Source organism: Glycomyces endophyticus (assembly GCF_039531525.1).
Lineage (GTDB): Bacteria > Actinomycetota > Actinomycetes > Mycobacteriales > Micromonosporaceae > Glycomyces > Glycomyces endophyticus.
The window spans coordinates 169,025-213,326 of the sequence record NZ_BAAAQF010000009.1 but is presented as its reverse complement, the minus strand read 5'-3'; the positions used below and the strand labels follow the sequence as shown (position 1 = coordinate 213,326).

The following is a 44,302-nucleotide window of genomic DNA, read 5'->3' as shown; positions in this document are numbered from 1 at the left end:
GGCCCCTCCCGCCGCGCACCCTGCCTCTCCTGCCGCCTCGCCCACCGCCTCCTACCCGGCCCTACCCTCCGCGGACGCGGCCTCGCCCGCCGCCTCGCAAGCGGCCCCTCCCGCCGCGCACCCTGCCTCTCCTGCCGCCTCCTCTAGGGCGCTTCCCTCCGCGGACTCTCCGGCCGTCTCCTCCGCTGCCCATCCCTCCGCGGACGCTGCCCTCCTGGCCGCTTCGCCCACCGCCTCCTATGCGGCCTCACCCTCCTCGCGCCCCGCGTCCCGGGCCGCTGCCGACGCCGTCTCCCGCGGGTCGGGCCCTGCTCAGCGGTCCGCCACCGGTCCGCTCGCCGCTGAGCTCGGGACTCCGATCGTCGTCCTCTCGGCCCAGGCCCTCGACCACAATCTGCATGCCATGGCCGCCTGGTGCGCCGAGCGAGGGCTCTCCCTCGCCCCCCATGGGAAGGCCACCATGGCTCCGCAGTTGTGGCACCGTCAGCTCGCCGCCGGAGCCGTCGGCATCACCGTCGCCACCCCCTTTCAAGCCGGCGTGGCCCGCCACTTCGGCGTGCCGCGCATCCTCGTCGCCAACCAGATCGCCGATCCTGCCGCGCTGGCTGCACTAAGCGTATGGGCCGGTCAAGGCACTGCCATCGGACTTTTTTCCGATTCCATCCCAACTATCGATAGGGTTTCCGCCGCGGTGTCTACGACCTGCGATGTAATCGTCGAGCTCGGCACCCCCGGCGGGCGGGCCGGGGCGCGCGGGATCGAGGCCGCGCTCGCGGTCGCCGCGCGGGTCGCCGCCGCGCCGAACCTGCGGCTCGCGGGCGTCGCCGGATACGAGGGCTCGGTGACCGCGGGGACCGACGCGGCCGCGCTCGCGGCCGTCGACGACTACCTCGGCGACCTCGCGACCCTGTACGCCGCCTTGGACTTCGAGACCGACCGGCCCGTCGTCAGCGCCGGCGGCAGCGCCTACTTCGACCGGGTCGCGGCGGTCCTCGGGCCGCTCGCGGGCGAGGCCGAGGTGCTCCTGCGGTCCGGCTCGTACCTCGTCCACGACCACGGCTTCTACGCCCGCATGACCCCGGCCGCGCGCGGCGGCGACGGGCCCGAGTTCAGGCCGGCCCTCGAAGGGCGCTCCCAGGTGCTCTCGCGGCCCGAACCGGGCCTCGCGATCCTCGACGGAGGCCGCCGCGACTTCCCCTACGACCAGGATCTGCCGATCCCGTTGGGCCGCATCGACGGTCAAGGGCAGACGGTCGACCTCGACGGCGCCGAGTGCCCGCAGATCAGCGACCAGCACCTGTTCCTCACCGGCGACCTCGGGGACCTGGAGGTCGGCGACACCGTGCGCCTCGGGCTCTCGCACCCGTGCACGAGCTTCGACAAGTGGCGGCTGATCCCGGTCGTCGACGAGGAGACCGGCCGCGTGGTCGACGCGGTCCGCACGTTCTTCTAGGGCTGCATGAGAAGGCGTCGGCTCCTTCGCCGTCGCACGGGTCGGCCCGCGAGCACGGCGCTCCCGCTATTCGGCGAGCGCCGCGCGGATCGCCTCGACCGCGGGGCGGTTGCCCGGGAGCCACGGGACCGAGTCGAGCTCCTCGGGCAGGAGCCAGCGCAGCTCGGCGTGCTCCTTCGCGTGCGGCTCGCCGCCGGCGAGGTCCGCGTAGTAGACGCGCAGCGTGAAGCGGCCGCCGCCGGTGGCGAGGTCGCCGAGGACGCGCTCGCCCACCGTGATCTCGACGCCGAGCTCCTCGCGGCACTCGCGGCGCAGCGCCTCGGGCTCGGTCTCGCCGGGTTCGAGCTTGCCGCCGGGGAACTCCCACAGGCCGGCGAGTTCGGGCGGGTAGGCGCGCTTCGCGGCCAGGATCGCGCGGCCGTCGCGGATCGCGGCGCCGACGACGACGCGGGGTTCGGCGGTGCTGGGATCGTTCACCGGCCGGAGTCTAAGGCACGGCCCCGACGCGCCCGTTGCCGTGTTGAAGGCGTTTCGTTATCTTTCGCACGAACGATGACGATGCGTGAGCGCTACTGAGCATCCTGTTGCTCATACGTTCGGATGATGTTGCATGGCCCGGGTGGTCAGGAATCGTGTCCGTCGGCACAAAACCAGACAAGAACCGTCCTGATAATTCCGGTATGCCCGCTTAATCCCGTTTGCCGGTCTGGACAGAAGCTGAACAACGGGGAAGACTCGGTTCAGAAATGATAAAGATCCGGCGACAATTCAGACACGAACGCCCCTCGTGACTGCCGGGTCGCTGTCAGGCCAACCTTACTGATCGGTCGCGGCCCTGCTCCGGCAGGGCACAGCTCTGCTGGACGCGGCACTTCGGAACGGCGACGACGAATGGCGACGGTGCCATGGGGAGAACGGAGCAAGACGACAACGTGCTGCTGGATGCACTGAGGGAGCTCAACGGTTGGGTAGCGGACGACGGCCGCCTCTCGCGGTCGCTGCCGCTCGACGCCTCCCAGCACGCCGAGCTTGCGGAGCAGATCAAGATCTTCGCCGACACGCTGGGCGTCCGCCCGGACGTGCGGCGCACGGACGAGGCCACGCTCATCGTGCTCGCCCGTGAAGGCGGCTTCAGCCTCACCGACGTGACCTTCGCCGGACGCGTCGAGACCGCCTACATCACCATCGCCGGGGACCTCGCGGCACGAGAAGGCGGCCTCGCCAAGGGCCGCTTCCGATGGCTCCGGCGAGGTGAATGACCCGCCCGCCGTGCGCGTACGGGCGGACCGCCGCTAGCGGCGGCACGAGCAAGGCGGACCGCCGGGAACCCCACCTCCCGGCGATCCGCCGAACAGCGACAGGCCCGCACGGTGTGCGGGCCTGTCGCTTGCGTCTTACACGTTGAAGCGGAACTCGACCACGTCGCCGTCGGCCATGACGTAGTCCTTGCCCTCCATGCGGACCTTGCCCGCGGCCTTCGCCGCCTGCATCGTGCCCGCCTCCACCAGGTCGTCGTACGAGACGATCTCGGCCTTGATGAAGCCGCGCTGGAAGTCCGTGTGGATCTCGCCGGCCGCCTCCGGAGCGGTCGCGCCCTGCTTGATCGTCCAGGCGCGCGTCTCCTTCGGCCCGGCCGTCAGGTAGGTCTGGAGCCCGAGGGTCGCGAAGCCGACGCTCGCGAGGCGGTCGAGGCCCGGCTCGGCCTGGCCGGTCGACTCCAGGAGCTCCAGGGCCTCCGCCTCGTCGAGGTCGATGAGCTCGGACTCGAACTTCGCGTCGAGGACCACGGCCTGCGCCGGGGCCACCAGCGCGCGCAGCTTCGCGGCCAGCTCCTCGTCGGCGACCTGGTCCTCGTCGACGTTGAACACGTAGATGAACGGCTTGGCCGTGAGCAGGTGCAGGTCGTACAGCAGCTCGGTGTCGAGGCCGGCGGCGAAGATCGTCTTCCCGCCGTCGAGGACCTGCTGCGCGGTCTGGACGGCCTCGAGCTTGGCGCGGGCGTCCTTGTTCATGCGCGCCTCGCGCTCGAGGCGCTTGAGGGCGTTCTCGACGGTCTGGAGGTCGGCGAGGATCAGCTCGGTGTTGATCGTCTCGATGTCGTCGACGGGGGAGACCTTGCCGTCGACGTGGGTGACGTTGCCGTCCTCGAAGACCCGCACGACCTGCGCGATCGCCGAGGTCTCGCGGATGTTCGACAGGAACTGGTTGCCCTTGCCCGCGCCCTCGGAGGCGCCCTTGACCAGGCCGGCGATGTCGACGAACGTGACGGTGGCCGGGAGGGTCTTCTCGGACTCGTAGATCTCGGCGAGCTTCGGCAGCCGGTCGTCGGGGACGGCGACGACGCCGACGTTCGGCTCGATGGTCGCGAACGGGTAGTTCGCCGCGAGGATGTCCGAGCGGGTCAGCGCGTTGAACAGCGTGCTCTTGCCGACGTTGGGCAGGCCGACGATACCGATGCTGAGTTTCACGAGAGTCGATTCTAGGCGGCGCCGCCGCGCGGCCGTGCGGCGCGACCGCGGAAGGAGGGGGCGCCCACCTGCGGGCCCGGGGCCGGGCTGCCGGGTGTCCGGCCCCGCGGGCGGGCGCCCGGCCCCTCAGGCGGCGAGGAGGCCGATCCCGAGGGTCAGGGTGCCGGCGGCGAGGCTGGCGGCGCCGGCGTACAGGAGGGCGATCGCCTTGTTTGGCTCGGTGCGGCCCTTGCCGGCCATGGCGGCGAAGAACCCGCCGGACATGAGGATCGCCGCGAGCGGGACGCCGGCGCGGGCGATCCAGCCCCAGGCGCCGTCGAGGCCGGTGGCGTCGGCGAGGACGAGGGCGACGAGGCTGAAGACCACGAGGACGCCGGCATGGGCGTGCCCGGCGCGCGAGAACGACTTCTGGAACTCGGTGAAGGGCACCTTGCCGCTGGCGACGCGGACGAGGAAGGCGCCGCCGAACTCGATGGTGACGACGGTGAGGAGGACGACGCCGGCGAGGAGCCGGGAGGCGTCGCTGAGGGCGAAGGCGGACTCGAACATCGGGGGCTTCCAATCCGACGGTGCGCTGGAGCCGAAGGCGCGCAGCCGTCTTGACAGTGTCTAGTTTCCGTGTGGATCGTAGCCCGTATTGATTGACACTGTCAAGATCCGCGCTAGAGTGGTCTCCGTGACCGACCGCTACCACCACGGGGACCTCCGCCGCGCCCTGATCGACGCCGCCGTCGAGGCCGTCGGCGAGACCGGCCCGAGCGCCCTGAGCCTGCGCGCCGTCGCCAAGCGCGCCGGCGTCTCCCACGCCGCCCCGGCCCACCACTTCGGCGACAAGGCCGGGCTCCTCACCGCCGTCGCCGCCGAAGGGTTCGACCGGTTCGCCGACGCGCTCGAACGCGCGTGGACCGCCACCGGCGACTTCGACGCGGTCGGCGCCGCGTACGTGCGCTTCGCCATCGACCACCGGGCCCACTTCGAGATCATGTTCCGACCGGAGCTGCTCCACATGGACGACCCCGACCTGGTGCGCGCCAGCGTCCGCTCGCGCGAGGCCCTCCACCGCGGCTCCGGCACCGACGGGCCGGACGCCGCGTTCAACGCCCGCGCGCTGGCCGCCTGGTCGCTCGCGCACGGCTTCGCGGAGCTGCTCCTCGCCGGGAACTTCCCGCGCGCGGTCCTCGACGACCCCGAGGGGGCCTTCAAGGCCGTCGCCGCGGCCACCGCCCTCGGCCGGGGGTGAGCGCCGGTCGCGTCCGGCCCTCGTTCGGGGCGACATCGGCCGCACGGGAGCGGTGAGCGCCGGTCGCATCCGGCTCCCGTTCGGGTGACATCGGCCGCGCGTGGGCGCGGAAGTGTCGGACCCGCGGGGGAGGGTGGAGTGCAGCGTCCCCGGGCGGGTGGGGGAGGCGGTGCCGGCGGTTCGCGGGAGCCGTTCCGGCATGTAAGTTGTGCACAATTGAATTGTGCGCTACAGTTCTTGCATGGACGCGACACCGAGGCTCCGCGAGCAGGCCTGCTTCGCCCTGTACACCGCCTCCCGGGCGGTGATCGGGCTCTACCGGCCCATGCTCGACTCCCTCGGACTCACCTACCCGCAGTTCCTGGTCCTCATGTCGCTGTGGGAGCACGACGGCCGCACCGTGAGCGGGCTCGGCGACGAGCTCCAGCTCGACTCCGGCACCGTCTCGCCGCTCCTGAAGCGCCTGGAGGCCGGCGGGTACGTCGAGCGCCGCCGCGACGCCGGGGACGAGCGCCGCGTCACCGTCCACCTCACCGAGGCCGGGGCCGCGCTCGAACGCCGGGGTTGCGAGATCACCCAGGTCGTCGGGTCCGCCTCGGGCATGTCCTACGACGAGCTCATCGCCTTGCGCGACAAGCTCAACGAGTTCACCACCGCCATCCGCACCCGCGAGCACACCACCGAGTAAGGGGAAACCACATGGAACCGCTCTACGTCGCACACGCCGTGTCCTCCGGCGAGGGCCGCAACGGCCGCGTCGCCACCGACGACGGCCTCATCGACCTCGACCTCGCCATCCAGAAGGAGCTCGGCGGCCCCGGAGGCAAGGCCAACCCCGAGCAGCTGTTCGCCGCCGGGTACGCGGCCTGCTTCCACAGCGCCCTCCAGCTCATCGCCCGCCAGGCCAAGGTCGACCTCGGCGACTCCTCCGTGGAGGCCAGCGTCGGCATCGGCAAGGAGGGCGAGGGCTTCGGCCTCAACGCCATCCTCGAGGTCTCCACCCCCGGCGCCGTCCGCGACGTCGCCGAGGGCCTGGTGGAGAAGGCCCACCTGGTCTGCCCGTACTCCAACGCCACCCGCGGCAACATCTCGGTCGAGATCGACCTCGTCCAGACCGCCGACGACTAGGCCGCCGACGACCAGACGCGGCATACGACGGGGCCCGGCATCGCATCGCGATGCCGGGCCCTCGAACGTGAACGGGGTGTGTCTCGGCGGTTCGGTGCAAATCGGGCATTCGCAGCACCCCTTGGATCAACCCTGACACGGGGGTGCGACGGCCGCCCGGGTCAGCCCGCCGAGGTGCCGCTCTTCCCCTTGCGGAAGATCTTGCGGCCCAGCCACACCAGGGGGTCGTACCGGCCCCCGGCGACGCGCTCCTTCATCGGGATGATCGCGTTGTCGGTGATCTTGATGTGCTCGGGGCACACCTCGGTGCAGCACTTGGTGATGTTGCAGTACCCGAGGCCCTGCTCGTCCTGCGCCGCCTCGCGCCGGTCGTCGCGCGCGTCGAGCGGGTGCATGTCGAGCTCGGCCGCGCGGATGAACAGGCGCGGACCCGAGAACGGCGGCTTGTTCTCCTCGTGATCGCGCACCACGTGGCAGGTGTTCTGGCACAGGAAGCACTCGATGCACTTGCGGAACTCCTGGCTCCGCTCCACGTCGACCTGCTGCATCCGGTACTCGCCCGGCTTCAGGTCCGCCGGCGGCGCGAACTGCGGCATCTGCCGCGCCTTCTCGTAGTTGAACGAGACGTCGGTGACCAGGTCGCGCACCACCGGGAACGTCCGCAGCGGCGTGATCGTGACCGGCTCGCCCTCCTCGAAGACGTTCATGCGCGTCATGCACATCAGCCGCGGCATCCCGTTCACCTCGGCCGAGCACGACCCGCACTTGCCGGCCTTGCAGTTCCACCGCACCGCCAGGTCCGGCGCGTGCTCGGCCTGGATGCGGTGGACGACGTCGAGGACGACCTCGCCCTCGTTGACGGCGACGTCGAACTCGGCGAAGTCGCCGCCGTCCGCGTCGCCGCGCCACACCCGGAAGGTCCTCGTGCTCATCAGGCGTCCTCCGCTTCCGTCGACCGGTATTCCTCGGGGGTCATGTACTTGGACAGTTCACTGGTGTCGAAGAGCCCCAGCAGCTCCGGCGTCATCGACGGCACGTCCTGGCGCGCCAGCGCCAGCTCGCCGCCCTCGTCGAGCGAGGCCACCAGGTTGACCCGCCGCCACTCGGGGTCCATGCCCGGGGCGTCCTCGCGGGTGTGCCCGCCGCGCGACTCGTCGCGCTCCAGCGCGGCCTTCGCCGTCGCGACCGAGCAGAGGTACATGTTCCGCAGGTCCAGCGCCAGGTGCCAGCCGGGGTTGTAGGCGCGACCGCCCACGGCCGTGACGTTGTCGATGCGGGGCTTGAGCGCCGCGAGCTCCGTCAGCGCCTCCTCCAGCTCCCCGGCCCGCCGGATGATGCCCACGAGCCGGCCGTTGACCTCCTGCATCGCGGCCTGCAGCTCGTACGGGTTCTCGCCGTCGTTCGCGAAGGGCCGCAGGGCGTCCGCCATCGCGGCGGCGATCTCGTCGTCGCCGATCCTCGGCGGCTCGGTCACCGCCGCGTGCTCGGCGGCGAACTCGCCGGCGCGCTTGCCGAACACGAGGAGGTCGGAGAGGGAGTTCCCGCCGAGGCGGTTCGAGCCGTGCATGCCGCCGGAGACCTCCCCGGCCGCGTACAGGCCGGTGACCTTCGAGGCCGCGGTCTCGGCGTCGACCTCGACGCCGCCCATGATGTAGTGGCAGGTCGGGCCCACCTCCATCGGCTCGGCCGTGATGTCGACGTCGGCGAGCTCCTTGAACTGGTGGTACATCGACGGCAGCCGCTCGGTGATGTACTCGGCGCTGCGCCGCGACGCGATGTCGAGGTACACGCCGCCGTGCTCGGTGCCCCTGCCCGCCTTGACCTCCGAGTTGATCGCCCGCGCGACCTCGTCGCGGGGCAGCAGCTCCGGCGGGCGCCGGTTCGCGTCGGGGTCGGTGTACCAGCGGTCGGCCTCCTCGGGGTTGTCGGCGTACTGCGCCTTGAACACCTCGGGGATGTAGTCGAACATGAAGCGCGCGCCCTCGGAGTTCTTCAGGACGCCGCCGTCGCCGCGCACCGACTCGGTGACGAGGATGCCGCGCACCGACGGGGGCCAGACCATCCCGGTGGGGTGGAACTGGATGAACTCCATGTTGATGAGGCTCGCCCCGGCGCGCAGCGCCAGCGCGTGGCCGTCGCCGGTGTACTCCCACGAGTTCGAGGTGACCTTGAAGGACCGGCCGATGCCGCCGGTGGCGAGGACGACCGCGGGCGCCGCGATCGCCATGAAGGACCCGGTGCCGCGCCGGTACCCGAAGGCGCCCTTGACCGCGCCCTGCTCGATGAACAGCTCGGTGATGGTGGTCTCGTCGATGACCTGGAGCTTCGACGCGGGCTCGCCCGCCTCCTCGTCGTCCTGCTGGAGCGAGACGAGCTTCTGCTGGAGGGTGCGGATGAGCTCGAGTCCGGTGCGGTCGCCGACGTGGGCGAGGCGCGGGTACTCGTGGCCGCCGAAGTTCCGCTGGCTGATCCGCCCGTCGGGGGTGCGGTCGAACAGGGCCCCGTAGGTCTCCAGCTCCCAGATGCGGTCCGGCGCCTCCTGGGCGTGGATCTCGGCCATCCGGTAGTTGTTGAGGAACTTGCCGCCGCGCATGGTGTCGCGGAAGTGGACCTGCCAGTTGTCGTTGGCGTTCACGTTGCCCATGGCGGCGGCGGCGCCGCCCTCGGCCATGACGGTGTGCGCCTTGCCGAACAGGGACTTGGAGATGACGATGACGGACTTGCCCGCCAGGCGCGCCTCGACGGCGGCCCGCAGGCCCGCGCCGCCGGCGCCGATGACGAGGACGTCGCAGGCGAGGTGCTCGACGTCGTTGGTGTTGTCGCTCATGTGTGCTCCCGTTACCCGACGAAGCGGAGGTCGGTGATCCAGCCGGCGGCGACGGCCATGACGTAGAAGTCGGTGAGGGCCAGGGACGCCAGCGTGATCCAGGCCCACATCATGTGGCGGGCGTTGAGCGCGCTGGAGACCGTCCAGAACCGGTACCGGACCGGGTGCTTGGAGAAGTGCTTGAGGCGCCCGCCCATGACGTGCCGGCACGAGTGGCAGCCGAGCGTGTAGCACCACAGGAGGACCACGTTCGCCCACAGGACGAGGTTCCCCATGCCGAGGCCGAAGCCGTCGGGGGAGTGCATGGCCAGCACCGCGTCCCAGGTGTTGATCACCGAGATGAGGAACGCGGCGTAGAAGAAGTACCGGTGGAAGTTCTGCACGATGAGCGGGAAGCGGGTCTCGCCGGTGTACTTGGCGTGCCCGTCGGGGACGGCGCACGCGGGCGGGGAGAGCCAGAACGACCGGTAGTAGGCCTTGCGGTAGTAGTAGCAGGTGAGCCGGAACGCCAGCAGGAACGGCAGGCTCAGCGCCGCGTAGGGGAGCAGCGGGTGGTCTGGCAGGAACCGTCCGAAGTGGGCGGCGTCGGGGACGCAGCCCTCGGAGACGCACGGGGAGTAGAACGGCGTCAGGTAGTGGTAGTCGGCGACCCAGTAGTCGCCTTGGTAGAAGACCCGGAAGGTCGCGTACGCGACCCAGGCGGTGATGCCGAGAACCGTCAGGATGGGGCCCCGCCGCCAGTTGTCGATCCGCAGGTTCCTCGCCGCGATGGCGGCCCGGGGCGGCGACGAGACGGCACTGTCTTCGGTCGTGGTCATCAGCGCAGGATATCCCTGAACCGGTGACGTAAGTCCATGGGGTACATCACAATTACGAGCTTTCCTCGTTCTGGGACTGTAGATTGCAAAGTTTCTCTTGAGTGCTCCCGGCGGCTTCTGGGGCGCGAGTGGCGGCCCCCCGCCGCTACGCTTGCCCCCATGAGCGCACGCGGGATCCTGTTCGTCCACGCCCACCCCGACGACGAGACCGTCTCCACCGGGGCCACCCTCGCCCACTACGCCGACCGGCCCGACGTGCACCTCACCGTCGTCACCTGCACCCTCGGCGAGGAGGGCGAGATCCGCGTCCCGCACCTCGCGCAGCTCGCCGCCGACCAGGCCGACCAGCTCGGCGGCTACCGGCTGGCCGAGTACCGCGCCGCCGTCGCCGCCCTCGGCGTCGCCGACACCCACTTCCTCGGCGGCGTCGGGCGCTGGCGCGACTCCGGCATGATCGGCCTCCCCTCCAACGGCCACCCCCGCGCGTTCTGGGGCGCCGACGTCGACGAGGCCGCCGCCGACCTCGTCGCGGTCGTGCGCGACCGCCGCCCCGAAGTGCTGGTGACCTACGACCCGGACGGCTTCTACGGGCACCCCGACCACATCCAGGCGCACCGCGTCGCCATGCGCGCCGCCGCCCTCGCCGCCGACCCCGCGTACCGCCCCGGCCTCGGCGCCGCCCACGACGTGCGCAAGATCTACTGGACCACCATCCCCCGCGCCGTCATCGAGGCGCAGTTCGCGGCCTTCGCCGGAGCCGCCGACAACCCCTTCGCGGGCGCCGCCACCGTCGAGGACCTGCCCTTCGGCGCCCCCGACGACGCGATCCACGCCCGCATCGCCGCCGGGCCGCGCGCCGCCGCGCGCAAGCGCGAGGCCATGGCCGCCCACGCGACGCAGATCGCCCCCGGCGACTGGCTCGACCTCCTCGGCGACAAGCTCGGCGGCGGCGCCGCCGCCGAGTACTACGTGCTCGTCAAGGGCGAGCGCGGCCCCGGCGAGGGCCCGCACGGCTGGGAGTCCGACCTCCTCGCCTGAGCCCCGGAGGATTCGCGCCGCCCCGGATCGGGTATTGAATCGATCACTATGAACGAACTCCTGACCCAGCTCGGCCCCGTCGCCCTCGCCCTGGTCCTCGGCATCGCCGTCGGCGCCGAACGCGAGTGGCAGGGCAAGCCCGCCGGCATGCGCACCCACGCCCTCATCGCCGTCGGCGCCGCCCTCTTCGTCCTCGCCGGCCGCTACGGCTTCGGCGGCATCGAGCCCGGCACCCCCGGCGTCGACCCCGCCCGCATCGCCGCGCAGGTCGTCACCGGCGTCGGCTTCCTCGGCGCGGGCGTCATCTTCTTCCACCGCAACCTCGTCTTCGGCATGACCACCGCCGCCTCGATCTGGTCGGTCACCGCCATCGCCGTCTCGTGCGCCGCCGGCCTGTACTGGGTCGCCGTCGTCGTGGCGGTCATGCACCTCCTCGTCGTCGCCGGGCTCGCCCCCGTCGAGGACTGGATCGCCAAGCACGCCAAGCACACCGGCCGGCTCCATCTGAAGTACACCAGCTCCGCGGCGCTCACCGAGGTGCTCGCGGCGTGCACCGACAAGGGCTTCACCGTCGTGGAGATCGAAGAGGAGGAGGACGGCGAGGAGGGCGAGCGGTCCACCGACCTCATGCTCGCCGGACGCGGCTCCATCAAGGCGCTCACCGCCGACCTGACCGGCAAGGAGGGGATCGTCGCCGTCACGTACCAGGAGGACGTCGCCAACGGCGGGATGTGAACCGGGGGAGGAGCGCCCCCGGCAGGATTCGAACCTGCGACCATCGGATTAGAAGTCCGGTGCTCTATCCAGCTGAGCTACGGAGGCACGGCGGGGTCGCACACGGCGCCGCGCCAGCGCAAGAATACCCGGCCCCGGGGCCCCGCGGGGGACGGGGAGCGGAGATGCGGGCACGGATACGGGGCGTCGCGAGAACACCCCAAACGATTCTCTACGACGCCCCGGAATTGCTGACCCACATCAATGAGTAGTCCTTGAGCCGTCAAGTGTCAAGCGGCACGCGGCGTGTTGAGGCTGATTCGTTATCTCGCCCTAAGTGGGCGGCTATGCCCGCTATGCCTCCCGACCGCTTGCGGCCCTAAAGGACACGCGGGCCGAATCCGGGCGTGCACCGGACGCGCACGCAGCGTGCGCGCCCGGCCCGCCCCCCGGCCCCCGCGCATCGCGGTGACGCCGCCGCTGGCGCCGCCGTGCCACACTTGCACCAGAGCCGACTGTGAGGAGCGGGCATGAGCGACGAGCGGCCACCGGCCGAAGACGCCCCGAACGAACTGCGCGAGACCGCTCGCGGACCGGTCGTCCTGCGCGGCATATCGACCCGGGCCTGGGAGCACCCCGCCGACCGCGGCGCGCTCGTGGCCCTGCGCGAGCTCCGCGGCTTCGACATCGTCCTGCGCAAGCTCTCGGGCATGATCTCCGAGCGCTCCCTGCGCCTGAGCCTCCTCGGCTCCGCGATCAAGGTCGACCGCCACCAGTACGCCCGCGTCCACGACGCCTACCTCTCGGTCGCCGCCGTCCTCGACGCGACCGACCTCCCCGACCTCTACATCACCCGCAACCCCGACCTCGGCGGCATGTGCATCGGCATCGACAAGCCGGTCGTCGTCATCAACTCCGGGTCCCTCGAACTCCTCGACGACGCCGAGCTGCGGTTCCTCCTCGCCCACGAGCTCGGCCACGCCCTCTCCGGGCACGGCCTCTACCGGACGCTCCTCATGGTCCTGCTGCGCCTGACCACCTCGGTCGCGTGGATCCCCGTCGGCGTCGTCGGCCTGCGGGTCATCACCGCCGCGCTCTACGAGTGGAGCCGCAAGGCCGAGCTCTCGGCCGACCGCGCCGGCGCGCTGGCCGTGCAGGACCCGGCCGCGGCGATCCGCGTCATGGCGAAGCTCGCCGGCGGCGGCGACCTCCGCGACGTCGACACCGCGGCGTTCCTGGAGCAGGCCAAGGAGTTCGAGACCGGCGGCGACCTGCGCGACAGCTTCCTGAAGCTGATCCTGCTGGAGACCCGCAGCCACGACTTCGCGGTCGCCCGGGCGGCCGCGGTCAAGACCTGGATCGACGAGGGCGAGTACCGCGAGTACCTCGCCGGGGGCTACCCGCGCCGCGACGGCGACGGCGACGCCTCGATCTCCGCCGAGGCCAAGGCTGCCGCGAAGTCCTACAAGGACCTGTTCGAGACCTCCGGCGACCCGCTCGCCAAGCTCCTGCGCAAGTTCCGCGACGGGCTCTAGACGCACGCGACAGGGGGCCCGGTCGTCCGACCGGGCCCCCTTCGACGTCCCTACCGCTTGAGCTTCTCCAGCAGGAGCGCCTCGGCCGTGCAGACCCGCTCGAACATCTCGATGTCGAGGGACTCGTTGGGGCCGTGCGGGTTCGAGTACTGGTCCTCGACGCCCGTGACCAGGATCGCGGCCTCGGGGTAGAGCTCCTGGAACGTCGCGATCATCGGGATGGAGCCGCCGATGCCGATCTCGACGGGCTCGGTGCCGTCCCACGCCTCCGCGAACGCCGCGCGCGCGGCGTCGAACGACGGGCCGGTCGCGTCGATCGCGCACGGGTCGCCCAGGCCCCCTTCGGGGGTGACGGTGACCTGCGCGCCCCACGGGGCGTGCGCCTCGAAGTGCGCCCGGACGGCCTTGAGGGCACGCTCGGCGGAGTCGCCGGGGGCGAGGCGGAACGAGACCTTCGCGCGGGCGCTCGGCTGGAGCGCGTTCGCGGACTCGGCCGCGCCCGGCGCGTCGATCCCGAGCACGGTCGCCGTCGGCTTCGTCCACAGGCGCTCGGTGAGGCGCCCGGTGCCGATGAACTCGGTGCCCGGCAGCAGCCCGGCCTCGTGGCGCAGCGCCGCCTCGTCGTAGTCCAGCGGCGCGGACGGGCCCGAGACCAGGCCCTCGACCGCGACGTCGCCGGCGTCGTCGTGCATGGTCGCCACCAGCCGCGCGAGCGCGGTGAGCGCGTCGGGGACCGGCCCGCCGAACACGCCCGAGTGCACCGCGACCTTGAGGAGCGCGACCTCGACGTACACGTTGACGACCCCGCGCAGGGTGGTGGTGAGCGCGGGGACCTCGGTGCGCCAGTTCGTGGAGTCGGCGATGACGACCACGTCGGCGGCGAGGAGGTCCCGGTTGGCGTGCAGGAGCCCTTCGAGGGTGGGGGAGCCGAACTCCTCCTCGCCCTCGATGAGGAGCTTCACGCCGACTGGCGGCTTCCCGCCGAAGGCGCGGAGCGCGGCGACGTGCGCCATGACGCCGGCCTTGTCGTCGGCGACGCCGCGGCCGTACAGCCGCCCGTCCTTCTCGACGACGGTGAACGGGTCGTCCTGCTCCCACTTGGCGAGGTCGCCGACCGGCTGCACGTCCTGGTGCGCGTACAGCAGCACGGTCGGCTGGCCCGCGGGCGCGGGGAAGTGGGCGTACACGCTCGGCTGCCCGCCGCCGTGCGAGAGCTGGCGCGACTCGGCCGCGCCGGCCTCGTCGAGGAGCCGCTGGACGGCGTCGGCGCCCTGCCGGACCGGCTCGTGGTCGAGTCCGTCGAAGGCGATCGCCGGGATCTTGACGAGGGCCTCCAGATCGGCGCGGACCCCCGGGAGGGCGGCGCGCACCGCATTCACTACATCGCTCATGGGGCGCAATCCTATGCCGGGTCTACACTCGGCGACGTGTTGCAGCGATACCGGTTCGTGTTCGCGCCCCGCTGGGTCCTCCTGACGCTCGCGGGCGTGGTCGTGATGGTCGTCTGCGCCCTGCTCTCGCAGTGGCAGTGGGGCCGCGCCGTCCAGCGCGCCGCCGCGAACGAGGTCATCGAGACCAGCATCGAGTCCGCGCCGCTCGACGAGACGCTGCCCGCGGGCGAGGGCCTCGACCCGGACGTGCGGTGGACGCTCGTGGAGGCCACGGGCGTGTACGACGCCGACCGGGAGGTCGTGCTGCGGGCCCAGACGAACGGCGGCCTGAACGGCTTCGAGATCGTCACCCCGCTGGTCCTCGCCGACGGGACCGCGGTCTTCGTCGACCGCGGGTTCGTGCCCTCCGAGAACACCGGCTCCGTCCCCGACTACCCGGCCCCGCCGGCCGGCGAGGTCACCGTGACCGGCCGCGTCTACGAGTACGAGGAGGCGTCCGGCGGCGTCACCGAGGTCGACGGGCACCTGGAGTCGCGGCGGCTGAGCATCGACATGCTCGGCTCCCGCTTCGACTACGAGTTCCGGTCCGCGTGGGTCGCCGACACCGAGCCGGCCGAGGGCCTCACCGCCCTGGAGACGCCCTCGTTCAAGGACTGGCAGAACTACTCGTACGCCGTCCAGTGGGCGCTGTTCGCCGGCATGGTCCCGGTCGGCTGGACCGTGCTCGTGCGCCGCGAGCGCAAGGACCTCGACGAGGCCGGGAGGGCCCCGGACGCGGAGACGGCCGCCCCCGACGCGGAAGCGGCCGATTCCCTCTGACCCGGGTCAGTCCTTGCCGTCGTACTGGATCTCCCGCGACGGCGCCTTGAAGTCGATGACCTCCTCGCCTTCGAGGGCCTCCTTGAAGATCGCCCCCACGGTCGCCTTCGACACCGTCGTGTTCGCGGTGCCGACCTCGTTGAAGATGTAGTCCGGGTCGGCCATGAACGCCCCGATCGTCAGCTGCGGCGTGTACCCCAGGAACCACGAGGTCCGGTTGTTGTCGGTGGTCCCGGACTTCCCGGCGACCGGCCGGCCCGCGAGCTTCCCGACCACCGGCGAGGTGCCCCACGACCCGCACTGCGCGCCCTTGCGGGCGGTCTCGGTGACGCACCGGCCCGCGTCGGTGGCGGCGCGCGCGACGTCCTTGTCGAGCTCCTGGTGGCAGCGCGGCGCGGCCGCGTCCAGCTCCTGGCCCTGCGGGTCGATGATCCGCAGCGCCGGGATCGGCTCGCAGTACTCGCCCTCGGCCGCGAGCGTGTTGAACACGTTCGTCATCTCGATGGGCTGCACGTCCGAGACGCCGAGGACGAACGGCCCCCAGCCGGAGCGCCGCTCCTCCGAGGCGTAGTACGCGTCGCCCTCGCTGCGCCACTCCAGGCCCATCCGCTCGGCCATCTCCACGGCCTTGTCGGCGCCGACCCGGTCGATGAGCTGCGCGAAGTACGTGTTCACCGACATCCCGAAGCCCGACCACATGTCCCGGTTCCCGGCCATCGCCGCCGAGCTGTTCTTCGGGCACCAGTTCCCGCCGCACGCCGTCGTCGCCGACACGAAGCTGGTCCGGACCTGGTTGGGCGAGTAGATGTTGTAGTCGAGCGGGTAGCCCGCGTCGAGCGCGGCCAGCAGCGTGAAGATCTTGAACGTCGACCCCGCCTGGTACCCGCCCTCGGCGCCGCCGCCGAGCACCGGGTTCACCGTGTTCGGGTAGTTGCCCTTGCGGTCGAACGACGGGTTCGAGTGCGGGCCGTTGTGGCTCTGGTCGTACGAGAACGTGCGGTTCAGCCCCAGCGCCTTGACCCGGCCCGTCCCCGGCTCCATGAGGACCGCGCCGTGCGCGTACTTCGACTCCTCGCTCTTCGCGTCGTTCACCGTGTCGTTCGCGAGCTTCTGCAGCTCCGGGTCGAGCGTGGTGATGATGGTGTACCCGCCCTGGCGGAGCTCGCGCTCCCGGTCGGCCGGGGTCGCCCCGAACGCGTCCTGCTCGCGCCACCAGCGGCGGAAGTAGTCGCAGAAGAACCCGTACTCCGAGGGGGTCCCCTCGACGCCGATGCACGAGTTCGGCGGGTCCGACACGTGCAGCTCGATCGGGAGGCCGCGCACCTCGGACGCGTCGCCCCGCGACAGGTAGTCGATGTCGACCATCCGGTCGAGCACCCAGTTGCGGCGGGCGAGCGCGTCGGTCTGGTCGGAGACGATCGGGTCGTACGCCGACGGGGCCTGCACGAGCCCGGCGAGCGTCGCGGCCTCCTGGAGGCTCAGCTCCGACGGATGCTTCGAGAAGTACACCTGCGCGGCGGCGAAGATCCCGTACGCGTTGTGCCCGAAGTACGCCTGGTTCAGGTAGCGCTCGAGGATCTCGTCCTTCGTCAGCTGCTCCTCGACGGCCATCGCCAGGCGCGCCTCGGTGAGCTTGCGGGTCGCGGTCTGCTCGGTCGCGGCGATGACCTCGTCGATCGACTCGGCGTTGAGCTGGAGCGCGCCGCGCACGTACTGCATGGTGATCGTGGAGGCGCCCTGCTCGACGCCGCCCGAGGAGTTGTTGGCGACGAACGCGCGCACGATGCCGCGGTAGTCGACGCCGTTGTGCTGGTAGAACCGCGAGTCCTCGGCCGCGACCATGGCCTGCTGCATGACGGGCGCGACCTCGTCGAGCGAGACGTGGCGGCGGAACTCGTCGTAGAACAGGCTGATGAGCGTCTCGCCGTCGGAGGCGTAGACGTACGACGTCAGCGGCGGGTCGGTCTCGGTCACCTCGACCGACAACGTGTCGATCGCGTTGAAGCCGGCCTTCGCGCTGAGGCCCGCCATCGCGGCCAGCGGGAACAGCAGGGCCGCGATCGCGAGCCCCGCGAGGACGCTGGTGCGCAGGAGGGCGTACACCCCTTCCGCGGGCGGTCCGGGTCGGTCGCTCCCGTGTGCGGACAGTCCGGGCACACGGTGCTGGCGGGGTCGATCGCGCATATATCCAGCCTAGGGCACACGGATCACGCCAAGGTGAAAATCCTCACGAGGGTCGGTATCGCTTTCGCCAAGGGACCGAATGCAAATCGGACTCGCATCACTCCAGGCCGCCTCGTCACGGGCGTGCCGCGTAACAGGCTCGCAACGAGCCGTTTAGACGCACGCGACGAAACCCGCCTACGCTTGTCGAGGTCCGGCGCCCCCGGACGCCAGGTGAGAGCACAGAGGAGACGCGCGTGTCGGTCTACGAAGTCGGACTGCGGCTGCACGGCAAGGCCGTGCTCGTCGTCGGCGGCGGCACCATCGCCGGGCGGCGCGTGCCCCGCCTCATCGACGCCGGCGCCCGCGTCCTCGTCGTCGCCCCTGAGGTCACCACCACCCTCTCCGACCTGGCCGCCTCCGGCGAGCTCCAGTGGGAGCGGCGCGGCTGGCGCCCCGGCGACGGCGACGACGCCTGGTTCGTGCTCGCCGCCACCGACGACCCCGCCGTGAACGCGGCCGTCGCCGCCGAGGCCGAGTCCCGCCGCACCTGGTGCGTGCGCAGCGACGACGCCGAGGCCTCCGACGCCTGGACGCTCGCGCGCGCCGCCTTCGACGGCGTCAGCGTCGCCGTCTCCGCCTCCGGCGACCTCGCCCGCGCCGCCGCCGTCGCCGAGGCCGTCGCCGCGGCCGGGCGCTCGGGCGCCATCGACGCGCCGCGCGCCCGCCGCGTCCGCCCCGCGGGCGTGGCCCTCGTCGGCGCCGGCCCCGGCGACGCCGACCTCATCACCCTGCGCGGCCTCGAACTGCTCCGCCAGGCTGAGGTGGTCGTCTCCGACCGCCTCGCCCCGCAGGAGCTCCTCGACATGCTCGGCGACGACGTCGAGATCGTCGACGCCGCGAAGCTCCCGTACGGCCGCCACACCACGCAGGAGCAGATCAACGCCGTCATGGTCGAACGCGCCCGCGAGGGGAAGTTCGTGGTCCGCCTCAAGGGCGGCGACGGCTTCGTGTTCGGCCGCGGCGCCGAGGAGCTCGACGCGTGCCTCGACGCCGGCGTCCCCGTCGAGGTCGTCCCCGGCCTCTCCTCCTCCATCGCCGGCCCCGCCGCCGCGGGCGTCCCCGTCACCGAGCGCGGCGTCGTCCACGACTTCACCGTCGCCACCGGCCACGTCCCGCCCGGGCCGCAGAGCCTCGTCGACTGGCACGCCCTCGGCGCCGGCAACGGCACCGTCGTCCTCCTCATGGCCGTCAAGAACCGGGCCGCGATCGCCGCGGCGCTCATGGCGGGCGGCCGGCCCGGATCGACCCCGGTGCGGATCGTGGAGAGCGCGACGACGAAGAACCAGACGGTCCGCGAATGCCGATTGGCCGACCTGGGCGTCACCGAGGCGCACCACCCGGCCGTCATCGTCATCGGAGCGGTCGCGGCGAGGGCCCGCGGACTGTGAGTTTCCGCAGCTGGAGACCGGTATTGCGGCGGCCCCGAAGTGTCATCTCGGGGTCGCCGCACTTTTACCTAATCCACTCTTTACAAGCGCGAACACAGGCCGTAATATTCGTCCATCAACAGCGCGGCGATCGCCGCGTCTGCCACCGTGGTCACGTTCTGGACCAGCGGTGTACTTCCAAATGAGCGGGGTCTCTCGCTCACCCTTTTTGTCCTCTTTGGAGTGTGCATGCGCATTCGTGAGTTCTCTGCTGAGCTCGCTTCGCGGCTCAAAGTCGCCTATGCGGTCCGCAACGTCGACATGGCGCTGCCCGGACTGACCCTGGTCGACGAATGCGCGCCCCGCGCCGGCCATATCCTGGTCGCACGGGTCGACGCCATCGGGCACCACAACTGGCTCGAGCTGTCCACCGGCCGCAAGGCCGCCATCTACCCCGGGGACGAGGTGCTGCTGGCGTTCGGCGAGCGCTACGCCCCCGACCAGTACGAGTCCCGCATCCCCGACGTCCTCGGCACCTCCGTGGACCTCGTGGCCGCCGGCGGCGTCGCCGGGGAGGTCCTCTCCCGGCACGGCGACATGCGCCCGCCGACCCGCCTGGAGCCCATCGGCATCCTCGCCGACCGCGAAGGCACGCCCGTCGACCTGCGCCGCTTCAACGTGCTCGCCCCGTTCGGCCTGGGCGACCACCCGCCGGTGGTGTGCGTCGTCGGGACCTCGATGAACGCCGGGAAGTCGACCACCGCCGCGTCCGTGATCCGGGGCCTGTCCCGCTCGGGCCGCCGCGTCGCCGGCATCAAGATCACCGGGACCGGCGCGGGCGGCGACCCGTGGATGTTCCGCGACTCCGGCGCGGTCGTCGCCGCCGACTTCACCGACGGCGGCTACCCGACGACCGCGGGCGTCCCCGTCCCCGAACTGGCCGAGCTCGCCCAGACGCTCTACCACCACGCCGCCGCGCACGACGTCGACGCCGTGGTCATGGAGATCGCCGACGGCATCCTCCAGGCGGAGACCTCCGCCCTGCTGGAGTTCCCGATCGTGCGCGAGCTCGTCGACGGCGTCGTCCTCGCCGCCGCCGACGCGGCCGGGGCCCGCTACGGCGCCCAGCACCTGCGCGCCCTGGGCCTCCCGGTGATCGCCGCCTCCGGCCGCCTCACCCAGTCCCTGCTCGCCATCCGCGAAGCCGTCGCGGGCATGGACGCGCCGGTGTACACGCCGAACGAGCTCGCGACGCCCGACGTGGCGGCCGAGGTCCTCGCGATGGCCGGCGTCGCCCGCTCCCGTCGCGGCGGCGTCCTCGAACTCGGCGAGGCCGCCTAGCGCGTCCCCTTGTCCCTACTACCCGGCAGGACCGACGGCGGCGCAGGCGATGCGCCGCCGCGGCAGTGAACCGAATACCGAGAACCCCCGACGGGCGGTGCGCGAGGCGCACCGCCGCTTCCGTGCCCGGGGCGGCGCGCTCGACACACCGTCATGACCAGGCTTCGCGATTGTCCTATGGGCCTTCTGGCGGCTCTTGGAATTATCTTGGGGGCATGAGCCGCACGATCACTCAGAAGGAGCTCCGCAACGACAGCGCCGCTGTCCTGCGCGCCGCGGAAGCAGGCGAGGAGATCATCGTTACCAGGAACGGCACGCCCATCGCCCGGCTGATGCCACTGGTCGATGAAAGCCCGTTCGTGCCGGCTGAGGTCATGGACCTGTCTGTCGAAGGCGTGCCGGGAGTCGACTTCGAACGGCTCCGCCGAGACTTTGCCGAACACATCGACCAGGGCCTTCGCGATCCGTATGAGCGCCGCGATGGCTGACGACCGGTCGCTGCGAGAATTCGCCGTACTAGACACCTCGGTAGTGGTCGATTACCGGAGGCTCGACTCGAACCTGCTGCCGCGGTTTCGCGCAATCACGACCGTGACGTTCGCGGAATTGCATGCGGGGCCGAACGCGGCGCGGCACGACGTGCCCGAGGAGGCCGTCCGCATGCAGCGACTGCACTGGGCGCAGCAGGTGTTCAGGAATCCGCTGCCGTTCGACGAGGCGTCGGCGCGGGTATTCGGGACCGTCAATCTGCTCGTCTTGACGTCCGGCCGCAAGCCGCGGACGTGCACGGCAGACCTCATGATCGCCTCGATCGCCATCCGGAACCGCCTGCCGCTCTACACCCGGAACCCGAAGGACTTCACTCCGCTGGAGTCGCTGCTGGAGGTCGTCGCGGTGTAGCGGACGATCGATCTCCGAGACGCCGACGGCGGTGCGCGAAGCGCCCCCCCGTCGCTGCGTCCGAAGGGGTTCCGTCCTGTCTCTACGCATCGGTAACCTGACCGGCTTGCGCCGTTTCGCCGCACCCGAGACCTTTACCGTCTTGTGACAATGGCAGCCTGGTCCTAGTTGCACCCGCGAATTAGGCTCGGGTTCGTGCGCCGCCCCGCCCGCACCCCGTCAGCGCGAACCCCGCGCAGGCCCGCGAGCCGCAGACTTGTACCGGAAGCGCAGAGGACCCCCCTTATGACCACTCCGAACGTCGACGCCCGACGCCTGAACGTCAAGGGACTGCTCATCGCGGTCGGACTCCCCGTGGTGCTCGTGGGCGCGCTCGTCGCCACCCTCCTGGGCACCGGCGCGTTCAGCCGCGAGAACGAGGGCGAGGACGCGAGCCTCTGGCTGTGGACGACCCCCCTCGGCGAACTCGCCCGCGTCAACGGCCTCACCGCCGCCACCGACGTGCGCCTCGACGTCACCGACGCGATGGGCAACGCCGTCCAGGTCGAGCAGACCGACTCGCACCTGCTGCTCCGCGAGATCGCCACCGGCAAGGTCTCCGCGATCGACCTCTCCACGCTGGAGCTCACCGGCTCGGCCGAGACCGCCCCCGGCGAGGGCGTGCGCGTGGCCCTCTCCGACGAGGGCGCGTTCATCATCGACCAGACGCAGGGCCTGGTCAACCAGGTCGACCCCGCGACCCTCTCCGCGATCGGCGACCCGCTCCAGTTCCCCGCGGGCCTCACCGGCGGTGCCTTCGACGCCACCGGGATGCTGTGGATCGGCGTCCCCCGCGAGGGCACCATCGTCCAGATCGAGCCGCGCGACTCCGGCGCGAAGACCCTTGCGACCGAGGTCGTGGCCCAGCCCCGGCAGGAGCTCGCGCTCACCGTCCTCGGCGACGGCGTGGCCGTCCTCAACTCCACCGCCAAGGAGATGACGACGATCCGCGCCGACGGCCGCCGCACCGTCACCGCCGTCGAACTGGCCGGACCCACCGAGACCGCCGACACCAGCCCCGGCACGGTCGCCTCGGTCACCGTCACCGACCCGCCGTCGGTCGTCACCGTCGACGACGACCAGACCCGGACCTTCCAGATCGCCGCCGGCTCCTCCGAGCTCCTCGGCGCCTCGGTCGAGTTCCACGAGCGGATCTACGTGCCCGACGGCGCCTCCGGCATCGTCTGGGTCTACGACCTCGAAGGCAACGAGATCAAGCGCATCGAGATCGACTCCGGCGGCGGCCCCGTCGAGCTGTACCACACCGGCGACACGCTGTTCGCCAACGCGGTCAACACGAACGCGGCCGTGGTCGTCTCCGCCGACGGCGAGGCCGCACTGGCCCCGAAGAACCGCGACGACATCCTCGGCGGCGACGCGCCGCCCACCGAGGAGGACGAGGGCGGCGACGACGAAGGCGAAGAGGAGGGCGACCAGGAGTCCGCTCCCGAGGTCGGCCCGCCCGGCGCCGTCACCAACCTCGACGGGACCGTCGGCGACGGCCTCATCAACCTCTCGTGGGACGCCGCCCCCAACAACGGCTCCGCCCTCACGAAGTACGTCGTCGAAGGGGCCGGCCAGACCTGGGAGATCGCCCCGAGCCAGCGCGTGCTCGAGATCGGCGACCTCGACAACGGCCAGCCGTACACCTTCACCGTGACCGCCCACAACGCCGAGGGCGCGGGCGACACCGTCACCTCGCCGTCCATCACGCCCTCCGCCGACGTCCCCGGCGCGCCGGGCGCCGTCACCGCGACGGCCAACCCCGACGGCACGGTCACCGTGCAGTGGGAGGAGGCCGACGGCGAGGGCAACGACATCTCCGGCTACCAGGTCGAGGCGATCGCCTCCGGCGGCGAGCAGGTCGTCGTCGGCCAGGCCACCGGGACCGAACTGCAGAGCACCGCGGGGACCCTCGAATACGGCCTCGGCTACGTCTTCCAGGTGACGAGCCTGTCGGGTGCCGCGGCCTCCGCGCCGTCGCCGCAGTCGAACTCGGTGACGCCGTTCAACGTGCCCGACGCGCCCGCGTCGCCGTTCGCCGAGAGCTCCACGACCGAGGCCGGGACGATCAACGTGTCCTGGGTGCAGCCGTCCAACAACGGCCGCGACATTCAGAAGTACGTCGTCACCGCGGGCAGCCAGTCCGTCGAGGTCACCGGCACCACCGCGAGCCTCTCCGGCTTCGGCAACAACGAGCAGGTCAACGTCTCGGTCGTGGCGGTGAACGAGGCCGGCCAGTCCCAGCCCGCCACCACCACCTCGAACACGATGGCGCCGCCGACGGTCCAGATCTCCAGCCATGAGTCCACCGGCGGCCAGATCAACCTCACCCTCGCCATCGACGACGGCGGCAGCGCCGACGCGCAGTGCACCCTGCTCGCGGACGGCGTCAACCAGGAGACCAAGTCCTGCCCGGACGTCTACGCGGTGACCGGCCTGTACGCCTCCACGAGCTACAGCTTCCAGATCCGGATCACCAACCCGGCGGGCAACGCGACCTCAGCCGCGTACAGCGCGCAGACCTCGACGATCAACGGCGAGGTGTTCTTCGGCTGCGACTCGATGAACACCGACTACTGCGACTCCGTCGACGGCGTCTCCGTGTACAGCTCGCCCAGCGGCGGCAGCAACCTCGGCGTCACCAACACCGGGGACCGCTACAAGGCCTACTGCTGGACCACCGGGGGGACCACCATCACCCCGCGCGGCCAGGAGCAGGACGGCTATCACGATTATCACGAGGGCAAAGACGGCACGAACAAGTGGATCAAGATCGATTACGCTTCGAACGCGTACGTCCCCTTCGCATGGATCAACATCGACGGGGTCGGCAAGAACTCCACCGGGGACCTCCCGCAGTGCTAGCAGGAGACATCAATGCACGACACCGAGCAGACCCATCCGCTGCGAGTGCCTAAGCGCATGCAGCAACCGGTCCAGCTGGGCGCCGCGCAGGCCGAGTCCTTCGCCGCCGCGTTCGAACGGCTCGCCTCGGCGGTCGACACCGTCGTCCTCGGCAAACCGGAGGTCGTGCGGCTCGCGCTCACCGCCATGTTCGCCGAGGGCCACATCCTCCTCGAGGACGTGCCCGGGACCGGCAAGACGACGATGGCGCGCGCCATCGCCGCGGCCGTCTCCGGGCAGTGGCGGCGCATCCAGTTCACGCCCGACCTGCTGCCCTCCGACGTCTCCGGCGTCACGATCTTCAACCAGGCCAGCGGCGCGTTCGAGTTCCACCCCGGCCCGGTCTTCGCGAACATCGTGATCGCCGACGAGATCAACCGCGCCAGCCCCAAGACGCAGTCCGCGCTCCTGGAGGTCATGGAGGAGGGCCGCGTGACCGTGGACGGCCGCCCGCACCAGGTGCCGCAGCCGTTCCTCGTCGTCGCGACCCAGAACCCCGTCGAGATGGACGGCACGTACCGCCTCCCCGAGGCCCAGCTCGACCGCTTCCTCGTGAAGCTCTCGGTCGGCTACCCCGTCGAGGCCGCCGAGATCGAGGTCCTGCGCGGCACCCACCAGCGCAGCCCCGAGCAGCTCGCCGCCGTCGTCGACACCGACACCGTCGCGCAGATGGCCGAGATGGCCAAGCACGTCTACATCGCCGAGCCCCTGTACGCCTACCTCGTGCAGCTCGCCAACGCCACCCGCAACCACCCGCAGGTCGCCGTCGGCGTCAGCCCCCGCGGACTCATCGCGCTCACCCGGGCCGCCAGCGTCTTCGCGCTCTCCCAGGGCCGGAGCTACATCATCCCCGAGGACGTGAAGGCCCTGGCCGGACCGGTGTTCGCGCACCGCATCCAGCTCGCCCCCGACGCCGCCATGCGCGGCGCCACCGGCGCGCAGGTCGTCGCCGACGCGTTCGACCAGGTCCCGGTCCCGCTGCCGTCCGCGGCGGCATGAGCGAGGCCCGCCCCGACGGCGCGAGCGGCCCGGCCGCGGCGCCCCGCTCCGCGCTGGCCGAACGGCTCCTCGCCGTGCCCGTCACGGCCCGCGGCGTCGGCCTCGCGATCGCCGCCGCCGCGCTCACCGCCTCCGGATGGCTCTGGGGCTACCCCGAACTCGCCGCGCTCGGCGCGGCCGCGGCCCTCGCGTGCGCCGCCGCCGGGTCGGTCATCGCCGCCAGGCCCCGGCTCGACGTCGAGCGGACCGTCACCCCCGACCGGGTCTCGGTGGGCCACACCGCGACCGTCAAGCTCACCGTCCGCAACGCCGGGCGCTGGCGGGCGGTGAACGCCCGCGCCGTCGACGCCTACGGCGGCCCGAGCATCGAGACGCGCCGCGTCGCCGTCCCGCTCGCGCGCCTGCGCCCGGGGGCGAGCGCGGGCGCGAGCTACACGATCGACGCCGAGCGCCGCGGCGTCGTCGACGCCGGGCCGCTCGGCATCGGCAAGCGCGACCTCCTCGGCCTCGCCGCGACCGCCGGGAACTTCGGGTCCGCCGCGCGGCTGTGGATCCACCCGCGCCTGCACCGGCTCGGCCGCACCCCCGACGGCCTCGCCCGCTCCCTCGAAGGCACCGCCGACAAGGTCGAGCAGGGCTCGCTCACGTTCCACGCCCTCCGCGAGTACGTCATCGGCGACGAGCTGCGGCACGTCCACTGGCGCACCTCCGCCCGGATCGGGAAGCTCATGGTCAAGGAGCACCTCGACACCTCCCTCCCCACGGTCGCGATCGCGATCGACGACCGCGCCGAGTCCTGGCCCGCGTCCCCCGAGTCGCCCGGCCCGTTCGAGGCCGCCTGCGAGGCCGCGTACTCGATCCTGACCGCGTGCTTCCGCGCCGAGTACCACGCCGCGCTGGTGCCGGCCTCCGGCGCCACGGTCTCCGGCGCCGGGCGCGACTCCTACGGCGACCTCCTCGCCGAGCTCGAACCGAACGCGAAGGACTCCCTCGACGCCTACGTCGCCCGCCTCACCGCCGCCCGCTACGGCGACACGCTCGTGTGGATCACCGGGACCGAGCCCCCCACCGACCGCCTCGCGATGCTCAAGCGCGCCTACCCCACGGTGATCGCCGTGCACCTCGCCCTCGGCCTCCCCGCGTCCGCGTCCCTCGCGGGCGGACTGCCGACGGTCCGCGCCGCCGACGGCGACCAGTTCGCCGCGGCCTGGAACAGCGGCGGGACTCGCCTGTGACCGCCGTCGAGATCCCGCGGCAGCGCCGAGCCCGGCGCGCCCGGTACCGCCTGCGCGTCGCGGCCGTCGCCGCCTGCCTCACCCTCATGTGCGTGCTCGCGGGCACCGTCGCCGCCCGCGTCTACCACGGAAGGCTCCTGGTCCTCCTCGTCGCCGGGGCCGCGCTCGGCGCCTTCGCGATCGGGTTCGCGCTCCGCAACCGCCCCTCGTTCCTCGCGCCCGGCGCCTCCCTCGTCGGCCTCACCGCGTACCTGCTCGGCGCGATCGCCCTCACCGCCGACGGCACCGAGCCGCTCCCGGCGACGATCGTCGACGCGCTCGTCAACGCCGTGCCGCGCACGCTCACCGCGCTCATCCCGGTCGAGCCCGCGCCCGACACCGTCGTCGTCCCGGTGTTCCTGACCTGGCTCGCCGCGACCCTCGCCTGCGAGTTCGCGATCCGCTACGGCCGCACGCTCCTCGGCTGCCTCCCGCCGACGCTCCTGTACGCCGCCGGGCTGTACCTCGTGGGCCCGAACGCCGACGGCGGGACCGTGTACGCGCTCGCGTACTGCGTCCTCGCCGCGGCCGCGCTCGCCGTCACCGCCGCCCCGCCCGAGCGCCGGCCCGACGGCGACGCCGTCGTCGACGGGCCCGCGCCCTCGAAGGCCCCCGCGCTCATGGGCGCGGTCGTCACCACCTGCGTCCTCCTCGCCGCCGTCGCGCTCCTCGGCCCGGCCGCGGCCCGGCTGGTCACCGCCGACCCCGGCGACCCGCGCGAGTACGTCGAGCCGCCGCAGCTCACCGACATCGACCTGAACCCGCTGGTGCGCATCGCCGCCTGGTCCAAATACCCCGACCAGGAGCTGTTCGAGGCCGACACCAGCGGCGACTCGTGGATGCGCCTCGCCGTCCTCACCGAGTACGACGGCACGACCTGGCAGGCCGCGGGGGACTTCCGCACCGCCGGGACCGTCATCCCCGGCAGCGGCGACGCCGACTTCTCCGCGGACGTCGAGATCATCGGCCTCGGCGGCAAGCTCGTGCCGGCCGCCGCCGACCCGGCGACGATCACCGGCCTCCCCATCGCAGTGAACCTCGCCAGCCGGTGCCTGCTCACGCCCGACGGCCTCGCGACCGGCTCCACGTACCACGTCGAGTCCGCGCTGGTCGCGGTCGACCCGGCGGGCGCCGAGACCGCCCGGCCGAACCTCGCCGACGGATCCACGGTCGCGGTCCCGCCCGGGACGCCCGAGATCATGGCGACGATCGCCGAGTACGTCATCGCCACGTACGACACGCCCTTCGAACGCGCCCAAGGGCTCGCGGACTTCCTCGCCCAGCACTACGCCTACAACCCCGAGGCGCCCTCGGGCCACGACCTGCCCGCCCTCGGGTTCTTCCTCGGCAACCCCGCCGACGCGGGCGGCCAGCGCGGCACCAGCGAGCACTTCGCCGCCGCGTACGCGATCATCGCGCGCCTGGTCGGCCTGCCCAGCCGCGTCGTCGTCGGCTTCGAGGTCCCCGGCGGGTCCAGCACCGTCACCGCCGGGCAGGGCTCGGCCTGGCCCGAGATCGACTTCGCCGGGGTCGGGTGGGTCCGCTTCGACCCGATGCCCGCGCCGGACGCCGTCCCCACGCCGCCCGAGGACACCCTCGAGCAGATGGAGGAGGAGACCCCCACCCCCGAGGAGGACGAGGGGGGCGGCGGCGAGGCCGAGGACTTCAACGACGAGGCGCTCGAACAGGACGGCGACTTCGACGAGGAGCTCGCCGAGGAGGCCGGAGGCGTCCCGCTGTGGGCCTGGTACGCGCTCGGCGCGCTCCTGCTGGCCTGCGTGCCGCTGGTGCTCAAGGCCCGGCGGGCCCTGCGGCGGCGCCGCCGGCTCACCCGCGGCGGTCCGGCGGACCGCGTCGCCCGCGCCTGGGCCGAGGTGCTCGCCGCGGCCGCCCGCGCCGGGGTGCGGGTGCCCGGCCACGCGAACGCGGAGGAGGCCGCGGCGCGGCTGGCGTCGCTGGAGGCCGACATCGGGCCGCTGCCCCGTCTGGTCAACGCCGCGGCGTTCGCGCCCGGCGCCGTGACGGAGGAGGACGCCCGCGCGGCGGCCGCCGTCGCGGGCGAATACCCCAAGCGGGTCCGGCACCAGGTGAAACGGTGGAAACGCTTCCTCACTTAGTCTGCGCCCGTTAGAAGTTGATATTTCCCCACAAATTCACCAGCCGGTGGCCCGATCCCGAAGGGTGGTGCTGACCTGGCAGACTGTGACGTATGGAGAACCCCTTCTTCTCTGTCCGTTTCCGCGGATACGACCGCGCCCAAGTCGACCGAGCGGTCGTCCGCATCCGCACCGCGACGGATGCGGGAGCCCCTCCCCACCCCGACTCCCTCACCGACATGGGCTTCCAGCTCACCATGCGCGGCTACGACACCTCGGAGGTGGACGAGTACTTCGCCGAGGTCGCGAGGACGCTCCGCGGCGGTTAGTCTGGGGACGTGACCGCGCAGGATCCGTACCACCCTCATCTCCAGCAGCCTCCGGCCGTGCACCAGCCCCAGCTGCAGTCCGCCCAGGCGGGACCGCCGGTCTACGGCCAGCAGCCGTATCCGCAGGTCCCGCCGTTCCACCCCGCCCACCCGTACTGGGCGCCCCCGGCGCCGGTCACGATCGACGGCTTCGCCCTCGTGCAGCCGCCTCTCAAGCCCATCCCGTCCGGGCCGGCGATCGGGTCCCTGATCGCCGGCATCGGCGCCGTCCTCGGCGCGTTCCCCGGCCTGATCTTCGCGGCCGTCAGCCCCCTGGCGGGGCTCACCTTCTTCATGTCCGCGGGCCTGTTCGGCCTCGGTTCGCTGTTCCTGGCGATCTACGCGCGCCGGCAGATCCGCGCCGCCCAAGGCGGCGTCTCCGGCAAGGGCCTGGCCGTGACCGGCCTCGTCATCGCGATCGTCGCGCTCGGGTTCGCGGGGCTGGTCGGGCTCATCGCCCTCGCCTCCAGCACGTGAGCGGCGCCCCCGTCCGGGAGCGCCGCCGCACCGCGGTCAGCAGTACGCGTTCAGGTGCGACTGGATCGCGGTCTTCTCGGCCGAGTCCACGCTCAGGTCGTACAGGTACTTGACGTGGGTCCAGGCCTTGACGTAGTCGCAGCGGACCGACGAGTTCGTCGGCATCCACTCGGCCGGGTCGTAGTCGCTCTTGGACGAGTTCGCCGAGGTGGTGGCGATCCACAGCTGCGGCGACGAGATGTCGTTGGCGAAGGCCTGGCGCTCGGCCGTGGTCCACGACCAGGCGCCGGAGGCCCACGCCTCGGAGAGGGCCACGACGTGGTCGACCGTGGCGTTGGAGACCGTGCTGGTCCAGACGTTGTCGAAATCGGACTGCCACGAGCCCGAGTCGGGCTGGCAGTCGGAGCCGGTCACCACGTTGCTGCCGTCGCGCTTGAGCACGTACTGGCGGGCGGTGCACCCGCCGCCCACGCTCGACCAGTGCGGGAACAGGTCCCGGTCGTAGGAGTCGCCGTGCGACTCGGAGGCGACCGTCAGCTGGTTCAGCTCGGACTGCGCGGTCGCGAGCGACGGGATGCCCGGCGGCCGCACCGCCTCCGCGGGCGAGGCGTCGAGGACGAGGACCGTCAGGAAGGCGAGCGCCGCGGACGAGGCGACCGCCGCCGCGCGCTTGAGTGTCTGCATGGAGGCTCCTGTGGGGGAGAGGTGAACGCTGCGTCTGCCGGGGTACACGGATCGAAGGGCGCGAATGCCCTGCCGACCGGGATCATCGAATCATGGGATGTCGAAGCGACGCAAGGGGTGAATCACATCTTTTACCCACAAGACATGGCGAACTTACGCAACTGTTGATTCACGGACAAGCCGGATCTACCGCCTACAGGCCTCGAACCGACTGAATGCCTACAATGGAGACATGACTGTGAGCAGCCAGGACACGCACATCGGCGGCCTCGCGGTCGGGTACCTGCCCGACCGCCTCGGCGCCGCCTCCGACTTCGAGTTCGAATGGGGCGGCGTCGCGTTCGTCCAGCGCGTCTGGGAGACGCAGCTCCCCGGCGGCGCCTGGCGCGTCGACCTCCAGATCCAGGCCATGCGCGGCGAGGCCCTCGCCGACCTCGACGCCCTCCGCGAGTTTCTCGCCGAGTACCACGAGCGCGGCGGCGACTGGAAGCCCGAACCGGTCGGCGACGACGGCCTCGCGAGCGAGCACGAGGTCGCCCGCCTCCTCGCCCCCGGCCTCGCCGTCGAGGTCCGCGACCCCTTCGGCCGCCAGGGCATCGACGAGGTCAAGGCCGCCGCCGCCTCGATCGTCAAGGCGCCGTAGCCGAGCGGGCCCGGCCGCGCCGCGGCCGGGCCCTCAGTCCAGCTCCTCCCGCCGCGGCGGGTTCGCCCCCGCGCGCGAGCAGGTCGCGGCCGCGACCCGCGACGCGAAGCCGACCGCCTCGCGCGCCTCCGCGGCCGTCAGGGCGTCGAGGTCGCCGAGGCGCAGCCGCCCGTTGCGGCCCAGCCAGTCGAGCAGGCCCCCGCTGAAGGCGTCCCCGGCGCCGACCGTGTCGACCATGTCCACCGGGGCGGCCCCGACCGCGAACGACTCCCCGCCGGCCCACACCAGCGCGCCGTCGCCGCCGCGTGTCACCACGACGAGCTTGCGTCCCTTCGCGATCCACGACTCGGCGAGCGCCTCGGGCGCCTCGCCGGGCCACACCCACGCCAGGTCCTCGTCCGAGACCTTCACGATCGCCGCGAAGGCGAGCCACCGCTCCAGGCGCTCGCGGTACGCGTCCCGGTCGCCCAGCAGCGCCGGGCGCACGTTCGGGTCCAGGCTGACCGTCGTGCGCGTGCTCAGCCCCGCCAGCCACCGCTCCAGGACCGGCCCGCCCGGCTCCAGCGCGAGCGCCAGCGACCCGGCGTGGACCGCGTCCAGGCCCGGCTCGCCGGGCAGTTCCCCGCGGCGCCACTGCCAGTCGGCGGTGCCCCCGGTGTGGAAGGCGTAGTCCGCCGACCCGTCGGGCGCGACGGAGACGATCGCGAGGCTCGTGGGCTCCTCGGCGTCGACGATCCACCGCATGTCCACCTCGGACTTGGCGAGGTGGGTCCGCAGCAGCCGCCCGAACGCGTCCGAGGACAGCCGCCCCAGGAACGCCGTCTCGGACCCCAAGCGGCCCAATGCGACCGCCACGTTCATCGGGCTCCCGCCCGGGTGCGCGACCGGGTGCCGGGCGTCCGACGCCGCCACCTCCAGGTCGATCAGGGCCTCGCCGACCACACCGATCATCCGCGCACCAGCCTCTCCGTCTGCGGGGCCGTCGCCGCGCTCCCCGTCCTGCGCAGCCGATGATATCCGCGCCTCCGCCGCCCAGTGGGTTCCGTGCGGAACGGGCGTTCATCTGCGAGGCCGCCGGCCGCCCGCCGGACCGCCGGAGCGGAACGCCAGGGCCGCCGCATGTCCCTGCGGCACTTCCACATCGGTGAATCCGGGCCCGGCGGCCGGTCCGAGGCCCGCGTGGACGCCGGCCGGGTCCGCCGCCAGCCCGGTGCCGTCGGCCTTGAGCCGGGCCTCCTTCCGGACCCAGGCCCGCGCGAACGCGGCCGGGCGGTCGGCCGGCGCCAGCGCCGCGAACTCGCGCCGCTCGACCGCGCTGAGGCAGCCGAGCAGGTCCCGCACCGCCGCCTCGCCGGGCACCGGCTCCACGTCCACCCCGACCGGCTCGGTCGCGAACGCCGCCATCGCGAACGATCCGCCGTGGGAGAGCGAGAAGTGCAGCCGCGGCGCGCCGGCCACGGCGGGGCGGCCGTGCGGGCCGCCGCACACCGGGCACGGCTCGCGCACCAGCCGCACCGCGCCCGGAGTGCACCCGAGGTACGCGCCGAGCAGCAGCCGCAGCATCACGTGCGCCACGGTGTACCGCTCCCGGTCCAGGCGGCGGGCGAAACCCGCCGCGCGCGTCGCCTCGGCGGCGTCGAGGACCGACGCGTCGACCGCGGTCGCGGTGCCGGCCAGGAAGACCGCGGCCCCGCCCGCCGCGGGCAGTGCCGGGGCCGCGGGCGCCGCGCCGTCGAACCGGACCGGGACCAGCGTGCGGCCCTCCGGCGGCCGGGCCCGCGGGCCGGTCGTCGCGTCCATCGTGCGGACCTCCTTCGTCTCGCGGGAGCCGCGGGCGGCGCCCGCCGGGGTGACCTGCGGGACTGCCCGGCGGGAGCTAGGGCACGATGAGGCCATGCAGATCGACTCCCGAAGCGGCGCACTGGTCCTCATCGACCTCATGCCGCGCATCATCGCCCTGGAGACCGCCCCGCGCACCGGTGCCGAGGTCAGGGACCGGTGCCTCGCGCTCGCCGCGCGCGCCCGCGAGGCCGGGGCCGCGGTCGTCTGGGTCCGCGTGGAGCGGCCGAACGTCGACGAGCAGCCGCCCGGCAGCGGCCTCGACGCGGCGTGCGCGCCGCGCGAGGGCGAACCGGTCGTCGTCAAGCGCGCCTGGAGCGGCTTCCACGAGACCGGGCTCCACGAGCTCCTGTCCTCGCGCGGCGTCGCGACCGTCGTGATCGCGGGCCTGGTGACGACGTTCGGCGTCGAGTCGACCGCGCGCACCGCCGCCGACTACGGGTACGAGGTGGTGCTCCCGACCGACGCGATGGCCGCGTTCAGCGCCGAGGCGCACGCCTTCGCCGAGGAGCTCGTCTTCCCCTCCATCGGCACGGTGTGCGCCTCGGACGACCTGGTCTGGTCGGCGGCCTTACGGCGCGGCGGCCTTCGCCTCCTCCTTCTCGGGCGCGGGGTCGTTGAGCCCCAGCTCGTCGGCGAACGAGCGGCGGCGGTACTTCCAGGCCACGAACGCGGCCGGGGCCGACGTCGACAGGGCCGCGATGACCAGCAGCGGCGAGAACAGGCCCGCCAGCAGCATCGGCCCGGCCAGCGCCGAACCGGCCGGCGAGGTGGACTGGAGGAGCGTCCGCATGAACGTCATCGTGCGGCCGCGGATGTCGGCCGGGATGCGCGCGAGGCGGAGCACCTGCGCCGACACCGTCATCGGCGTCGACACGAACTCCAGGATCATGAGCCCCAGCAGGATCATCCACACCTGCGGTCCGAACAGCCACAGCAGGCCGAGGCCGCCGATGAGCTGGAGGAGGCCGACGCGCAGCATCTGCCGGTCGGTGGGTTTGACGACGCCGGAGAGGAACGCGCCGATCAGCGCGCCGGAGTTGGCGATGGCGAGCACGACGCCGAGCGTCCCGGCCCCGGCGTGGAGCTGCTCGACCACCAGCCAGGGTATGACCACCCGGATCATGCCGACCGTGGCGTTGAACAGGGCGAAGCTGACGGTCGTCCACACCAGCACGTCGTCGCGTTTGAACAGCTCGAACACGGGCTTCCACCCGAAGCTCTGCCGCAGGCTCATGCTGGTGTTGCCCTCGGGCGCGGCCAGCGGGGCCTTGATCGCCATGATGCACGCGGCGAGGACGAGGTACGTGAACGCGTCGATGATGAGGACCGTCGGCGCGTCGAAGACCGCGATGAGGACGCCGCCGATGGCGGGCCCGGCCATGCCGGCCGCGCCGTACGCGATCGACTCGAGCGCGGTCGCCGAGTGCAGCGCCCGCTTCTCGACCAGTTCGGGCACGAGCGTGGGCACCACCGCGAGGGGCACGATCTTGAGCAGGCCGTAGACGCCCGCGGCGACGTACAGGTGCCACAGCTGGAGCTCGCCGGTCCAGGCGATGATCGGCACGAGCGCGACCACGATCGCGCGGAACAGCGAGTCGGCGATGAGCAGGAACCGCCGCGAGAGGCGGTCCATGAGCGGGCCGATCACGGTGCCGCCGAGGATGATCGGCATCGTGTAGCAGACCGCCATGACGGCGACCGAGCCCGCGTTGCCGATGGTGATGGCGAGCCAGGCCAGGGCGGTCCAGGTCGCGCCGTCGCCGATGAGGCTGACGACGGAACCGGACCACAGCAATCGGTAGTCGCGGTTCTTCAGGACGGAGATGAGTTCTTTCACGGGGGGTCCTACCTCCTGGGCGTGTCGGTCGTTCGGTGGTCCGCGGCGACGAGCTCGGCGACGTCGCGGGCCCGGGTTCGGGCGAAGTAGTGGCCGCCGGCGTCGAGTTCGCGCAGGGTGACGTCGGCGGCGATCTGGGTCCAGTCGCGGTGCGCCTCGCGGTAGCCGGCGACGAGGGGGTCGTCGCCGGTGCCCACGAAGGTCACGGGGGTGCGCAGGCGCACCGGTTCGGGGCGCTCGCGGGCGTCGATGAAGTACCGGTGCCCGGATGCGCTGTCGTGCTTGAACATGCGGCAGATGAAGTCGCGCTGGTCGGGTTCGAGCCCGTCGGCCTCGGTGAAGCCGGTGCGCTCGACGAGCCAGGCGATGATCTCGTCGTCGGTGAGGCCTTCGGCGACCTCGATGGCCTCCCGCAGGTAGTCGGGGGAGTTGAGGAGCTTGGCGCCCAGGTAGAGGCGGCGCACGTCGGCGCCGCGCTCCTCGAGCAGGCGGCAGGCCTCGACGGCGGGGGCCGCCCCGAAGCAGTGGCCCCACAGGATGACCGGGCCCTCGATCCGCGCGGCGACGTCGTCGGCGACGAGCCGCCCGGTCTCGGCGATGGTCGTGAGCGCCTCGCCGGGGAACCGCGGGTCGTGGCCGGGGAACTCGACGGCGTGGACGGCGATGCCGGGCTCGACGGCGGTGAGCGCCTTGGCGAGGTCGAGGAAGTTCGACGGGTGCCCGGCGGCGTACGGCAGGCACACGAGGGTCGCCGACGGCGTCCGCTCGGCGGCCGCGAGCCGCCGCAGGACTCCCTCGTCGGCCGCGGCCGTGCCGAGGACCGCGGCGAGGTCGAGGAGCCGCGGGTGCTCCATGACGTCGATGAGGCCGACGTCCCCGCCCAGGCCCATGGTCACGCGCATCGCGGTGAGCGAGTTCCCGCCTAGGTCGAAGAAGTCGTCGGTGCGGCTGAGCTCCTCGGCGGGGATGCCGAGGACCTTTTCCCAGGCGGCGGCGACGCGCCGCTCGGCCTCGCCGGCGGGCGGCGCGAACGCCGCCGCTTCGGCCGCTTCGGCCGGGGCCGGGGCGGCGATGAGCTCGAGTTCCCCTGCGGGCGTCCAGCGTCCGCGCTCGCCGGTGTCCCGGGGGCCGCCGCCGCCGAGCACCGTGATCCGGCCGGGGGTCCCGACCGGCGCGGGCATGCCGTGCGCGTCGAGGACCCGCACCGAGGCGCCGTCCGCGGCGGGCGCGAACCGCTCCAGGGCCGCGCGCCCCCGCGGGTACTCGTCCTCGACGAGCACGCGCTCGGCGCCGTCCAGGAGCGACAGGGCCGTGTACTCCCCGCCCGGGTCGCCCGTCATGAGCTCCAGGGCCCGCACGTAGTAGCCGCCGATGCGCGCGATCTGCTCCGCGCTGACGCGGTCCGCGTGGTAGTGCAGGCTCAGCCGCACGTTGTCGTGGAAGAAGTGCCGCGAGACCTCGCAGCGCAGCGGGAACTCGGTCTCGGCCTGCACCAGGACGTTCAGCAGGTCGAACTCGGGGAGCCGCTTGAGGTCCTTGAGCAGGTAGAAGTGGGTGAAGTTGAACGTGGACTCGAACAGGGTCCGCTGGGTCCCCAGGTCCTGCTTCATCTTCGCCATCGGGTAGCGCCGGTGAGGGAGCAGGTCGGTCTCGGCCCGGTACACGGCGGCGACCAGGTCGGCCCACGTCCCCGGTCCCTGCTCGACCCGGAACGGGATCGTGTTGAGGAACATCCCGATCGCCCGCTCGGCCCCCTCGGCCTCGGGGCGGCCCGAGTGCTCGTAGCCGGTGGCCGCGTCGTCGTCGCCGCTGATCACGGCCATGACGCGCAGGTGCGCGGCCATGAGCACGTTCTTCACCGGGACGGCGAGGTCGTCGGCGAGCGCCTGGATCGCGTCCGACAGCTCCAGCGGGATGTCGAAGTGGCTGAGCACCACCTCGTTCGGGGTGCCCGGCGCGGCGAGCGAGGGGACCTCGGTGAACGGGTGCTCGCGCAGCCGGTCCGCCCAGAACCCCCGGTCCTCGGCTGAGGCCAGGGACCGCAGCTCCAGACCCACGTAGTCGCGCTGGTGGTTGGCGCCCGCGTCCGGCTCGATCGCCTCGCCGGTGCGGAGCCGGTGGTACAGGTCGAAGACCTCGGCGTGGACCCGGTTGATGCTCCATCCGTCCACACAGGAGTTGTGGAGGCTGATGTTGTAGCGGTACAGCTCCGGTCCGAGGACCTGGACGTGCAGCGTCAGCAGGCTCCCGGGCCGCGACCAGTCGAACTCGCGGGCCTTCTCGGCCGCCGACCACGCCTCGAACCAGGCCTGCTGCTCGTCGGTGCCCATGCCGCGCTGGTCGACCACGACCAGCGGCGCGGGCGCGGTCCGGTGCACCACCTGGAGGTAGTCGCGGAACCCGTCGAGGTGGTAGGTGGTGCGCAGCATCGGGTTGCGCGCCACCGCGAGCGCCACGGCCCGCTCGAACCGCTCGCGGTCGAACGGCGCCTGGATCAGGTACGTGATGATGTCGTGGTACTCGGCGGTGCCGCGGATCATCTCGCTCTGGAAGATCAGGCCCGCCTGGAGCATCGAGAGCGGGTAGGCGTCCTCGGCGTCCGCGGGGAGCCGGTCGCGGTCCTCCTCGGCGACGAGCGCGAACGGCGCGAACTCCAGCGACTCGGGCGCCGCGGCCTCGCCGGACCGCGCGTCGAGGTACGCCGCGAGCTCGCCGATCGTGGGGTGCGCGAAGAACTCCTGGAACGTGAAGTGCAGGCCGGCCCGGCGGGCCTTCGCGAGCACCACCACGAAGTGGATCGAGTCGCCGCCCACGGAGAAGAAGTTGTCGCCGACGCCCACGCGCTCGATCCCCAGCGCCTCGCACCAGATCCCGGCCAGGACCCGCTCGGTGCCCTCGCGCGGCGCGGTGCGCCCCTGCGGGCCGCCCGCGCGCCGGATCTCCGGCAGCGCCGCGCGGTCGAGCTTCCCGTTGGGCGACAGCGGCATCGCGTCCAGGACGGCGATCCGCGCGGGCACCATGTACTCGGGGAGCCGCTCGCGCAGGTGCGCGGCCAGCTCCGCCTCGGCGGCCTCGCCGGTCGCGTACCCGTGCAGGACCTGCCCGTCGCCGGCGGTGCGCACGACCACGGCGGCCTCCCGGACCCCGGGGTGGTCGGCGAGCGCCGCCTCGATCTCGCCGAGCTCGATCCGGTAGCCGCGGATCTTCACCTGGTGGTCGATGCGCCCCAGGTACTCCACGTTCCCGTCCGGGAGCCACTGCGCGAGGTCCCCGGTGCGGTACACGCGGTCCTCGCCGGGGAACGGGGCCTCCACGAACTTCTCCGCGGTCAGCTCGGGCCGGTGCAGGTACCCGCGGGCGAGCCCCTCGCCGGCGATGCACAGCTCGCCGGGGATCCCCGGCGGCAGCGGCCGCAGGTTCCCGTCCACCACGTGCAGGCGCAGGTTCTCGATCGGCCTCCCGATCGGCACCGACGCCGGCTCCGGGTCGTCGCACGGGAAGTGCGAGACGTCCACAGTGGCCTCGGTGGGGCCGTACAGGTTGACGAGCCGGGTCCCGTTCGGGGCCAGCAGCCGGTGGAACTCCCGCACCAGGCTCGCGCTCAGCGCCTCGCCGCTCGCGAACACCTGCCGCAGCCCCGCGAGCCGCCCGGCCGCCCCCGCGGACGCGACGTACTCCAGGAACACCGCGAGCATCGACGGCACGAAGTGCATCGTCGTCACCCCGGTCGACTCGACCGCGGCGATGATCGCCTCCGGGTTCCCCGCGTCGCCCGGGCCCAGGAGCGAGAGCGACGCGCCCTCGCGCATCCACCAGAACAGCTCCCACACCGACACGTCGAACGCGATCGGCGTCTTCTGGAGGATCGCGTCCGCCTCCCCGATCGGGTACGCGTGCTGCATCCACGCGATCCGGTTGATCGCCGCCCGGTGCTCGACCGCCGCGCCCTTCGGGCGCCCCGTCGAACCGGACGTGTAGATCACGTACATCAGGTCCGAGGCGTCCCCGACCGCCGGCGGCGCCCCGTCCCGGGCGTCGAACGACGCCGGGTCGTCGAGGTCGACCGCCGCGACCCCCTCGGGGACCTTCCCCAGATGCGACCGCTGCGCGCACACCAGCGCCGCCCGCGAGTCCCGCAGCACGTACTCGATCCGCGCGGCCGGATGCGCCGGGTCCACCGGCAGGTACGCGCCCCCGGCCTTGAGCACCGCGAGGATCGCGGCCGTCATCGCGAACGACCGGTCCGCCATCACCGCCACCACCGACTCGCGCCCGACGCCGCGGCCGCGCAGCGTCCACGCCAGCCGGTTCGCCGCCGCGTCCAGCTCCCCGTAGGTGTGCGCGGCCCCGCCGCACCGGACCGCCACCGCGTCGGGCGCCGCCGCGGCCCGCGCCGCGAACATCTCGTGGAACCGCACCGAGTCGTCGAGCGCCCGGCCGGTGACGTTGACCTCCTCCAGGAGCCGCAGGTCCTCGCCGCCGAGCAGCGACACCTCCGCGAGGGCCCGTTCGGGTCCCGCGCACATCCCGTCGAGCAGCAGCCCGAAGTGCGAGGCCAGCCGCCCGGCCGCGTCCTCCCCGAACACGGCCCGGTCGTAGCCGAGCCGCAGCCGCAGGCCCGCATCGGTCCGCGCGAAGTCGAACACCACCGCGGGCGCCTCCGCGAACGCCTCGTGCAGGCCCTCCAGCCGCACGCCGACGTCGAAGAACGGGCTCGCGCCCGTCGGCCTGGCCAGGCCCAGGTGGTCGGCCAGGACCTCGAACGGGTAGTCGTGGTACTTCTCGGCGTCGGCCACCGCCGCCGCCGCGACCGGGGTCAGCGACCGCAGCGACGCGCCGCCGTCCACCGCCAGCCGCACCGGGACGGCCGACGCGAGCGGCTCGGCCGCCCGGTCCCGCTCCAGCGGCAGCGGCTGCCCCACCGTCACCGACCCGGCCCCGGTGTACCGGTGCACGAGCCCGGCCACCGCCGCCGTCAGCAGCGCGTGCAGCGCGGTCGCGTCGCCGCGCCCGAACCGCTCCAGCGCGTCGCTCGCGGCCGCCCCGATCTCGAGGTCGACCCGGCCGCGGCCGGTCCCGCCTGGGGCGCCGCCGTCCCCGCGCAGGCCGGACTTCTCCCAGCCCGGCGGGAACTGCTTGTGCCAGAAGGCGGTCGCGTACGGGCGGCGGGCCGCCTCGATCTTCAACTGTCCGAGTGTCTTCACCAGAGGGTCCCTTCAGGGTGCGTGTCGAGGGGGGTCAGAAGTCGAAGACGAGGCCGCTGCCGGCCCCGTCCGCTTCGGGGGCGGCGAGCGCGGGCGCCCCGGGGTCGGCGAGGACCGCGTCCACGGTCTCCAGGAGCGCGTCCACGAAGGACTTCGCGGTGCGCTCGTGGAACAGGCGCGAGTTGTACGCCCACGTCGCCGTCAGGTCCGCGGTGCCCGCGAACTGGAGGTTGAGGTCGAACATGCTCGCGGCGCTGGCGGAGTCGTCCTGGCGGGCGGTCCCGCCCAGGCACGGCCGCCCCGCGCCCGCGGCCTCGCCGTAGGCCAGCATCGTGTCGAACAGGGGGTTGCGGCTGAAGTCGCGCTCGCCGCCGACCGCGGCGACCAGCTCGTCGAACTGGTGGTCCGCATGGGTGAAGGCCGCGATCACGTCGTCGCGGACCTCCCGCAGGAACGCCGTGAACGGCTGCCCGGGGCGGATGCGGGCCCGCAGGCACAGCGTGTTCGCGAACATCCCGGCCACGCCGTCGACGTCGCCGACCCCGCGCCCGTCCACCGGCAGCCCGGCCGTGAGGTCGGTCTGGCCGGTGATCCGGTGCAGGAACACGAAGTACGCCGCCGCGAGCGCGTGGAACAGGGTCGCCTCCTCGCGCCGCGCCAGGTCGCGCAGGCCCGCGGTCCGGGCCTCCCCGAGCGCGAAGCCGAGCCGCGCGCCGCCGTACTCGCGGACCGGCCCGCGCGGGCGGTCCGTGGGCAGCTCGAGCGGCTCGGGCCGCTCGGCGAAGGCCCGCAGCCAGAACGCCTCCTGCTGCTCGCGCACGGCGTCGCCGCCCTCGCCGCGCTGCCAGACCGCGTAGTCGCGGTACCGCAGCGGCAGGTCCGGCAGGCGCTCGCCCCGGTAGAGCCGGTCGAGGTCGTCGAGGAGCACCTCCAGCGAGCGGCCGTCGACCGCGGCGTGGTGGAGGTCGAGGACCACCAGCCTCCCGTCCGCCGAGCGCCACGCGCGCAGGAGCGGCGGCGCCGACAGGTCGAACGGCAGCGGCCGCCACGACTCCGGGTCGTCGAGGACCGCGACCGGGACCGCGACCTCCTCGTGGATCCGCTGGTACGTCTCGGCGCCCATCTGCACGAACCCGGTCCGCAGCGCCTCGTGCCGGGCCGCGAGCGCCCGCAGCGCCGACTCCAGCCGGCCGTGGTCGACCGGCTCGGGGAGCCGGATCTGCACCGGGAGGTTGTAGTGGGTCGCCGCCTCGTCCTTGGCCTGCTCGACGATGATCCGCCGCTGCTGGGCCGAGACCGGGTACACCGCCCGGTCGGGGGCCGGGACGAGCGGCGGCAGGCCGCCCGAGCCCGCGCCGCGGACCAGGGCCGCGATGCGCCGGGCGGTCGGGTGGGCGAGCAGCCGCGCCGCCGGGAGGCGGACGCCGAGCTCGCGGTGGATGCGGCCGGCCACGACCGCGGTCGTCAGCGACGAGACGCCGAGCCCGAACAGGTCGTCGTCCAGGCCGACGGCCGCGCCGAGCGCGTCGCGCCACATCGCGGCGACCGCCCGCTCGACCTCGTCCCCTTCGACCGCGACCGCCTCCCCGGCCTCCGGTTCGAGGCGGGCGAGCGCGCCCCGGTCGATCTTCCCGCTCCGGTTGAGCGGCATGGAATCCAGGCGCGTGAACACGGCCGGGACCATGTAGTCCGGGAGGGTCCGGCCCAGCTCCTCGCGCAGGCGCTCCGGTGAGAGGTCGTCCCCGGTGCAGTACGCGCACAGGTACTTCTCGCCCCCGCGGGACCGCACCAGCACCGCCGACTGGAGGACGCCGCCGAGCGCGTTCAGGTGCTGCTCGACCTCGCCCGGCTCGATCCGGAAGCCCCGGATCTTCACCTGGTTGTCGACCCGGCCCAGGAAGTCGATCGTCCCGTCCGGGAGCCACCGCACCAGGTCCCCGGTCCGGTACAGCCGCCCGCCCGGCGCGAACGGGTCGTCGCCGAACACGCGCGCGGTCAGGTCCGGGCGGTTCCGGTACCCGTCGGCGACCCCGTCGCCGCCGGTGTACAGCTCGCCCGGCAGCCCGACCGGCTGCGGCCGCATCGCCGCGTCCAGCACGTACGCCGTCGAGTTCGGGATAGGCCGCCCGATCGGGACGCGCCCCTCGGGGGCCGCGGCGATCCGGTGCGCCGTCGAGAACGTCGTGTTCTCGGTGGGCCCGTAGCCGTTCAGGACCTCCAGGTCCGGGCACGCGGCCATGAGCGCCGCGATGTGCGGCCCCGACAGCACGTCCCCGCCCGCGATGAGCTGCCGCAGCGGCGCGAAGATCGACGGGTCCTGGTCCACCAGGAGGTGCAGCAGCGGCGCCGTCAGCCACATGGTCGTGATCCGGTGCCGCGCGATCTGCGCGCCGAGCGCCGCCGCGTCGAGCAGGGTCTCGTCCGGGACCAGCGCGATCGACCCGCCGTTGAGCAGCGGCCCCCACAGCTCCATCGTGGTGACGTCGAAGACGATCGCGCACGTCTGGAGCAGCCGCGTGTCCGGCGACAGGTCGAGGTAGTCGCAGCTCGTCGCCAGGCGCACCACCCCGCGGTGGGGGACCACCACGCCCTTCGGGTTCCCGGTGGAGCCGGAGGTGTAGATGACGTAGGCGGTGTCGCCCGGCGCCGTCGAGGCCGACGGGAGCTCCCCGCCGGCCTCGTGCGGCCCGGCCGCGTCGACCACGGCGACGCCGGGAGCCGGCGGGACGTCGACGCCCGCGGCCACCAGGGCCTCGATCCCGCAGTCCGACAGCAGGAACGCGCGCCGGTCCGCCGGATAGGCCGGGTCCACCGGGACGTACGCCGCCCCGCACTTCAGGATCGCCACGGTCGCCACCACCATGTGCGGCACCTTGTCCGCCAGCAGCGCCACCCGGTCGCCCGCCCGCACGCCGCGGCGCATCAGCGTGCGCGCCAGCGCGTCCGAGCGCTCGTCGAGGTCCCGGTACGACAGCGACTCGCCGTCGCGCACCACCGCGGGCCGGTCCGGACCCGCCGCGACCTGCGCCTTGAACAGCTCCACGAGCGTCGCCCCGCGCGGATACGCGGTCGGCGGCGGATTGAACCGCCCGAAGACCGCGTCCCGCTCGGCGGCGGTGAGGATCTCCAGCCCGCCGACGCTCGTCCCCGGCGCCTCGGTCAGCGCCGCGACGACCTCGGCGAGGTGCCCGAGCGCGCGGGCGGTCCAGCCCGGGTCGTCCCCGTGCGAATGCCCGACCGCGGTCAGCGTCAGCTCCGACGCCGAAGCGCTGCAACCGAATACGAGCCCGTGCACGCCGGGATGGTCGGTCTTCCCGAGCAGGTCCACCGCGAGCGCGCACCCGGCCGGATCGGCCGCCGCCTCCCGCGGGACGCAGTCGCCGATCGCCGCGGCCGGCCCGGTCGCGGCCCCGAGCACCCGGACGGCCCCGTCGGCGCCGGTCACCGCGACCGCCGCCGCTTCGCGCCCGCTGTACCTGGCGTCGAGCAGCAGCGCGGCCGCCGTCACGAGCGCTTCGGGGTCGGCCGGGCCCGGCGGCAGCGCCAGGGTCTCGCGGACCGGCGCGCAGCCGTCCGGCCCGCACTCGCCGTGGAGGGCCAGCGCCCGTTCGAGCCGGTCCATGTCGAAGTCAACGTTCATGATCGGATCTCCTCACTCGGCTGCCGCTGCGCGGACGCGTAGCGGGGGCGCACGGCGGCGGCGATCCGGCGGACCGTCCGCGCCAGCGCCCGGTGGTCGGGCGCGGTGCCGTACACGACGGCCAGGCACTCCTGGGTCCCCTTGCGCCAGTCCAGGACCCGGCCCGCCTCGGCGCGCACGTCCACGTGCGTCACCCCCGGGACCCGGAGCAGGTCGTCGATCCCGTCGAGGCGCTCGAGCACCGCGAGGTACGGCGGCGCGGCCACGTAGTGCCGGAACGCCACCGCCCGGTAGCCCGGGGCCCGCTCCGCGACCGGCAGGCCGAGCGCGACCGCGATGGCGTCGCGCAGCAGGTCGGGCCCGCCGGCCCGCAGGTGGACGTCGCCGACGTAGCCGCCGAGCCGCCCGTTGACCTCGACGATCCGGGGTCCGGCGGGCGTCAGCTTCACCTCGGTGTGGACCGCGCCCCAGCGCACGCCCAGCGCCGCGACCGCGGCCTCGGCGTGCGCCGCGACCCGGTCGGCGACCGGGCGGTCGAGCGTCGAGGGCGCGAACTGCCCGGTCTCCCGGAACGGCGGCGCGAGCGGGAGCTTCCCGGTCACGTGCGAGGACGCGATCGCCCCGTCGGCCACGATCGACTCGACCGACACGAAGTCGCCCCAGCCCGGTCCGGCGGCGGCGGGGTCGCCGATCAGGAACTCCTCGAGGACGAAGGGGCCGCCGGCGTCCCGGAGTACGCGCTCGGCCTCCTCAATGGTCTGAATAAGGTGCGTGTCGGCGCTGGCCGCGCCCTTCCTGGGCTTCAGTACGGCCGGGAGTCCGACCGCTCGCGCCGCCGCCGCGAGATCGGCGGGCGAATCCACTGCGGCATTGCGAGTGGCGTCGACTCCGGCCTCCCGCAATGCGCGCCGCTGCGCATTCTTATCGGTGAGGAGTCGCACCACCGTCGGGTCGTGGAATCGGAGTCCGCATTCCGCCGCGGCCGCCGCGGTCAAGTCGAGTTGGAATTCGCTGAAGGTGGTGATGC

35 protein-coding genes, 1 tRNA gene and 2 pseudogenes (1 of these 38 only partly in view) are annotated in these 44,302 nt (G+C 72.8%); 22 read left to right on the top strand and 16 right to left on the bottom strand.

The features are described 5' to 3' along the window. Positions 1-214 precede the first annotated feature (214 nt). Entirely contained in the window at positions 215-1,453 is a 1,239-nt protein-coding gene (locus ABD419_RS24995) for an alanine racemase (RefSeq protein WP_486327375.1), read from the top strand. Between the two features lie 66 nt (positions 1,454-1,519). Here ABD419_RS24995 and ABD419_RS13770 read toward each other — a convergent pair whose 3' ends face one another. Beyond that, positions 1,520-1,930, bottom strand: a complete 411-nt coding sequence (locus tag ABD419_RS13770) for a (deoxy)nucleoside triphosphate pyrophosphohydrolase (protein ID WP_344487300.1) — start codon at positions 1,928-1,930, stop codon at positions 1,520-1,522. Positions 1,931-2,358: 428 nt separating this feature from the next. Here ABD419_RS13770 and ABD419_RS13765 point away from each other — a divergent pair, with 428 nt between their 5' ends. Next, a complete protein-coding gene (locus ABD419_RS13765; protein ID WP_344487298.1) occupies positions 2,359-2,712 on the top strand; it encodes a pterin dehydratase in 354 nt (117 codons plus the stop codon). Positions 2,713-2,847: 135 nt separating this feature from the next. On the opposite strand, the gene ychF is transcribed toward ABD419_RS13765, so the two are convergent. Then, positions 2,848-3,921, bottom strand: coding sequence for a redox-regulated ATPase YchF (ychF, locus tag ABD419_RS13760; protein ID WP_344487296.1), 1,074 nt, complete (start codon positions 3,919-3,921; stop codon positions 2,848-2,850). 126 nt (positions 3,922-4,047) lie between these two features. Further along, entirely contained in the window at positions 4,048-4,470 is a 423-nt protein-coding gene (locus ABD419_RS13755; RefSeq protein WP_344487294.1) for a hypothetical protein, read from the bottom strand. Between the two features lie 127 nt (positions 4,471-4,597). Between ABD419_RS13755 and ABD419_RS13750 the strand changes: the two genes are divergently transcribed. The 3 genes from ABD419_RS13750 to ABD419_RS13740 all read left to right on the top strand — a co-directional run bounded on the left by ABD419_RS13750 (position 4,598) and on the right by ABD419_RS13740 (position 6,289). Further along, positions 4,598-5,161: a TetR/AcrR family transcriptional regulator gene (locus ABD419_RS13750; RefSeq protein WP_344487292.1), complete on the top strand. Its 564-nt coding sequence runs from the start codon at positions 4,598-4,600 to the stop codon at positions 5,159-5,161. A 241-nt stretch (positions 5,162-5,402) separates the two neighbouring features. Next, a complete protein-coding gene (locus ABD419_RS13745; protein ID WP_344487290.1) occupies positions 5,403-5,849 on the top strand; it encodes a MarR family winged helix-turn-helix transcriptional regulator in 447 nt (148 codons plus the stop codon). An 11-nt stretch (positions 5,850-5,860) separates the two neighbouring features. After that, entirely contained in the window at positions 5,861-6,289 is a 429-nt protein-coding gene (locus ABD419_RS13740) for an organic hydroperoxide resistance protein (RefSeq protein ID WP_344487288.1), read from the top strand. A gap of 179 nt (positions 6,290-6,468) precedes the next feature. Here ABD419_RS13740 and ABD419_RS13735 read toward each other — a convergent pair. From ABD419_RS13735 to ABD419_RS13725, 3 genes and pseudogenes are all read right to left on the bottom strand, one after another. Then, a pseudogene (locus ABD419_RS13735) lies at positions 6,469-7,221 on the bottom strand (succinate dehydrogenase/fumarate reductase iron-sulfur subunit); the annotation flags it as partial. Beyond that, a complete protein-coding gene (locus ABD419_RS13730; RefSeq protein WP_344487286.1) occupies positions 7,221-9,116 on the bottom strand; it encodes a fumarate reductase/succinate dehydrogenase flavoprotein subunit in 1,896 nt (631 codons plus the stop codon). The pseudogene ABD419_RS13735 and the gene ABD419_RS13730, both read right to left, overlap by 1 nt. Positions 9,117-9,127: 11 nt before the next feature. After that, positions 9,128-9,934 (bottom strand): hypothetical protein, encoded by an 807-nt coding sequence (locus ABD419_RS13725; RefSeq protein ID WP_344487284.1) that lies wholly within the window; start codon positions 9,932-9,934, stop codon positions 9,128-9,130. Positions 9,935-10,093: 159 nt separating this feature from the next. On the opposite strand from ABD419_RS13725, the gene mshB reads away from it, so the two are divergent. Beyond that, entirely contained in the window at positions 10,094-10,972 is an 879-nt protein-coding gene (gene mshB, locus ABD419_RS13720; protein WP_344487282.1) for an N-acetyl-1-D-myo-inositol-2-amino-2-deoxy-alpha-D-glucopyranoside deacetylase, read from the top strand. Between the two features lie 48 nt (positions 10,973-11,020). Continuing rightward, complete coding sequence (locus ABD419_RS13715; protein ID WP_344487280.1) at positions 11,021-11,707, top strand: MgtC/SapB family protein; 687 nt, start codon at positions 11,021-11,023, stop codon at positions 11,705-11,707. A gap of 13 nt (positions 11,708-11,720) precedes the next feature. On the opposite strand, the gene ABD419_RS13710 is transcribed toward ABD419_RS13715, so the two are convergent. Next, positions 11,721-11,794, bottom strand: a tRNA-Arg gene (locus ABD419_RS13710). 422 nt (positions 11,795-12,216) lie between these two features. Between ABD419_RS13710 and ABD419_RS13705 the strand changes: the two genes are divergently transcribed. Next, positions 12,217-13,221: a M48 family metallopeptidase gene (locus ABD419_RS13705; protein ID WP_344487278.1), complete on the top strand. Its 1,005-nt coding sequence runs from the start codon at positions 12,217-12,219 to the stop codon at positions 13,219-13,221. Positions 13,222-13,271: 50 nt separating this feature from the next. Here the strand turns inward: ABD419_RS13705 and ABD419_RS13700 are convergent, their stop codons facing one another. Beyond that, positions 13,272-14,612: a dipeptidase gene (locus ABD419_RS13700; RefSeq protein ID WP_344487276.1), complete on the bottom strand. Its 1,341-nt coding sequence runs from the start codon at positions 14,610-14,612 to the stop codon at positions 13,272-13,274. Positions 14,613-14,648: 36 nt separating this feature from the next. On the opposite strand from ABD419_RS13700, the gene ABD419_RS13695 reads away from it, so the two are divergent. Further along, positions 14,649-15,431, top strand: coding sequence for an SURF1 family cytochrome oxidase biogenesis protein (locus ABD419_RS13695; RefSeq protein WP_344487274.1), 783 nt, complete (start codon positions 14,649-14,651; stop codon positions 15,429-15,431). 6 nt (positions 15,432-15,437) lie between these two features. On the opposite strand, the gene ABD419_RS13690 is transcribed toward ABD419_RS13695, so the two are convergent. Further along, positions 15,438-17,615: a transglycosylase domain-containing protein gene (locus tag ABD419_RS13690; protein WP_344487272.1), complete on the bottom strand. Its 2,178-nt coding sequence runs from the start codon at positions 17,613-17,615 to the stop codon at positions 15,438-15,440. Positions 17,616-17,851: 236 nt separating this feature from the next. On the opposite strand from ABD419_RS13690, the gene cobA reads away from it, so the two are divergent. From cobA to ABD419_RS13640, 10 genes are all read left to right on the top strand, one after another. Continuing rightward, positions 17,852-19,045 carry a uroporphyrinogen-III C-methyltransferase gene (gene cobA, locus ABD419_RS13685; RefSeq protein WP_344487270.1) on the top strand — a complete coding sequence of 398 codons (1,194 nt, stop codon included), beginning with the start codon at positions 17,852-17,854 and terminating at the stop codon, positions 19,043-19,045. Positions 19,046-19,273: 228 nt separating this feature from the next. Continuing rightward, positions 19,274-20,365: a DUF1611 domain-containing protein gene (locus ABD419_RS13680; protein WP_344487268.1), complete on the top strand. Its 1,092-nt coding sequence runs from the start codon at positions 19,274-19,276 to the stop codon at positions 20,363-20,365. 215 nt (positions 20,366-20,580) lie between these two features. Beyond that, positions 20,581-20,853, top strand: a complete 273-nt coding sequence (locus tag ABD419_RS13675; protein WP_344487266.1) for a type II toxin-antitoxin system Phd/YefM family antitoxin — start codon at positions 20,581-20,583, stop codon at positions 20,851-20,853. After that, a complete protein-coding gene (locus tag ABD419_RS13670) occupies positions 20,846-21,265 on the top strand; it encodes a type II toxin-antitoxin system VapC family toxin (protein WP_344487264.1) in 420 nt (139 codons plus the stop codon). The genes ABD419_RS13675 and ABD419_RS13670 overlap by 8 nt, the downstream gene beginning before the upstream one ends. 285 nt (positions 21,266-21,550) lie before the next feature. Further along, on the top strand, positions 21,551-24,172 hold the full coding sequence (locus tag ABD419_RS13665) for a fibronectin type III domain-containing protein (RefSeq protein WP_344487262.1): 2,622 nt from the start codon (positions 21,551-21,553) through the stop codon (positions 24,170-24,172). Positions 24,173-24,229: 57 nt separating this feature from the next. Beyond that, complete coding sequence (locus tag ABD419_RS13660; RefSeq protein WP_344487314.1) at positions 24,230-25,210, top strand: AAA family ATPase; 981 nt, start codon at positions 24,230-24,232, stop codon at positions 25,208-25,210. Then, positions 25,207-26,445 carry a DUF58 domain-containing protein gene (locus ABD419_RS13655; protein ID WP_344487260.1) on the top strand — a complete coding sequence of 413 codons (1,239 nt, stop codon included), beginning with the start codon at positions 25,207-25,209 and terminating at the stop codon, positions 26,443-26,445. Before ABD419_RS13660 ends, ABD419_RS13655 begins: the two co-directional genes overlap by 4 nt. Next, entirely contained in the window at positions 26,442-28,601 is a 2,160-nt protein-coding gene (locus tag ABD419_RS13650; protein ID WP_344487258.1) for a transglutaminase TgpA family protein, read from the top strand. Before ABD419_RS13655 ends, ABD419_RS13650 begins: the two co-directional genes overlap by 4 nt. Positions 28,602-28,693: 92 nt before the next feature. After that, positions 28,694-28,909 (top strand): DivIVA domain-containing protein, encoded by a 216-nt coding sequence (locus ABD419_RS13645; RefSeq protein WP_344487256.1) that lies wholly within the window; start codon positions 28,694-28,696, stop codon positions 28,907-28,909. A gap of 9 nt (positions 28,910-28,918) precedes the next feature. Further along, the gene (locus tag ABD419_RS13640) at positions 28,919-29,425 is read left to right on the top strand and encodes a DUF4190 domain-containing protein (RefSeq protein ID WP_344487254.1); all 507 of its coding nucleotides are present in this window, start codon (positions 28,919-28,921) and stop codon (positions 29,423-29,425) included. Positions 29,426-29,461: 36 nt separating this feature from the next. Here ABD419_RS13640 and ABD419_RS13635 read toward each other — a convergent pair whose 3' ends face one another. Then, positions 29,462-30,109 carry an HNH endonuclease family protein gene (locus ABD419_RS13635; RefSeq protein WP_344487252.1) on the bottom strand — a complete coding sequence of 216 codons (648 nt, stop codon included), beginning with the start codon at positions 30,107-30,109 and terminating at the stop codon, positions 29,462-29,464. A gap of 232 nt (positions 30,110-30,341) precedes the next feature. Here ABD419_RS13635 and ABD419_RS13630 point away from each other — a divergent pair, with 232 nt between their 5' ends. Further along, entirely contained in the window at positions 30,342-30,752 is a 411-nt protein-coding gene (locus ABD419_RS13630) for a hypothetical protein (protein WP_344487250.1), read from the top strand. 33 nt (positions 30,753-30,785) lie between these two features. Here ABD419_RS13630 and ABD419_RS13625 read toward each other — a convergent pair whose 3' ends face one another. Both ABD419_RS13625 and ABD419_RS13620 read right to left on the bottom strand, forming a co-directional pair. Continuing rightward, positions 30,786-31,703, bottom strand: coding sequence for a carbohydrate kinase family protein (locus tag ABD419_RS13625; RefSeq protein WP_344487248.1), 918 nt, complete (start codon positions 31,701-31,703; stop codon positions 30,786-30,788). Between the two features lie 108 nt (positions 31,704-31,811). Next, a complete protein-coding gene (locus tag ABD419_RS13620; RefSeq protein ID WP_344487246.1) occupies positions 31,812-32,552 on the bottom strand; it encodes a 4'-phosphopantetheinyl transferase family protein in 741 nt (246 codons plus the stop codon). 94 nt (positions 32,553-32,646) lie between these two features. On the opposite strand from ABD419_RS13620, the pseudogene ABD419_RS13615 reads away from it, so the two are divergent. Then, positions 32,647-33,081, top strand: a pseudogene (locus tag ABD419_RS13615) (cysteine hydrolase family protein); the annotation flags it as partial. Between the two features lie 81 nt (positions 33,082-33,162). On the opposite strand, the gene ABD419_RS13610 reads toward ABD419_RS13615, so the two are convergent. The 4 genes from ABD419_RS13610 to ABD419_RS13595 are packed head-to-tail and all read right to left on the bottom strand — an operon-like array spanning position 33,163 to position 44,138. Further along, positions 33,163-34,431 carry an MFS transporter gene (locus ABD419_RS13610; RefSeq protein WP_344487244.1) on the bottom strand — a complete coding sequence of 423 codons (1,269 nt, stop codon included), beginning with the start codon at positions 34,429-34,431 and terminating at the stop codon, positions 33,163-33,165. 8 nt (positions 34,432-34,439) lie between these two features. Then, a complete protein-coding gene (locus ABD419_RS13605) occupies positions 34,440-39,635 on the bottom strand; it encodes an amino acid adenylation domain-containing protein (RefSeq protein WP_344487242.1) in 5,196 nt (1,731 codons plus the stop codon). Positions 39,636-39,669: 34 nt separating this feature from the next. Beyond that, a complete protein-coding gene (locus ABD419_RS13600) occupies positions 39,670-43,275 on the bottom strand; it encodes an amino acid adenylation domain-containing protein (RefSeq protein WP_344487240.1) in 3,606 nt (1,201 codons plus the stop codon). Further along, positions 43,272-44,138 (bottom strand): hypothetical protein, encoded by an 867-nt coding sequence (locus tag ABD419_RS13595; protein ID WP_344487238.1) that lies wholly within the window; start codon positions 44,136-44,138, stop codon positions 43,272-43,274. The genes ABD419_RS13600 and ABD419_RS13595 overlap by 4 nt, the downstream gene beginning before the upstream one ends. Before the next feature lie 90 nt (positions 44,139-44,228). Here ABD419_RS13595 and ABD419_RS13590 point away from each other — a divergent pair, with 90 nt between their 5' ends. After that, on the top strand, positions 44,229-44,302 hold the 5' end (the start) of the coding sequence (locus ABD419_RS13590; RefSeq protein WP_344487236.1) for a hypothetical protein. 352 nt of this gene lie beyond the right edge of the window; the window shows 74 of its 426 coding nt (coding positions 1-74); its start codon is at positions 44,229-44,231; its stop codon lies off the right edge, out of view.

Excerpts from the sequence above, each read along its gene's own strand:
- ABD419_RS13765 (WP_344487298.1), top strand. The coding sequence starts at position 2,359 with ATGGGGAGAACGGAGCAAGACGACAACGTGCTGCTGGATGCACTGAGG.
- ABD419_RS13755 (WP_344487294.1), bottom strand. The coding sequence starts at position 4,470 with ATGTTCGAGTCCGCCTTCGCCCTCAGCGACGCCTCCCGGCTCCTCGCC.
- ABD419_RS13745 (WP_344487290.1), top strand. The coding sequence starts at position 5,403 with ATGGACGCGACACCGAGGCTCCGCGAGCAGGCCTGCTTCGCCCTGTAC.
- ABD419_RS13740 (WP_344487288.1), top strand. The coding sequence starts at position 5,861 with ATGGAACCGCTCTACGTCGCACACGCCGTGTCCTCCGGCGAGGGCCGC.
- ABD419_RS13730 (WP_344487286.1), bottom strand. The coding sequence starts at position 9,116 with ATGAGCGACAACACCAACGACGTCGAGCACCTCGCCTGCGACGTCCTC.
- ABD419_RS13725 (WP_344487284.1), bottom strand. The coding sequence starts at position 9,934 with ATGACCACGACCGAAGACAGTGCCGTCTCGTCGCCGCCCCGGGCCGCC.
- mshB (WP_344487282.1), top strand. The coding sequence starts at position 10,094 with ATGAGCGCACGCGGGATCCTGTTCGTCCACGCCCACCCCGACGACGAG.
- ABD419_RS13715 (WP_344487280.1), top strand. The coding sequence starts at position 11,021 with ATGAACGAACTCCTGACCCAGCTCGGCCCCGTCGCCCTCGCCCTGGTC.
- ABD419_RS13705 (WP_344487278.1), top strand. The coding sequence starts at position 12,217 with ATGAGCGACGAGCGGCCACCGGCCGAAGACGCCCCGAACGAACTGCGC.
- ABD419_RS13700 (WP_344487276.1), bottom strand. The coding sequence starts at position 14,612 with ATGAGCGATGTAGTGAATGCGGTGCGCGCCGCCCTCCCGGGGGTCCGC.
- ABD419_RS13690 (WP_344487272.1), bottom strand. The coding sequence starts at position 17,615 with ATGCGCGATCGACCCCGCCAGCACCGTGTGCCCGGACTGTCCGCACAC.
- ABD419_RS13680 (WP_344487268.1), top strand. The coding sequence starts at position 19,274 with ATGCGCATTCGTGAGTTCTCTGCTGAGCTCGCTTCGCGGCTCAAAGTC.
- ABD419_RS13675 (WP_344487266.1), top strand. The coding sequence starts at position 20,581 with ATGAGCCGCACGATCACTCAGAAGGAGCTCCGCAACGACAGCGCCGCT.
- ABD419_RS13670 (WP_344487264.1), top strand. The coding sequence starts at position 20,846 with ATGGCTGACGACCGGTCGCTGCGAGAATTCGCCGTACTAGACACCTCG.
- ABD419_RS13665 (WP_344487262.1), top strand. The coding sequence starts at position 21,551 with ATGACCACTCCGAACGTCGACGCCCGACGCCTGAACGTCAAGGGACTG.
- ABD419_RS13660 (WP_344487314.1), top strand. The coding sequence starts at position 24,230 with ATGCAGCAACCGGTCCAGCTGGGCGCCGCGCAGGCCGAGTCCTTCGCC.
- ABD419_RS13655 (WP_344487260.1), top strand. The coding sequence starts at position 25,207 with ATGAGCGAGGCCCGCCCCGACGGCGCGAGCGGCCCGGCCGCGGCGCCC.
- ABD419_RS13645 (WP_344487256.1), top strand. The coding sequence starts at position 28,694 with ATGGAGAACCCCTTCTTCTCTGTCCGTTTCCGCGGATACGACCGCGCC.
- ABD419_RS13635 (WP_344487252.1), bottom strand. The coding sequence starts at position 30,109 with ATGCAGACACTCAAGCGCGCGGCGGCGGTCGCCTCGTCCGCGGCGCTC.
- ABD419_RS13630 (WP_344487250.1), top strand. The coding sequence starts at position 30,342 with ATGACTGTGAGCAGCCAGGACACGCACATCGGCGGCCTCGCGGTCGGG.
- ABD419_RS13625 (WP_344487248.1), bottom strand. The coding sequence starts at position 31,703 with ATGATCGGTGTGGTCGGCGAGGCCCTGATCGACCTGGAGGTGGCGGCG.
- ABD419_RS13620 (WP_344487246.1), bottom strand. The coding sequence starts at position 32,552 with ATGGACGCGACGACCGGCCCGCGGGCCCGGCCGCCGGAGGGCCGCACG.
- ABD419_RS13600 (WP_344487240.1), bottom strand. The coding sequence starts at position 43,275 with ATGAACGTTGACTTCGACATGGACCGGCTCGAACGGGCGCTGGCCCTC.